This is a genomic window from Azospirillum doebereinerae, from assembly GCF_003989665.1.
Lineage (GTDB): Bacteria > Pseudomonadota > Alphaproteobacteria > Azospirillales > Azospirillaceae > Azospirillum > Azospirillum doebereinerae.
Genome location: NZ_RZIJ01000031.1, coordinates 1 through 56036 on the forward strand (window position 1 = coordinate 1; position 56036 = coordinate 56036).

Sequence of the window (56036 nt, forward strand, 5' to 3'; positions counted from 1 at the left end):
CGACGCTCTTCCGATCTGTCGTCGTCGCGCCCCAAACGGTCGAGCAGGCTCTCCAGCGCGTCGCGGCTGAGGCCGGACGCCGAGGGCCGGGCGCCCCCCGCCCCGCCGCCGCTCCGCGCGCCCGCCGGGCTGGCGGCGTTGGAGGCCGGGCGCGCCGCGCGCTCGATGGCGGCGGCGGCGATGGCCTTCAGGAAGGGCTGGGCGATGCCGCGCAGCAGGTCGGGATCCTCGGCGGCCCAGGCCATCAGAAGCTTCTGCGCGTTGGCGCGGCTGCCCTTGGCCGCCAGGATCGCTTCCCGCACCTTGCCGTCGACATAGGAATTGCTCATCGCCCGCACGCCCCCGTCCTGGCCGCGACCCCAAGTTCGCCACGGTCTGGCGACTCTCGGTCCACAGCGGTTAACAAAGAGTTGCCCGAAAAAGATCCCTCGCCGATAGTAAGGCCATGCTGATCGAAACCTTCGCCGATCTGACCTGCCCCTGGTGCTACATCGGCAAGCGCCGGCTGGACCGCGCGCTGGAGCAGCGGCCGGGGATCCGCGCCGACCTCCGCTGGCAGCCCTTCCAGCTGAACCCCGAGATGCCGCCGGGCGGCATGGCGCGGGCCGACTACCTCGTCGCGAAGTTCGGCGGCGCCGAGCGCGCCCGGCAGATCCACCGCGTCGTCGAGGAAACCGCCGAACGCGACGGCTTGGCCCTGGCGCTCGACCGCATCCAGCGCACGCCCAGCAGCTTCGACGCGCACCGGCTGATCCGCATCGCCGGCCGGCGGGGCCTGGGCAACGCCATGGCCGACGCGCTGTTCACCGCCTATTTCGCCGAGGGCGTGGACATCGGCGACCGCGACGCCCTGGCCGCCACGGCGGCGCTGGTCGGGCTGGACTTCGCCGAGGCGCGGCGCCTGCTCGACACCGACGCGGAGGCCGCGTCGGTCCACGCCGCCGATTCGCTGGCGCGCCAGATGGGGTTGCAGGCGGTTCCCTGCTACATCTTCAACCGCCGCTACGCCCTGTCGGGCGCGCAGGAGCCGGCCAGCTTCCTGCCCCTGCTCGACCTCGGCGCCGAGGAACCGGAAAACCTGTCGGTCGTCACCGGCTGACCGGCGGGGACCGCCGGAAACGGCGGCCAGCTCGGAGAGGCCCTGTCAACCGAAACCTCCGATTGCATCAATTCAACCCAAGATGTTTCAATTCAACAGTTTCATTTGTTTGCAAACTGAATAATCCTTTGGCCGTATGTCCGTCGGCAGAGCCGATGGGCGGCGGGTTTCAGAGTTCGGCGGCCTTCGGAAGCCGTCTCTGAAAACAAACAAAAGGACGTTCAAGACCATGGCCCCCCTTCCCGATGCCACCTGCATCCTGCGTGGCGCCCTCATCCGCGCGATGTCCGGCGACGTTCCGGTCGAAACGCTGAAGATCGGCGACTTCGTCCAATCCGCCATCACCGGGGAATTCCGTCCCATCCGTTGGATCGGGCGCCGGACGCTGTCGGGGTCCGCGTTGGACACGGAGCGGCTGCGCAAGGTGCATCTGCCGGTGCGGATCGCCCGCGACGCCTTCGGTCCGGCCGTTCCCGAGCGCGACCTCCACATTTCCCCCGGTCACGCCATCATTCTGGGTGAGCATGGCGTTTCGGCCCGCCTCCTGATGAACGGGACCTCCATCGCCCAAGTCGAGGCGATGGCGAGCATCGCGTATTTCCACATCGAACTCGACACGCATGACAGCGTCTTCGCCAACGGCCTGCCCATCGAGACCTATCTGGAAAGCGACAACCGCCACGCCTACGACAACGCGGCGGAGTACGAGGCGCTGTACCCCGGCGACGACCCGCGCGTCCAGGTGCCGTGCGTGAAGATCGACATCCCGCTCGCCCTTCTGGAGTTGATCCGCTCGAAGCTGAACGAGCGCGCCGCGCTGTTGCGCGTGGCCGAAACGGCCTGATTTTTCAGCATTCCGTTCAGCCGAACGGGACGCCGCTTGCGCGAGACCTGGGGCCGCTCCATTGGAGCGGCCCTTGCTGTTTCCGCCCCCCGACGCCGTCGAAGCAACCGTTGGCCCGAACGGAAGAGCACCGATCGGCTTACCCTGCCCGGATCCCGAAGGAGTCCCTGTCGAAGTTCGTATCAACGAAACAGACAAGGCCGATGAAAGCGCGGTCTTTCAAAATCGACAAGGAACGCTCCCATGCCTTTCCACCAGGATCGGATCACCCGCACCCAAATCAGACACGACGCGAGAGAAGATTCCACTGCAAGACTGGAAGCCGCCGGCATCTTCCTGATCTTCGGTATCTTTTCGGCGGTGAAGCTCACCCTGGCTTATGTGAAGCGGTTTGCAAGGAAGGGTGCGCCATCGGAAACGGGGTGGTGACGCCGGGCGTTCGGAAGCTGCGGGCGACCGCACGCAACCAACGGAAAAGCCGGACCTTGTCCGTTGTCCGCTCCCCGGCGCCGCCCGTATCGGCGTGAACAAGGCCAATTCCTTCCCGCCGCCTTGCCGCGTGCACGAATTTTTAAAAACAACTCCACCGCAGAATGATCTTTGATTGCGTATGCATGAATTCATTTCCCTTGTAAATAGAAGATTTCATGTAGAATTATCTAAAAGTGGATAATTTGATCCATACATATATAAATACGGGAGCATGCGATGGCCGATTCTCTCCAATTCCATCTCTACATCAACAACCGCTCCGGCAAGACGCTGACGTTCAACAGGGTCAATCTGGATTGGGGCAACTTCAACAACCCGGAAAACGGGGCGAAGCCGCCCGTCGCCTCCATTCCGCCGCGCACCTCCCTGATCGCCATGATCGTCACCGGCGCCGAGAACAGTTCGTCCGGCACGGAAGGAAACGTCGTCTACAACGTCGAGGGAACGGGCCAGACCATTTCCATGTACTGGAACGTTCCGTGGGTTGCCGGCACGACGAATTACTGCACGGCCTCCAACAGCGACGAGGCCGACATCGTCTGGATCGCCGACCCGACGAGCGACACCGGGCGGGTGCTGTCCACGACCGCGACCTTCGTCTGGCTCGGCGCCTGATCCATGGCCGGGAAAGCTCGTCCGCATCGAGCGGATGAGCTTTCCCTCATCGCGTCGCATCCCGGCTGTTCTGCCGCCGTGCCGAGCCGCCGATCCCGCCGGTCTGGAGGAAACCCCATGGAACCGTCACAGGCGTTTCAAATCGACAATGTCCAAATCAGCATCTCGACCCACTGGTGGGGATTCGAACTGCATCTCAACGAGGACGCCGTTCAATTGCTGGAGACGATCCGGGACCTCGCGGAACGGCTGGCCAAACTGCTGGATCCGGAGCTTGCGCCGGTCATCAAGCTGGCCATCCTGATCGAGAAGGAATGGATCAAGCTGGTCGACCAGGGCAACGGGGTGAAGCTCGTCTCTCCCTGGGTGTCTCCGACGATGCTGATTCCGCTGCCCGATTCCCAGCCCACCCATGTCGACGACAACAGCCTTTACTGGACGGTCTACGACCCGGCGAAGGGCTGGAGCGAGGATGTGAGGTTTCCGGCCAACCACGCGGAGGTCGGCCCCGCCTTGGCCAGCTTCGGCGGGCGCCTGATGTGCGTGCATCGCGGCGCGGCGGACGACAGCTTCCTCTTGCGGACCACGCACGATCCGGATCAGGGCTGGTCCAGGGACCAGCGTTTTCCAGCCCATGTCACGTCCTCCGAACCGGCGATGGCGGTGTTCCGGGATCGTCTCTACTGCGTCCACAAGGGCGACGGCGGGGATTCAAGCCTGTGGTGGACGACCTTCGACGGCACCGCCTGGAGCCAGGACCAATGCTTTCCCGCCCATCTGAGCGCGACGGGGCCGGCCGTCACCGTGTTCGGCGATCGGCTGGTCTGCCTCCACCGCGGCGCCCAATCCGACGACAGCGTGTTCTCGACGGCGTTCGACGGGACCAGCTGGAGCCCCGACCGCCGCCTGCCCCTTCACACCACGTCGAAAGTGGCGGTGGCCGCGTTCCAGGGCCGGCTGCATTGCGTCCACAGGAACAGCGACGGCGACCTGTGGTGGGCGACGACCGCCGACGGCACCAACTGGGAGACCGCCGGGCGTCTCTACACCTACACCTCGAGCGGCCCCGCCCTGGCCGTCTACAACGACCGGCTCCACTGTGTGTATGTGGGGGGCGGCAGCGACGGAGCCTTGTATTGGAGCGTCCTCGACGGTGACCAATGGACGCCTCCGACCCGCATGTCCGCGCGCGGCAACGACGTGCCCGCGCTGATTTTCTACCGCGGCAAATACGGAACCCAGGACCATCTGCTGTGCGTCCATCGCGGCTACCGGAGCTAGGCAACCCCGTGGAAGCCATCGCGTGACGGCGTGCGCGGACGCTGGTCGCGCCGCGCGCTCGACCATCCATCCGGTCATCCGCCGGGCAAGCCGGCCGGCACCGTTCGAAACGATCCGCAAAAACGACTAAGCCCCGCACGAGGCGGGGCTTAAGTCATTGAACCGGTTGGCGTCCCCAACGGGATTCGAACCCGTGTCGCCGCCGTGAAAGGGCGGTGTCCTAGGCCTCTAGACGATGGGGACGTCGTTCGCGGTGACGCGCTTTCTAAAGATCACGACGCCTCGGCGCAAGCGCTTTTTTGCACGATCATCATCTTTTCAGGCGCCATCCTTTCACGCGGACCGCGCCGGGGCCGCGTCGTCGATCAGAAGCTGCACGCCCTCGGCGCCGTTCCAGCGGTCGATCCGCAGGATTCCGGCGAGGTGGAACGGCGTGCCGCGCCCCGTCAGCAGCGCCTGCCCCATGTCGCTGTCCAGGGCGCGGAAGGCGATGGCCTTGAGACGGCCGCCGTCGTTGCCTTGCAGGATGCAGCGCACGTGGTTGGCGCCCACCACGTCGGCCCGCACGACGCGGGCGTCGGCGATGGCGAAGCGCGGCTCGGCGTTGCCGGTGCCGTAGGGGCCGAGCGTGTTGAGCTTTTCCACCAGCGCCGTGGTCGCGGCCCCGACCGACAGCGCGCCGTCCAGCTCCAGCGTCGGCACCAGCGGCGCCGCCGCGACCTCCTCGGCCACGCGCGCGCCCAGGAAGTCGCGCAGGGCCTCCAGCTTGTCGCCCGCCACGGTGAAGCCCGCCGCCATGCGGTGGCCGCCGCCGCCGATCAGCAGGCCCTCCTGCCGGGCGGCGATCACCGCGGCGCCAAGGTCGACGCCGCGCACCGAACGGCCCGACGCCTTGCCGATCACCGTGCCGTCCGCCGCCGTCTCCAGCGCCACCACGCAGGCCGGGCGGCTGTAGCGCTCCTTCAGGCGGGCCGCGACGATGCCGATCACGCCCGGATGCCAGCCTTCCCCCGCGACGAAGACCAGATCCGCCATGCGGCCGGATTGCGCCGCCACGCGCTCCAGCGCGTCGTCCAGCACGACCTGCTCGACCGCGCGGCGTTCGGCGTTGTGGACCTCCAGCTTCTGGGCCAGCTCCATCGCCTCGATGGGGTCGTCGGTCGACAGCAGGCGGGCGCCGAGGTCCGACGCGCCGACGCGCCCGCCCGCGTTGACGCGCGGCCCCAGCACGTAGCCGGCGTGGTAGGCGTCGGGCTTCTCCTTCACCCCCGCCACGTCGGACAGCGCCGACAGGCCGGGGTTGCCGCGCCGGGCCATCACCTTCAGGCCCTGCGCCACCAGCGCGCGGTTCAGCCCGGTCAGCGGCACCACGTCGCACACCGTGCCCAGCGCCACGAGGTCGAGCCAGTCCATCAGCTTCGGCTCCTCGCGGTCGCGGTAGAAGCCGGACTGGCGCAGCGCGCGGTTGACCGCCACGATGGTGATGAAGGTGACCCCCGCCGCGCACAGCGTCCGGTAGGCGCCGTCCTCGTCCAGCCGGTTCGGGTTGACCAGGGCGACCGCCGGGGGCAGGCGCGGCTCGGCCGCGTGGTGGTCGAGCACCACCACGTCCAGCCCGGCCCCGGCCGCCGCCTCCAGCGCCGCGAAGGCCGACACGCCGCAATCGACCGTCACCACCAGCGACGCGCCCTCGGCCTTCAACCGCAGCAGCGCCGGGGCGTTGGGGCCGTAGCCCTCCTTCACGCGGTCGGGGACGTAAACGCGCAGATCCGCGCCGACCGAGCGGAAGAAACGGCGCAGCAGGGCGGCGGAGGTCGCCCCGTCCACGTCGTAGTCGCCGAAGACCGCCACCGTCTCGCCGTCGCGGATGGCCTGGGCGATGCGCGCGGCCGCCGGGTCCATGTCGCGGAAGCGCGAGGGGTCCGGCAGCAGCGCCTTGAGCGTCGGGTTCAGGAAACCGTCGCAGGTCTCCTCCGTCACCCCGCGCGCGGCCAGCACGCGGCCGACGATCTCCGGCAGCCCGCGCGACTGCGCCAGGAACATGGCCTGCCGTTCGTCGCAGGCCCGCGCCTGCCAGCGCTTGCCGGACAGGGACTGCGCGACGTTCAGGAAGGCGGCGGCGGTGTCGGTCATGATCGAGGGGGACCCGGACTTGCAAGGATGGACGCAAGCCATAGCAGAGAAGCGCCCGCCCCGCCCAGCGTCGGGCGCCCCCCAGGGCGACACGGTCAGGTCGACAGGGGATCGGTCGCGCGGGAAAGGCGCCCTGAGACACGGATGAACACGGATATCCACGGGCGAACACGGATCGGGGATTTTCCTTTCCTCCCCGTCCATCCGTGGGCCGGCACCGCCGGCATCCGTGTTCATCCGTGTCAAAAGCCCTCGTCGCAGGGGGACTCCGGTCCTCGGACTCCCTGGCCCCGCGCGCGTCGGCCCCTCCCCTGGTGACGCCTACCGCTTGATGGTGTCGGTCCCTTGGCGGTCCGTCATCGTGATCCGTCTCCCCCCCGACCGCCCGGACCGCCGCGTCCGCCGCCGGGGGGACCGCCTCCCGGCGGCCCTCGGCCGGGTCCGCCGCCCGGAGGACCGCCCATGCCGGCGCGACCGCCCCCGCCGCCAGACGGGCCGCCCATGCCGTTCCGGCCGGAGTCCGGGCCGTCGCCGCCGCGCCCCATCCCGTCCAGGGAGCGCCCGGCGCCGGGCGGCCCCTCGCCCCGGACGCCATCGCTTCTTTGGCCATCGCCTCTTTGCCCCTCGCCTCTCGGGCCTTCGCCCCGCGCGGCGTCCGCCGGTCCCGAGGCGTCGGGCGCACCGAAGCCCTGGGCGCCGTCGCGGCGCGATCCCTCGCGCGCCAGCCCGGCGGCGCGGTCGGCCTCGGCGCCGGGGGCGGCGGTGCGGCCGATGGACGGCGCCCCGAAGGCGCGGGAACCGCCGATCCCGCCGCCCGATCCGACCACGCTGTCGATCACCACCCGCCGGCCGGGGGTGGCGCCCGGCACCGCCGCGTCCAGCCCGGCCGGACGACCGGCGGCGTCGACGAAGGTCTCGACCGACAGGGCGCCGACGGCGGCGCCGAAGGGGTTGAAGGGATCCGGCGCCACGGACAGCGCCAGCGACCCGGCCGCGACCCGGCCGCTCGCCCGCACCGCGCTGCCGACCGGCGGCACCGCCGCGTCCAGGCCGCCGCGCGACAGGGGCAGCCCGGCGATCGTCAGGGTGGATGGCCCGACGGCGTCGAGACGCCCGCGCAGCAGCCAACCCTTCGTCTCGTCCCAGCCGTCGACGCGGCCGGCGGCGATGACCCCGTCGGGACGGCGCAGGCCCGACACGGCGACCCAGCTCCCCGGCCGCAGCAACGTCCGCCCCACGCCGGGGGCCGTCTCCACCCGCTGCCCCAGCACGACGGCGGTCGCGCCGTCGAGCCGTTCCACCGGCCCGGCGACGGCGTAGCGCACCTCCAGCGTCCGCGCCTCCAGCCCGGTCGGGCCGCCCGACGCCGCCGTCATCGCCACCAGATGGCCGATCCGGATGGCCGAGGGTTCGGCCGGGATGCCTTCGACCCGCACGGCGGCCGTCGCCGGCAGATCGACCCGCAGCCCGTTGACCCACACGCTGCCGAAGGCGGTGACGGTGCCGACGATGCCGGTGCCGCCGATGCCGCGGTCGCCCACCGAGATGCCGGTGCCGCCGATTCCACGGTCGGCGAAACCCGGCGCGAGACCGGCGCAGGCGCCGATCAGCAGGACCAAGGAAAGGATCAGGGACCGGCGGCCGACCGTCACGGCGCCGTCTCCCCGTTTCCGGAAGGGGGCGGCGCGGAAGCGGGCGGGTCGTTGGGTTTCCCATCGGGTTTCCCGTCCGGGGCGCTGTAGGCGTAGAGGCCGGCGGTGAAGCGGTGATGCGCCTCGTCCTTGCCCTCGTCGCGGTCGGCCAGTTCCATGGCGATGCGGTTCAGGTGGACCAGCATGTCCATACCCGCCCGTTCCGCCTCGATCCGCAGGGTCGCCACCGATTCGGCGGTCAGCCCGTCATGAAACATGGCCCGCTCCAGGAAGGGCGGCGCGCCGCCCGCCAGATTGTGCCCGGCCGCGGCGATGTGGTCGGCCAGATTCCTGCCGAAATAGTAAGCCAATTTGTCGATATCGCCACGCGGCAAATGGGCCGAGACGACCAGATCCAGACGCCCGTCCGCCCGCTCCGTCACCAGCCCGGCGTGCAGCAGCTCGTCGAGCAGCGCGCGGGGCCGGATGTCCTTGCTGACGCCGGTCACCAGGGTCTCGAAGGCGGCCTCGCCCTCCGCCGAGGCGACGCGGGCGAGCGGCCGGGGCCGGCCGTCCGCCTCGCGGTAGTCGTCGTGGCCGAGCCAGCGGCCGAGCACCTGGGCGCCCAGCGACGGCGACGACGCGGCCACCGCGTCGGCCGAGGGAGCCTTGCCGCGCAGCTGGCTGACGTCCTTGCGGTGGACGCCGGTCAGCAGGGTGATCCGGCTGTCGCTCGTCGGCTTGCCGGGCAGGGCGAAGTCGCGCTCCGCCACCTCGACGTACACCGCCTTCACGAGGCCGGAGAACATCGGCCACGGGATGCCGAAGCCGATCAGGGCGCGCACCAGCGGCGTCAGCACCCGGCGCATCGCCGCCACCACCGCCGGGGGCGGGGCGGCGAGCGGAGCCGGGCCGTTTCCGGCCGGCTGTCGGGGATCGGGGCTGCGTGTCGGCACCAGGCATGCTCTCCGGGCAGGAGCCACGGCGGCGGATGGCCGTGGGAGATTTGCCCACAATAACCCGCCTACGCCGAAATGGAATGGCGATTCCGCTTGATGTGGGAATTTTTCCCACGCATCATGAGGCCAAGAGAGAGGGACACGGCTCCCGCACGCCGTTCGAAGCCGGGCGGAACGCCCGCGTCACAGGAGAGACTGGATGGACACGCCCCACCCCAACGGCCCGCTGGGCATGGTTCCGTCCACCGCCGAGACCGCCGGAATCGCTTGCGCCCCGAAGGCGGGCGCCGCCGCCGGCGTCCCGGTCGATCCGTCGCCCTACGACGCCGCCGCCCTGACGGCCATGGTCGAATCGCTGCGGCGCGACCTGGGCGAGCAGCTGGTGTCCCTGGCCGGCGGCGGGACCGGCTTCCTGCGGCTGCAGTCCTGACCATGACGACGCAGGGCCGCTCCGGCCCGGACGCCGGCCAGCCTCTCCGACCCTCCCCTCCTTTCCGACAGCGAGCCCTCGCCATGGTGCCGCCCTCCGCCCCCGACACCGCCGCCGCGCGGCGCGCCCTGGCCTCGGCCGGCGTCTTCGGGGCACTCGCCAACCTGCTGGTGCTGTGCGCGCCGCTGTACGTCGGCGTCCTGTACGACAGCCTGCTCCAGGACCGGGGGAACGGCGGGACCCTCCTGCTCGCCCTGGCCGCGCTCGGCCTGTTCGGGATCCACACCGCGCTGGACGCCGCGCGGTCGCAGGCCCTGGCGCGGAGCGGTTCCGCCCGGCGCGGCGCCGGGCCGGACAGGGCGTGGCTGCTCGACGCCGTCTGGATTCCCGTTCACCTGCTGGTGCTGGCCTGGGTGCATCCCTATCTGGGCGCGATGGCGCTGGCGGGAGTCGCGGCCCTGGCCGCGCTGGCGGCGGCGGGCGAATTGTCGGAGCAGCCGTTGCGTGGCGGGCACTCCACGGCGTTCCGGGCGGGCCTGCGCTTCTGCGGGGTGGTCTATCAGGCGCTGGCGCTCGGCGTCGGCGCGGCCCTGGTGCTGCACGACGCGCTGGCGCCGGGCCTGTTCCTCGGCGGCGTCGTGGTCGTCCTGACGGTCCTGCCGGCGGCGGCGCGCGCCGCCGGGGCGCGGCGCGAGGGACCGGCGGCCGTCCGGCCGGTGTGAGAGAGCGGATCGGGTCAGGCGGTTTCGGCGCGCAGCCAGTCCAGATAGGCCGGGTTGCCGCGCTCCAGCTTCAGTTCCACCACGCAGGGCGTGTCGTAGCTGTGCAGCGCGCGCACCCGTTCGGCAAGGCGGTCGAACAGCTCCGCGCGGGTCTTGGCGATCAGGACCGCCTCCGGCGCCTCCTCGACGGCGCCGTTCCAGCGGTAGACCGAGGTCATGCCGTCCAGCACGTTGGCGCAGGCGGCCAGACGCTCCTCGACCAGGGCGCGGCCGATGCGCAGCGCCTCCTCCTTCGAGCCGGCGGTGATGTAGGCGACGACGAGGTCCATGGTTCGGCGGAGCCTTCCTTATTCGGTGCGCGGGAAACGGGTTTCGCGTAGGATGCGCCCCGACTTTGCCACAGGCCGTCCGGTGGCACGAGACCCCTGCCCTTCCATTCTCTCAAGGTTCCAAGCGATCATGGCCGTGCCGCGCCGTTCGGGTTCCCGCCGCGTCCCAACCGATGTCCAGGCGGCGTGGCTGCGCCGTGGATCCGACCAGCCGGGCGGCAAGCTGCCGCTGTTCGACGAGCGCGGCCAGCGCGTGAAGAAGCCCACGGTGGACGCCTGCCTGAAGGCCGGCTGGGCGGAGCGCTGGTTCGACAACCCCCTGAAGCCCGACTGGCTGGTCTGCCGCCTGACCGACGCGGGGCGCACGGCGCTCGCCGGGGAAACCGCCACCGCCGACGCCGCCGCCGAGGGGGCGGCCGAAATGGCGGCCGAACTGGACGAGCGGCAGGGCGCGCTGATCTGACGGATCGGCGCGGGCCCGCGCCTCACCTCTTCCCGATCTTTATTGGCTTGGGTCTCCGCCCCTCGCGGCCTTCCGACGCTCCGAGCAGGCGTTCGACCTCGCTCCACAGCTGACGCGGGGTCACCGGCTTGTGGATCACCGGCACGCCGTGCGCGGCGGCGTCGCGCAGGCTGTCGGTCCCGGTCTCCCCCGTCAGGATCATCGCCGGCACGCCGGCGCCGTAGCGCTCGCGCACCCGGCGCACCACCTCGGTGCCGACGCGCCCCTCGCGCAGGCGGTAGTCGGCGATGAGGATGTCGGGAGACCGGTCCTGCGCCGCCAGCCGCTCCATCGCCTGATCGGCGCTGCCGGCGGCGAGCACGGTGTAGCCCCACTCCGTCAGCACCGTGCGCAAGCCCAGCAGCACCACCGCGTCGTCGTCCACCAGCACCGCGAAGCGCCCCCGTCCGTCCGGCGCCGTGGCCGGTGCCTCGGCGGCGGCCGGCTGCGCCTCGCCCAGCGGGACCAGCACGCGGAAGGCCGAGCCGCGCCCGTGGACCGAGCGCACCTCCACCGGGTGGTCGAGCAGCAGCGACAGCCGCCGCACGATGGCCAGCCCCAGCCCCAGCCCCAGCGCGCGGTCGCGCTCCGGGTTGCCGACCTGGTGGAACTCCTCGAAGATGCGTTCCAGATGATCGCCGGGAATGCCGATGCCGGTGTCCTGCACCTCGATGGCGAGCCGGCCGCCCTCCTCCTTGCAGCGCAGCCGGATCATGCCGGACTGGGTGTAGCGCAGGGCGTTGTCGACGAGGTTGCGCACCAGCCGGGCCAGCAGCGTGCGGTCGCTGCGCACCGTGGCGTCGCAGCTCTCCAGCCGCCACTCCAGCCCCTTGCCGGTGGCGAGCGGGGCGTAGGCGGCGTCGATGGCGTCGATCACCGCCGCCACCGGGAAGTCCTCCAGGGTCGGGGTGATCGCCCCGGAATCGAGCCGCGACACGTCCAGCAGGCTGTCGAGCAGCCCCTTCATCGAATCCAGCCCCTGGTCGAGCCGGCGCAGCAGGTCGCGCCCCTTGCCGTCCGGCACGAAATCGGCCAGCGCGGCGGAGAAGAAGAACAGCGATTGCAGCGGCTGGCGCAGGTCGTGGCTGGAGGCCGCGAGGAACTTCGACTTGGCGAGGTTGGCGCGCTCGGCCTCCTCCTTCGCCGCGGTCAACTCGCCCTCGATCACCTTGCGCTCGGAAATGTCCTCGACGATGGAGATTCGGTAGGCTTCCTCCAGGTCGGCGTCGGGCGACAGCGACGAGGTCACCCGCACCCACACCGGCTGACCGTCGCGCCGGATGCAGCGCTTCTCGATGGCGTAGCTGGGGATCACGCCGGCCATCAGATGGGTCAGCAGCACCTCCTCCATCGCCAGATCGGCCGGGTCGGTCAGGTCGGCGTAGGTCATCTCCAGCAGTTCCTCGCGCCGGTAGCCCAGGATGGCGCAGAGCGTCGCGTTGACGTCGAGGTAGCGGCCGTCGCGGTCCAGCCGCTCGATCCCCACGGCGGCCAGCTCGAACACCGCGCGGAAGCGGGCCTCGCTGTGGCGGCGGGCGGCCTCGGCCCGGCGCAGGTCGGTCACGTCCTGGAAGAAGACCGCCAGCCCGTCCTCCGACGGAAAGGCCCGCACCGCGTACCACGCCTGGCGGGGCGGGTAGAACGCCTCGAAGGCCACCGTCTCGGTCCCGGCGATGGCGCGCTGGAAATGCGTCGCGAAGACCGAGTTGGTGGAATCGGCGAAGGCGTCGCGCATGCGGCGCCCGGTCAGGTTCTCGCGGCCGCCGATCAGGGCGCGGGCGCGGTCGTTCATGAAGGTGATGCGCCAGGAGCGGTCGATCTCGAACACGCCGTCGGTCGTGCTCGACAGCACCGACGCCGCCTTGTGCGCCATCGCGTTCGCCGCCGCCTGGGCCTGGGCCTGGGCCTGCAGGGCCTCCGCCATCGAATCGAAGGCGCGGCCGAGCATCCCGATCTCCGAGCGCCCGTCGGCCAAGCCGGTACGGGCGCTGAGGTCGCCCTCGCTCCAGCGCCGCGCCGCCTCTATCAGGGCGTAGGCCGGGCGCCGCAGGAAACGGTCGGCCCCCCACCAGGAGGCCAGCAGCGTCAGCAGCATCACCACCCCGATCACCGACAGCGCCCGGACCATCGCCCGCTCGATCGGGACCAGCACCGCGCCGCGCTCCACCGAGACGGCGACCAGCATGCCGTCCATCCCCTCGCCCAGCGGCACCGCGCCGACGAGGCGCGGCTGGCGGTCGAGGCCGGGCAGCTCCATCACCGCCGGGGCGCGCAACCCCTCCAGCGGTTCGTAGCCGCTCGTCGGCAGCCGGTGCCCGACCGTGCCGGGACGGTCCGGCACGCGGGCGAGCACGACGCCGTTGCGGTCGAAGATCGTCAGCGCGTAACCCTCGGGCAGCGGGCGCGACGCCAGGGCGTGCGTCACCCAGCCGAAATCGATCAGGGCGCCGGCCGTGCCGACGATGCCGCCGCCCACCTCCTGGATCGGCAGCGCGACCGGCAGCGCGACCGCCTCCCGCGGGAGCGGTTCGGTCGAGGGGGCCGCGACCGAACCGATGGCGAAGCCGGCGCCGTCCAGGGCGCTCTCGACCTCGGGCTGCCCGTGGAGCGGCTGCCCGGCGCCCTCCGGGTCGGTCGTGCAGCGCGTGATGCGCTCCGGGCCGGCGATCCGGACGCGCAGATAGGGGGGGATGCCCGGCCGCAGCCGCTCCAGGAACTCCTGGCAATCGGCCGGGGATCCGTCGCGCACGACCGGCGTCTGGGCGATGGTGAACAGAAGCTGGCGCACCCCGAGCATCATGCGCTCCTGCTCCGCCGCGAAGAGCTGGGCGAAGCGCAGGATGGTCTGGCGGACCTCGTCCTCGCGGGCGGTGCGGAGTTGCACCTCGTTGTCGATCTCGATCACCGCCGCTGGGATGAGGGCGAGAAAGACGAGCAGCAGCAGGCGGTGAAGCAAGCTCATGCGGCGGAGACTTTCGCGGCGTCGGCAACACCCGGCCCGGCGGCGTCTTGCCAGCGGAACGGCGGGTTTCAGTCCTGGAATGGAACCGGCATCAATATTAACGGACTTTAACCATGATGCCGCACGCTGACGCAAGCCTCTGAACGGGACTGTGCCTCTTGGACAGACAAAAAACTTCGGCAGCGAAGGATTGTCCGGAAGAGAACACGACCGGGCACACGAAAGCCCCGGCGGGTGAGCGCCGGGGCTTTCGTGTGCCCGCTTGAGAGAAGTGGGCCGGACAGGTCGGAGGCTGTACCGGCGATCATCCGGTCCGGGCGCCGTTGCGCCCAGGCCGGATGTCGAGCCGGTCGCGAACCCGCATCAGAGGGTACGGCCGCTGCGGACGGCGTTGTGGATGTCGCCACGGTACAGGCCCATGTCGGACAGCTCGACGTCGGACATCAGGTTCAGTTCGGATTCCGCGCGATACAGTTCAGCGCGCTCCTTGACCCAATGAACAACGCGCTGAAAGAAGGACGAGCGGTTTGTTTCAACGCCGAACAGTTCGCCGGACGATGAAGGAATGGAAGAATAGCTCATGATGGTCTCCTAGGATCGGTGCCGTGTTGTTGATGAATACTTACATGTTGCATGTGCGAAATCAATGAGCGGGGCGATGCATACCCGATGCCTCAGCCCTGCGCGAATTCGATAGAACGTTCGTGGTCATATCAACGCGGCGGAAACCCGGGAGGGAGGGGGTGTCGAGGTTCGGGCAAGGTTCCGGGCTTGGCGGGCCGCGCCCGGCCTCTGCGGCCCTCGGCCCCCTGGCGCTCCGGCACATTCAAGAAAGTGAAAGGCAGGCTGTCGAGTTCGGCGAGGACGATGCCGACGCGCGACGTGCCCGCCCACCTCCTCAGGTTGACATCCGTCCGCTCAATTAGCACTGTGTTCCTTGGTTGCTGGGGGAAACAGGGCGATGGAGATCGCGACGGTCCGGAAGATCGCGCCAAGGGCGATCCGCAACCCTTCGACAAACGCGCGGAGCGCTTGCCGATCACACTGCGTATCCGATTTTTGAAGAGATGAACGTTTGCCCCGAATCGGCGGCGACGTGTCCGGCAAGGCCGATGTCAGATTTTCCGCGCGCCAAATAATAGCCGACTGAACAATTCAACGTCCTGACATTGAAGCGGCCGGTCAATTGCGTTGGTGAGAAGCATGCACATCAAGCTATCCCTCCCTTCCGACGGTGCGGAACCAGAGCGGAATCGGCGCAAGCTCGAAAAGATCGCGTCGCTGCTCCGGTCCGGGCTCCCAGGGATCGAGGTCGAGCTTGTGGCCGACAACGTCCCCTCCGTGTCCCCTTGGTCTCTGTTGCCCAAGAGCGACGCGATGGAAAGCTCCCGGCCGGCCAATGACGTTCAAGAGGCTTTGGATCCTTCGTCTCTCGCCCCTGTGTCCAGGATGTTTTATTGGGTTGGCTCTGAAATCGCCAAGGAATTTGGCAACCCTGACCGAGTCTATTCAATCGCTCTAAAGATTTTCTTGCTTATAAGCTTTCTCGGTTGGATTCATTTTTTCTATAAAATTCTGAAGAATCATTAGGTAGCATTAAAAAATGCTTAGAACATTTGCCGTCATCATTGCCGGTTACCTTGTATTTCTTTTGGTAAGCTCCATCGTAAAATACAGCGGCTTCATCATACTGCTTTTTTGCATCATTGGCATCGTGAGTTCCGCCCTTGTCGTTCGAACTCATGGAGTCTCGAAGATCCAGGACGGCGAACCGGGCGACCTTGGAAAGCTCACGGTTTTCGGAGCGAAGCTCGTCCTTCTGCTCAGCCTTGGGCTGATGCTCCCGGCGGCGCATCTCATCGTGTGGCGCGTGGGGGAACTGCGGATCGAGCGGCAGAAAAAAGCCGAAGATGACCGGAAGGCGGAAGAGCGCAGGCAGGTGGACGCGGAGAAGGCCCGTCAGAATGAGGAGCAGGAACGCCAAGAGATGCAGCGCCTTGCCACCTCCTGGGGCCTCCCCCTGGACGCGGTGCTGCGGGGCAAGAAGGCGGCGGACATCGCTGCCGTCCATTGCAAGAGCGAAGCGAAGAAGCTCGCGCGTTTCGAAGCGGATTCGAGTTTCTGGGCGTCCGATCTGTCCTCGTGGCGCATGGACAGCGCCAATCTGGTGATTGTCACCGGGAACAATCTGAAGATGAAGAATGGATTCGGTGTGTCCAGATCCGTGGAGTATCGGTGTGGCTACGACTTGAACACCAGGGACACCGTTGTGCTGTCCGTCCAGTGACTGTGGACATGTGGGAATTCGCATCCCCCCTCCCCCACGCCGGCGCACCGGGAAGGCATGAGAAAAGGGCGCGCGGCCTTCGCCGCGCGCCCTTCCTTCGACGGTTCCCTTTGCCCCGGCGGGAACCCGCCGGGCCGGCCTTACTTGACGGCCGACTTGCGGTTCAGGTTGTGGTGTGCCTCGATGTAGCGGACGGTGCCCGACTTGGAGCGCATGATCACCGAGTGGGTGTAGGCGCCGCCGGGGAAGCGGCGGACGCCCTTCAGCATGGCGCCGTCGGTCACGCCGGTGGCGGCGAACATCACGTTGCCGCGCGCCAGCTCGTGCAGGCTGTACTTCTTGTTGAGGTCGGTCACGCCCCACTTGGCGGCGCGGGCCTTCTCGTCGTCGTTGCGGAACAGCAGACGGCCCTGGAACTGGCCGCCGATGCAGCGCAGCGCGGCGGCCGCCAGCACGCCTTCCGGCGCGCCGCCCGAGCCGACATACATGTCGACGCCGGTGCCGGCCTGGCTGGTGGCGATCACGCCCGACACGTCGCCGTCGTTGATCAGCATGATGCGGGCGCCGGCCTCGCGGACCCGCGCGATCAGCTCGGCGTGGCGCGGACGGTTGAGGATGCAGACCAGCAGCTCCTCGACCTCGGTGCCCTTGGCCTTGGCCAGGGCCTTGAGGTTGTTGGCGGGCGTCTCGTCGAGGTCGACGAGGTTGTCCGGCAGGCCGGCGCCGACGGCGATCTTGTCCATGTAGACGTCGGGGGCGTTCAGGAAGCCGCCCTCCTCGGCCATGGCGATGACGGCCAGCGAGTTCGGGCCGCCGGTGGCGCAGATGGTGGTGCCTTCCAGCGGATCGAGCGCGATGTCGACCTTGGGGCCGCTGCCGATGCCGGCGCCGACCTTCTCGCCGATGTAGAGCATCGGCGCCTCGTCGCGCTCGCCCTCGCCGATCACCACGGTGCCGTCGATGTAGAGCGTGTTCAGCGCCTGACGCATCGCGTCGACGGCGGCCTGGTCGGCGAGCTTCTCGTCGCCGCGGCCCATCAGCAGCGAGGCCGACAGGGCCGCCGCCTCGGTGACGCGGACGGCTTCCAGCGCCAGGTTCCGGTCCATGTTGGACAGATCGACATGCGTGGACGTAGACATTCTGTGCTCCCCCCGACTCTGCGGTCGTATTAGGCGGTCGTGTTCAGTGAAGGACGTGCGAGTGTCCGGGCGTGCAAGTGTTCAGAACTGTTCGATGCGGATCATGCGCGGCGGCTCGACCACGGTGTCCTGCGCGGCGATGGTCGCGAGCGCCTTCTGCATGGCCGCCTCGTCGGTGTCGTGGGTGGTGAGGACCACCGGGACGGCTTCGCCCGGGGAACGGCCGCGCTGCAGGAACTGCTCCATGGAGACGTTCTGGTCGCGCATGGCCGCCGCGATATCCGCTATCACACCGGGACGGTCCACGACCATCAGGCGGACGTAGTACGACCCCCGGCGGGATTCCATAGGCGAGGGCGTGGCGGCCCCCAGCGCCCCGGCCGGAACGCCGAAGGTGGGGGTGGAGCGGCCGCGCGCGACGTCGATCAGGTCGGCGACCACGGCGGACGCGGTCGGGCCGGCGCCGGCGCCACGGCCGACGAACAGCACCCGGTCGGCGAAATCGGCCTGCGCCACCACGGCGTTGAACACCCCGTCCACCGAGGCGATCGGCGCCGATTTCGGCACCATGCAGGGATGGACGCGCTGCTCGATCCCGGCGTCGGTGCGCCGCGCGATGCCCAGCAGCTTGATGCGGAAACCGAGCTGGTCGGCGTAGTCGAAATCGACCGCCGACACGTGGCGGATGCCCTCGATGTGGACCGAGCCGAAATCGACCGGCGTGCCGAAGGCGACCGAGGCCAGCACCGCCAGCTTGTGCGCCGCGTCGACCCCGTCGATGTCGAAGCTGGGGTCGGCCTCGGCGTAGCCCAGCGCCTGCGCGTCGGCCAGCACGTCCGCGAAGTCGCGGCCGGTGGTGCGCATCTCGGTCAGGATGTAGTTGCAGGTGCCGTTGAGGATGCCGTGGATCTCGGTGACCCGGTTGCCGGCCAGCCCCTCGCGCAGCCCCTTGATGATCGGGATGCCGCCGGCCACCGCCGCCTCGAAGGCGACGGTCAGGCCCTTGCCCTCGGCCTTCAGCGCGATCTCGGTGCCGTGGACGGCCAGCAGCGCCTTGTTGGCGGTGACGACGTGCTTGCCGGTCTCCAGCGCGGTGGCGACGGTGTCGCGCGCCGGGCCTTCCGACCCGCCGATCAGCTCGACCACCAGATCGGCGTCGGGATCGGCGGCCAGCGCCACCGGATCGTCGTACCAGCGGACCGCCGACAGGTCGACGCCACGGTCCTTGCCCCTGGAACGGGCGCTGACCGCGACCACCTCGATGCGGCGGCCGCAGCGCTGCTCGATCAGCGCGCCTTGCGCCGCCAGCAGCTTCAGGACGCCGGCGCCGACGGTGCCGAGGCCTGCGACCGCGATCTTCAGGGGGGCGGCTTTGGGGGCTTGCGGCATCAGGCTTTCGCTTTCTCGGAGTCCAGGAGTTCGGCGCGGGCGGCGGGATCCTTGCTGGCGGCGGCGCCGCCGGCGTTGGACCGGAAGAAGTCCTTGATGTTGCGGGTCGCCTGGCGGATGCGGTGGACGTTCTCCACCATCGCCAGACGGACGTGGCCGTCGCCGTATTCGCCGAAGCCGATGCCGGGCGCGACCGCGACCTCGGCCTCCTGCAGCAGCAGCTTGGAGAACTCCAGCGAGCCCAGATGGGCGAATTGCGGCGGGATCGGCGCCCAGGCGAACATCGAGGCCGACGGGCTCGGCACCTCCCAGCCGGCGGCGGCCAGCCCCTCGATCATCACGTCGCGGCGCTGCCGGTACATGTCGCGGACCTGCTGCACGCAGTCCTGCGGGCCGTTCAGCGCGGCGGTCGCGGCGACCTGGATCGGCGTGAAGGCGCCGTAGTCGAGGTAGGACTTGATGCGGGCCAGCGCGGTGATCAGCGTCTTGTTGCCCGACGCGAAGCCGATGCGCCAGCCGGCCATCGAATAGGTCTTCGACATCGAGGTGAACTCGACCGCGATCTCGCGCGCCTCGGGGATCTCCAGGATCGAGGGCGGCGGCTCGCCGTCGAAGAAGATCTCGGCGTAGGCCAGATCGGACAGGATGTAGATGCCGTGCTTGCGGCAGAACTCGACGATCGGGCGGTAGAAGTCCAGCCCGACCACCTCGGCGGTCGGGTTCGACGGGTAGTTCAGCACCAGCGCCAGCGGCTTGGGCACGCTGTGGCGCACGGCGCGCTCCAGCATGATCATGAAGCTGTCGATGTCGGTCGAGGCGCCGTTCTCCATGCCCACCGGCAGGTGGCGCACCGAGGCGCCGGCCAGGATGAAGCCGAAGGGGTGGATCGGGTAGCTGGGATTCGGCACCAGGATGATGTCGCCCGGGCTGGTGATCGCCTGGGCGAGGTTGGCCAGCCCCTCCTTCGACCCGATGGTGACGATGGTCTCCGTCTCGGGGTCGATGTCGACGTTGAAGCGGCGCTTGTAATAGGCGGCGTGCGCCTTGCGCAGGCCGGGGATGCCGCGCGAGTTCGAGTAGCGGTGCGTCTTGGGATCGCGCACGGCCTCGACCAGCTTGTCGACGATGTGCTGCGGGGTCGCCTGGTCGGGATTGCCCATGCCGAGGTCGATGATGTCCGCGCCGTTAGCTCGGGCTCGTGCCTTCATCGCGTTCACCTCGGCGAACACGTAGGGGGGAAGGCGCTTGATGCGATGGAATTCGGTGTTGGACATGGCGACGCTCCGGAAGACCACTCCGGTCACGCCACGAACCCAATTACCCTGCGGACCGGGACCCACCTTCTACCGCCGGGACGCGGCGGAAGCGAGGCAAATCTCGCGGGAAAAGCGGTCACGGCGCCGCGTCGCCCCCGCCCGGCTTGCGCCAGAGGCGTTCCTGGTCGAAATCGAAGGGGATGTCGGTCAGGGTCTCCCGGGCGAAGGCCATCACCCGCCGCAGATCCGATTCGGTGAAGGGCTTGCGCAGGATGTGCAGGGGGCCGGTGCGGATGGCCTGGGCCAGATCCTCGCCCTGGAGGTTCGCGGACACGAAGATCGACAGGATGTTCCAGCGTTCCCGCAGGGTGCAGGACAACGAAATGCCGTCCGGTCCCGGACCGAGCCGGATGTCGAGCAGCGCGAAATCCGGCCGCGCGCCGGATTCGATCCCGGCTTCGATCAGGGCGAACGCCTCCGCCGCGTCCCCGGCGGCGATCACCGCGTGGCCCCAGGATTCCAGCAGTTCGGCGGTCGTCAGCCGGAGGAGGGCGTCGTTCTCCACGATCAGGACGGTGGATGTTTCGCTGTTGGTCGGCACCCTGGACCTCGCGCTGGAACAAAGGGGCAAAGCCGCCGCCCCGTTTTTCCCGTATTGGCCCCACGGGTGCCCGCGATGGCAAGCGACAATCGCCGCCATTTCCACAAAAAATTTATTGGAATTGTTCGAAACCCGGCCATCTGACAGGGACCCGAACGGTCGTCGCGCATTCCAGGGTTTCGGACGTGAGCAAATTCCGCGCGTGCCGCTCAGGCCCTGGGCCGCTTCGGGGGGGGGGGCGCCTCGGCGTTGGGAGCGTCCTTTCAAACATGTGCGCCGCAGAAGCGTGGACGGCCAGCGGCCCGAGGCCGGGGTTCCGAAAACAGGCATTCTCGGACACTCTCGGGAAGGCTCAGGACGTGCATGAGTCATGGATGGCTCGGTTGCGGGCAATGGCTTGAACAATCGCCGCGTGAAGAGCGTCCGGAGAGCAGGGCATTTCCAGGACCGTCCCGTCGCCTTGGCGCTGACGGAGCAAGCCGGGATCCTCGGTGATGCTGAGCGCCGGGATTGGGTGGCCGACTTCCGCTTCAACCCGGCTCGCGACCTGGGCGCCGGTGTTCCGATCGGTCTGCGGGGAGATCAGCATCACATCGGGATGCACCCCCTCCTCTTGGATCGCCTGGAGGATGTCGTCGGGCCGGTCGCCCGAGACGACGTGGCATCCCCAACTTTCCAACAAGGCTTCAACGCTCAGCCGCAGGATCGCGTTGCCTTCGAACACCACGACGACAGCGCCCTCGATCGTATCCACGGCGGATCCTTCCGTTGATGAACAGCGCGTTTGAGGGATTTGCCTTGCCCATTCCATGGCAAGGGCTTTTCCATGCGCCCAACGGCGGAGCCCGTCATTAACCTGTGACAGACCATGACCTTCGTCCGATGGCGGGACCATCCATCCTTGCCGAACCAAGACGTTGCCCTGCCCTTGGCTCTTTATCGGCTGGAAACGCCCGGGAAACTCTCCGTTTTTGAACGACGAAACCTACATCCCTTGCCCAAGAGGAATCCTGTCGGAGGCGGTGATGCTGTTGACTTTATCGTACGTAAGCGTTGCACGCAGACCGGTGCATTCAAAGGAACTGGCTGAGCTTGCTGAAAAATATCGAAGGAACAATGCACGAAACGATATAACCGGAATGCTTCTTTATCACGACCTAAGGTTTATGCAGGTCATCGAAGGACCAATGTCCAACATAAGAACTCTTTTCGAGAATATCAAAAGCGACCCGCTGCACGATCAGATCCTCAAAATTTTCGAGGACCCCATTCAGAACCGGGAATTCTTGAACTGGAGCCTTGGGGTGGTGAACGGCTCCAGCCTCGGGCTGGAGGATCAGACCCTTCTGAACCGCTTCCTGGAGGACGCGGGCGCCCAACCGACCACGCCTGGGTTGGCCGGACAAGGCAGCCGGATGCTGAGGCATTTCCGGAACGCCATGCTGTAACGGGGGTTGGCGGCCCCGCTCGAGTCGGCGGCGTGCGCGGGCCGGCCTCGACATCCGCGCAAGACCTCGACACGGAGGCTGGAAGCGGTCGCATGGACACCGGCGGGGGGCCAAAAGAAAAAGCCTTGGAACCGTTGGGTTCCAAGGCTTTTCCGATCCATCCGGAACTGGTCGGAGCGACAGGATTTGAACCTGCGACCCCCAGACCCCCAGGCTTGCGTGTGACTGCTAAGGTATTGAAATTGAAAAAGAGTACAGCCTAAAAAATCTGCCGATTGGGAGCGAGTTCTGCCCAATTCCCCAAACGAACTCCCAAACCGATTCATGCCTTCCCCGTCCCTATGTTCAAAGGGACGGGTACTCGGATAATATCATCGCATAGTAGCGAGACGAGGGCTTAATGCGCGCGCAGCTTGCCAGCATTTTCGGCATGATCGGAGCGATGAGCATGACGGCTCAGGCTGTCGCCTGGGCGCTCGCCTCCAGCATCACGTTTCAGGCGCTAAGCACCCTTATGAAGATGCTGGGCGCCTCCCTGCCTCCTCTGGAAATCGCCTTTGTCCGGGGCGCCGCCGCCCTGGTGCTGGTCGCGGTGACGTGGCAGGCCTTGCGCGACCTCCGATCCCTGCCGGATCCGAATATCCACCTTCTGCGTGCCGGCCTGGGCACGGTCGCGTTGCTGTGCAGCGTCTATGCCCTCTCCACCAAGCTGCCGTTGGCGCTGGTCTCGATCATCCTCTACAGTCGCATCCTGATGATGATCCCGCTCGCGCGTGTCACGCTGGGCGAGCGGGCTGGACCAGCACTGTGGGCCGCGACGCTGATCGGATTCGGTGGAGTCGTGCTGGCGGTGTCTCCAAGCCTTACCCTGCCCGACCAACTCCTCGGCGTGGCGGCGATGATCGCGGCGGCGGTGACCTCGGCCGGCTCTCAGCTCGCGGTCCGCCGCCTGACCCTGACCACGCCCAGCTCCGTGATCGTCGCCGCGTATGCCGCTCTCAGCACCCTGCTGCTGGTGGTGCCGGCCGCATGGGTGTGGGTGACCCCGACGCTGGCCGAGGCGGGTGGCCTGCTGGGGATCGGGCTGTTCGGCATGGCCGCGCTGTACTGCACCGCCCAGGCCTATCGATTCGCCCCGGCCACCATCGTGGCGCCACTCAGCTTTATCGAGATCCCGCTGGCCGCTGCCTTGGACTACAGCCTATGGGGCAGCCGCCGACATGGCAGACGGTGGTTGGCGCCGCTGTGATCGTTGCCGCCACCTATGGCGTGACCACGATCAACCGTCGGCGCTGATGGCCGAGACAGCGGCTTTGTGCCAAAACCAGACATGGCTGCGAATCTGAAGGCCAAGTGATTTCCCGAAAACCTGGCCGATAAGCACGCCTCTGGAAAATCGTTAATCTGGGGTTTGCGAAAATTCTAATTTATTTAAGAAACAGTCACGTCGATAGTTTAACATATATACTAACCCTGCAAAAATTTGACGGGAAATGAATTTAATCGTGTTTTCTGTTGAGTTATTTATTTTAAAAGAATTAGTATAAAATTCTGTAATTTCGCTTCAGAATTCAATTATAGGATATAGCAATGCCTCTCAAGTCTCTTCTTGTTTCAAATGAAGCGCGCGTCAATACGTACACAACGGATGTTCAAGCAAACGCGGCGGTGACCGTACTGGCGAGCGGCCAGTCGGTGGTGACCTGGACCTCGATCGGCCAGGACGGTAGCCTGCACGGCGTTTACGCCCAGCAATACGACGCGGGCGGCAACGCGGTCGGCGGGGAGTTCCGGGTCAACACCTACACCAACAATGCCCAGACGACCTCGCGCATCGCCGCCCTGAACGATGGCGGCTATGTGATCGTCTGGCATTCCATCGGCCAGGACGGCAGCGGCTACGGCGTTTACGGCCAGCGCTTCGACGCCGGCGGGCTTCGGGTCGGCGGCGAGTTCCACATCAGCACCGGTATGCTCACCTACGATCAGGGCGCTCCCAAGGTGGCGGCGCTGGCGGATGGCGGCTTCATCGTCGCCTGGGAGCAGAGCGAGCCCGACAACGTCGGCAGCGACATCTACGCGCAGCGCTTCAACGCCAGCGGCGCGGCGGTCGGCGGCAACGTGATGATCGACGGCGGCGACGCCAACGGGCTCCAGACGGTTCCTGCGGTCGCCGGGTTGCCGAATGGCGGCTACGTCGTGGTGTGGGGCACGAACGTCGCGCCCGGAACCGAAGGCACCGACATCGCCGGCCGCGTGTACGATGCCTCGGGCACGCCGGTCGGGCCGGCGTTCCAGGTGAACAGCTTCCTGGCTCCAGGAAGCGCGGTGGCGAACGACAGCGACCCCAACGTGGCCGCGCTGGAGGGCGGCGGCTTTGTGGTGACGTGGAATTCGACCAACCACGACGGCAGCGGCAGCGGTGTGTACGGGCAGCGTTTCGACGCTGCGGGCACGCCCATCGGGAGCGAGTTCCAGTTGTCGACCTACACCACGGGCGACCAGACCGACGCCTGGGTTTCCGCGCTGGCCGGGGGCGGCTTCGTGGCGGCCTGGACTTCGTCGGGACAGGACGGCAGCGGCAAGGGTGTTTACGCGCAGCGTTTCAGCCAGGACGGCGTCAAGGTGGGCGGTGAGTTCCGGTTGTCCGACGTCACCGCCGGGGATCAGGTGCGGCCTCGGGTCGCGGCGCGGCCGGACGGAGGCTTCGTCGTTGCTTACGAGAGCCCCGATGCCAACTCCTCCGGCGTCTACTATAGGACTTTCTCTGCCAGCACCTTGGCGCCAATCGTGTCTGCCAACGAGGTGGAGACGTCGGTGAACACCACGCTCAACGCGAGCGTCTTAGTCTCGCAAGGCCACGCTCAAGGCCCGCAGTATGCCCAGGGAGGGCTTCAGCAAGTATCCTATTATGAGTTTGTCGATCTCGACGACCGCACCGACAGTGGATACTTCACCATCAACGGCGTCGGGCAGCAAGCAGGGAAGGTCATCCATGTTTCTGCCGAGCAGATCGGAAGCCTACGCTATATCAGTGGCGCCACGCCAAACCAGAATGATTTTCTGGTTCGAGTGTTTGATGGGATCCATCTCAGTAATTGGTCCGAAGGAACAGTGGTTGGTTACGCTCCGTCTGAGACGCTCACCGCGACGGCCCAGTCGCGCGTCAATACGTACACAACGGATGTTCAGGCAAACGCGGCGGTGACCGTACTGGCGAGCGGCCAGTCGGTGGTGACCTGGACCTCGATCGGCCAGGACGGTAGCCTGCACGGCGTTTACGCCCAGCAATACGACGCGGGCGGCAACGCGGTCGGCGGGGAGTTCCGGGTCAACACCTACACCAACAATGCCCAGACGACCTCGCGCATCGCCGCCCTGAACGATGGCGGCTATGTGATCGTCTGGCATTCCATCGGCCAGGACGGCAGCGGCTACGGCGTTTACGGCCAGCGCTTCGACGCCGGCGGGCTTCGGGTCGGCGGCGAGTTCCACATCAGCACCGGTATGCTCACCTACGATCAGGGCGCTCCCAAGGTGGCGGCGCTGGCGGATGGCGGCTTCATCGTCGCCTGGGAGCAGAGCGAGCCCGACAACGTCGGCAGCGACATCTACGCGCAGCGCTTCAACGCCAGCGGCGCGGCGGTCGGCGGCAACGTGATGATCGACGGCGGCGACGCCAACGGGCTCCAGACGGTTCCTGCGGTCGCCGGGTTGCCGAATGGCGGCTACGTCGTGGTGTGGGGCACGAACGTCGCGCCCGGAACCGAAGGCACCGACATCGCCGGCCGCGTGTACGATGCCTCGGGCACGCCGGTCGGGCCGGCGTTCCAGGTGAACAGCTTCCTGGCTCCAGGAAGCGCGGTGGCGAACGACAGCGACCCCAACGTGGCCGCGCTGGAGGGCGGCGGCTTTGTGGTGACGTGGAATTCGACCAACCACGACGGCAGCGGCAGCGGTGTGTACGGGCAGCGTTTCGACGCTGCGGGCACGCCCATCGGGAGCGAGTTCCAGTTGTCGACCTACACCACGGGCGACCAGACCGACGCCTGGGTTTCCGCGCTGGCCGGGGGCGGCTTCGTGGCGGCCTGGACTTCGTCGGGACAGGACGGCAGCGGCAAGGGTGTTTACGCGCAGCGTTTCAGCCAGGACGGCGTCAAGGTGGGCGGTGAGTTCCGGTTGTCCGACGTCACCGCCGGGGATCAGGTGCGGCCTCGGGTCGCGGCGCGGCCGGACGGAGGCTTCGTCGTTGCTTACGAGAGCCCCGATGCCAGCTCCTCCGGCGTCTACCGCCGAGTCTTTTCGGCAACCACGCCCGATCCCGTTCCCTACGCGGTGGTGCATGCCCCTGCCGGAGGGGGAACGGCTTCAGGCTCTGCCATGAGTGATCGGATAATCGGCGGTCCAGGAGCCGACACACTTTTGGGCGGTGCCAGCCGGGATGTGCTTTACGGCGCGGACGGCGCGGACGTGCTGGATGGACAAGGTGGAGACGATCTCCTCGTGGGTGGAGCGGGAAACGATATTTACATCGTTTCGGACACCGGCGACGTGGTTTTAGAGCTGCCAAACGAAGGGCACGATGAGGTTAGGACATCGCTTGCCATCTATGGGCTGGGGAACGACATCGAGGATCTGAGATACAGCGGAAGCGGGCACTTCACCGGTGTCGGCAACACTTTGAACAACCTCATCGTCGGCGGTAGCGGGAACGACACGCTTGATGGAGGTTTTGGCAGCGATACTTTGGTCGGCGGGAGCGGCAATGACATCTATGTCGTGGACAACGTCGGTGATGTCGTAACCGAACTGGCCGGCGAAGGCGTCGACGAAATCCGCGTTACGCTGGCGGCCTACACACTGGGCACCAATCTGGAGAATCTTTCCTACATCGGCGGCGGCAATTTCGCCGGGACCGGCAACGGCCTGGATAACATGATTGTCGGCGGTGGCGGGAACGATACGCTTTTCGGACTGGAGGGGGCCGACACCCTGTTCGGAAATGCCGGCCAGGATTGGCTGGATGGAGGAATGGGTGCCGACAGCTTGCTCGGAGGGCTCGGTAACGACACTTACATCATCGACGACATCGGCGATGTGGTGGTGGAACTGGCTGGCCAAGGCAGCGACACAGTGCGTAGCGCCATTGACTATACGCTGGGCACCAACGTCGAGGCACTGGTGTTGACCGGGGGAGCCCTGACGGGCACTGGTAACGCGCTCAACAACAACCTGATCGGCACTGCCGCTGCCAACACGCTGATTGGCTTGGACGGCAATGACACGCTCAACGGCGGGGCCGGAGCCGACACGCTGATTGGCGGAACCGGCAACGACACCTACGTGATAGACAATGTTGGCGATGTGCTGATCGAATTGCCGGGTGAGGGCACCGACACGGTGCAGAGTTCAATCAGTTACACCCTACTGGCCGATTTTGAGAATCTTACCCTGACTGGTTCGGCTGCCATTGCCGGAACCGGCAACGCGGCCAACAACCTGCTAACCGGCAATGGTGCCGCCAATCTGCTGACCGGGCTGGAGGGCGATGACACGCTGAATGGTGGCGGTGGTGCCGACACGCTGATCGGGGGCACCGGCAACGACACCTACGTTGTCGACAATGTCGGCGACATGGTGACGGAGTTGGCCGGCGAAGGGATCGATACGGTAAACGCCTCGATCGGCTGGACGCTGGGCGCCAACATCGACAACCTGACACTGACCGGCTCGGTGGCGATCAGCGCCACCGGCAACGAACTGAACAACGTGCTGACCGGTAACGGCGGTGCCAACCTCCTCGACGGCGGGCTGGGGGCGGACAGCATGGCCGGCGGGGCTGGCAACGACGTCTACATCGTCGACGATGCCGGCGACGTGGTGACGGAACTGGCCGGCCAGGGCAGCGACGAGGTCCGCACCAGCCTGTCGAGCTACCTGCTGGGCGCCAATGTCGAGGCCCTGACCTCCACCGGCACGGGCGACTTTACCGGCACCGGCAACGCGCTCGACAACCGGCTGACCGGAGGGCTCGGCAACGACACGCTCAGCGGCGGCGATGGGGCCGACACCCTGGATGGCGGGGCGGGGAGCAACCTGCTGATCGGCGGGGCTGGCAACGACGTCTATCTCGTCGGCAACCTCGGCGATCAGGTGGTCGAACTGGCTGGCGAGGGCATCGACGAGGTGCGAACCGCCCTGACCGGCTACACCCTGACCGAGGGGGTGGAAACCCTGACCTACACTGGCACGGCGGCATTTGCCGGAACCGGCAATGCGCTGGACAACCTGATCGCGGGCGGCACGGGCACCGACACGCTGGATGGTGGACTCGGTGCAGATACCCTGATCGGCGGGCTCGGCGACGATGTCTATGTGGTGGACAGCGTCGGCGACACGGTGATCGAAGGTGTCGACGCCGGCATCGACGAGGTGCGGACCACCCTGTCGGCCTTTACGCTGGGCGACAACATGGAGCGGCTGGTGTTCCAGGGCGGCGATGCCAGCGGCATCGGCAACGGTCTGGACAACTGGCTGGCGGGGAACGTCGGGAACGACACGCTCGATGGCGGTGCCGGCAATGACACGCTGCTGGGCGGCCTGGGCAACGACGTACTGACCGGCGGCAGCGGTGCCGATCTGTTCGCGTTCGCCTCGGGGGACGGCTTGGACACCATCACCGACTTCGACGCGGCCCAGGGCGACCGGATCGGTCTGGCGGCTGGTCAGGCCTACAGCGTGGACATCAACGCGAGTGGCGACGCGGTGATCGTCTACGGCACCAGCGACATCGTCACCCTGGTCGGCATCCAACCTGCCGCGGTGTCGAGCGCTTGGTTCGTGACGCTCTGAACCGGCAAGGGGGGGGAGGCTCCGGCCCGCCTCCCCTTGCTCCGGCACCGTGTCCGTCAAAGGGTGGCAAAGCGGACGCCTTGGGTATGGCATCCAAAGTCCGCTTTGGGTCAGAAACTGCCATCAACCGGCAACCCTGATAGCCAAACCGTTCCCCAGGGAACGGTTTGGCCCCGCCTTCAGCGCGCGGGTTTCCACCCGCACAGCCGCGCCCCGGTACGGTTGTGCGCGAGGAGTTGCTCCGCCGTGCCCTCGGTCAGCGTGTCGGCCCGGCTGACGTAGACCGGGCGGAACGCCGCGCAACTCCCCTCAGTCGCGGGACCATTGGTCGCGCAGCCGGTCAGCAGCGCCAGGGCCAGCCCGGCGCAGATCGTCCTCGATGTCATGGCGCACCTGTGCGTTCTGGAGTGTCTGGGTGGTCGCCTCGGCGGCGGCGTCCTGCCGCCCGGCCCGGCGCTGGGCGGCGCCGAAGGTGACGATCGCCAGCAGCACGGCGCCGATGGCGATCAGGATGGGACCGACCCGGCCCCACAGCGCGGCAAGGATGGCCATCACGCCGCCTTGCGCTGGTCGTCCCAGCGCCGGACCAGCATCACCACCACCGCCACGCCCAGCAGCGCGGCGACGCCCCAGCCCAAGGCGCCGGAGGGCAGCGCCTCCAGCAGGCCGCGCACCGACTCCGACACGTCGCGGGCTTGGTCGATCACCACCGCGACGGTGGCCAGCCCCAGCGCGCCACCACCGGACTGCACCGCCACCGACTGCGTCATCGGCTTCATGGCCGGCGCCGGCTCGGGCGAGCGCGTGACCGGGGTGTCGGTGTCGGACAGGAACAGCGCCACCTCGGCCGCGCGCCGCTTGACCAAGCCGGCCATCACCTTCCCATCCCCGCGCGTCCACTTGCTGAACTCGGCCGACGCACCGGCGTGGTCCCCGGCGTTGAGCTTGACCAACAGCGTCGAGGGCTTGCCGGTCTTCAGGGTGACGAACCCGTCCTTGCCGGTGTCCTTGCCCTTGGCTTTCCGGCCGGCACCGACGTTGAAGACGAAGGAGACCAGCGCACCGAACTGGGCGTCGGTCAGCGGCGCGGTGACGACGCGGTCGACCAACTCCGCCGCCTCGGCCAGATCGGCGGCCAGCAGTTCCTCGGCGCGCGCCTGGGTGATGGTCAGGCCGGGGTGAACGTCCGCCCCGGTGTGACCGAAGCCGATCGTCCACGGAGCGCCGCCGCTGGCGGGATCCGGGTAGGCGGTGAGGCGCAGGCCCTCGGCGGCCTTCACCAGCTCGATGCAGGATTGCGGAACGGCGCGCATGGATGTCTCCTTCAGCACGAAAAAGCCGCCGGGCGCGGGCCGGGCGGCGTGGTTGACGAATCGGAGGGGGGCGGGTTCGGTTGTGGGCGGCGGGTTGCGCTGTCCGACCTCCGAAGCGGTCGGAAAAATCGACATGCCACCGTCAGACAGTCAGCGCGACCGCGAGAGCGGCGTCGATGCCCAGGCTGCCGGTCGGTCGATCGGGGTTGGAATGTTGTCGCGGTGGTCAGTCGGGCCAGCCGGCCAGCTCTTCCACTACAGCCGGATCGCCGGCCAGGGCGGCATCCTTCAAATCGCGGGCATGCTGCATGGTGAGGCCGTACCAGTTGCCCACCGACGCGGCGAGGGCGATGCCGTCCATCGGCGTGGACAGCGGTACCCGCTCGTTGTCCATGGCGATCCAGCCCCGCGCGTAGCCCTCGCCCCACGGCGCCGCGCCACTGGTTGCCAGGATCGCCGCCGACACCATGCCGCCCAGGTCGGCCCGCCCCTTGTCGGACACCTCGATCCGCTTCTCGGCGTAGGGCGCACCGATGGAGAGCCGGCGGTCACGTTCACCATTGATGGCGGCCACCTTGGCAACGCGGGCCGCAGAAAGCCGCGCAGCCTCGCGCGCCTCGATCTCGGCCGGCGTCAGGTTGACCACCAGCGGCCGGACGATGACGACGTGGGCCTCGCCGTCGGGCACCTCCTCCGCTTGATCCGATACGCGCTGCGTCTCCGGATCGTGGTCGGTCGTGCCCCTCACCTGCGGCCAGTAGCCGAGACCTTGGTACGCCTGCGGGCAGGGATCGAGCGCGACCGGCAGATCCGCCAAGCTCTCGGGAGCAAGCCCGACCAGCTCGGTCGGCAGCGGAGCGGCGGGACCGAGGAGTGCCCGGTCTGCGGTGCGGATTGGGTAATGCATGGTCGGTCAACCCCGGTCAGATTTGGAAGATGCGCCCTTGCCGGACGAGCAGGCCCACCCGCGCGCCCGTGTAGAGAAACGTTGCGGTCTCACCGCTGGGCGAAATGAAGAACGCTTCGCCCGAGCCGCCCCGGACGCTGGAACTGGCGGCGACACCCAGCGCCACACCTGCGACGTAGCCGTATTCACTGCTCGCCGCTGCCGCGCTGCCCACGAGCGTGCAGAGAGGCGAAACGAAGCTGGACCCGTACCCGCCCGCTTGGCTGGGAGCCGAATTGGTGCTGCTCCCGCAGCCGCCGCCGCCGCCGCCCCACCGCCCTCCCGAGCCGCCGCCGCCGGGGTTGTCGGTGTTGTTGGCGGCGGGTCCGCCGGCACCGCCGTTGGGACCGCTGCCCGCCGACCCGTTGCCGCCCGCCGCACCAGCCGCCGTGTCGGTGGCGTGCCCCCCACTGCCGTTGTAGGCGATGCCCCCACCTGGGGAGCCGGCTGAAACGAGCAAGAGGCTGCCGCGCAGGTAGAGCGAGCTGCGGGCACCGCCGCCGCCAGCGGTGTTGGGCGATCCGTTGGAGGCGCCGGGGGGACCGCCGTTGCCGCCGGCCGGGTCCGGCGTGGTCCCCTGTCCGCCCATGATGCCACCCTGCCCGATGTAGAGGTCGAGTGTGTCACCATCGGCCAGCGGCACATCCACGACATATCCAGCTATAGTGTCGCTCGGCCGAGACGAGCCGGCACCACCCGCCCCGCCCCACAGCTTGATGCGCCACACTCCAGAGGCAGCCGTGCGGGTCGCCACCGACGGCGCCCGGCCCAGCGCCCGGCCCATTCGCCCGAAAGGTCGGAAACCCGGCATGGTCAGACACTCCCCGTGTAGCCGCGCCCCTGGGCGTGCCAGCTGAAGCCGGCGGCCAGAGCCACGCTGGTGCCGACGAAAAGCTGCTCGTTGCCGGCCAGCAGCAACAGGTTGCTGTCCGAAAAGCCGAAATCGACCGCCGTCGCTGCGGCGGTTGTCGAAACCGTGGTGGCGGCGACCAGCTTAGCGGCGATCAGCCTCTTGGTGGTGCCGGTGTCCTTGCTGGCGTAGAGGTAGGCCACGGTCGCCGCACAGGTGGCGCATGGCAGCACGGTGAGGCCGTTGATCTCGGCGCCGTCGCTCGGCGCCGTCAGCAGCGGGACTGTGTTGTCGGGAGTGCCGGTCAGTGTGACGTTGGCCGCCGTGGTCACGGCGTTGCCCGACACCAAGGTCTGCGGGAAAACGGCGGTGGACTTGGTCGCCATGCTGGGAAACTCCGGTTGTCAGAGGAAGGACGCCGCGAGGGCGTGCTGTTGAGCGAGAGACAGGCCGACGTCGCCCGTCAGGAAGCCGGTACCGCTGGGGTTGACGATCAGGCTCTTGCCCGCATCGGCGGCCGAGACGATGGGCAGGTTCACCCCGGCGGCGGCGGCTTGCGCCTGCGCCGCCGCCGCGTCGGCCGCCAGCCGGTCGGTGTGCGTCGCGCTTTTGTCGGCGGCGACCGTGGCCTTGTCCGCCGCCACCGCCAGCCGGTCGGCCGCCGTGGCGGCTGCGTCGGCGTCGGCCGCCACGCGATCGGCGTGCGTCGCCGTCTTGTCCGTGGCGACGGCCAGCCGGTCGGCGGCGGTCGCCTGGGCGTCAGCGTCGGCCGCGACCCGGTCGGCATGGACCGCCGTCTTGTCGGCCGCCACCGCCAGCCGGTCGGCCGCCGTCGCCTGGGCGTCGGCATCGGCCACCACGCGATCGGTGTGCGCCGCCGCCGCGCTGCCCGCCGCCCCGGCGGCGCTGCCGGCGGCGGCGGTGGCCGACCCGGTGGCGGCGGTCTCGCTCGCCGCCATGCTGGTCAGCGCCTCGCCCACGCCCTTGAGGCCGGTGCCGAGGTCGCGGATGCAGGGATCCCAGTTCTGCGCCATGCCGTCCGGCCCGGTCATGCCGCCAGGGTTCAGCGCCGTCTTCTCATCGCCGTTGTAGTAGGTCAGCAGCCGGTTGGCCGCTCCCAGCATGTCCGTGAGCCAACTCATGTCGTGACCTCGCCGAGGGAAAGGGTGGAGGCGGTGTGCCGGTCGTTGAGGTACTTGTGGGCATAGTCCTCAAGGACTTGGTAGAGCCCGCCGTAGCGGAAGCAATCGAAGGGGCTGTCGGTGTCGGGCAGCCACACCGCCGGGCGGTCGGCGTCCAGGAAGGTGACGAGGTCGTAGAGACGGTCGCGGTCGCCGGCCTCGTTGACCTGCCGGTCCAGCGTGGCCAGCCGCCGGCCGCGCCCCGGCTCCACCGAGACGCCGCCGCCGGCCAGCTCGGTGACCTTGCCGCCGCGCTTGTAGCCCTCGCCCGAACCGCCGACGTGCCGCTCGAACTGGAGGCTGTCGCCCGCCCAAGCGTGGCCGATGCGATAGGCGGTCTCGCTGGTGCTGTAACCCGAGCCGAGGACGCGGTAGGCCGGACCGTAGACGGTCCAGCGCAGCACCTGGGCCGAGACCAGCGGCAGGACGACGTGGATGTTCGTCGGGTAGCGCAGGTATTCCCGCGCGCCCAGCTGGCCGAACAGGGTGTTTTCCGCGCCGAAGCGCAGGGTCTTGGGATCGTACAGCCCCGGCAGCACCAGCCGGTCGATGCCGACCACGCCCTGGGTGCTGAAGGCGAGCGCATCGCGTGCCGTCGTCTTGAACGCCTCGAAGCGCACCCGGCCGGTCTTCCAGAAATTCGTCCGGAAGAGGCCGGCGTAGGTCAAGAAGGTCGGCCGCTCGAACTCGATCTCGAAGACCACCGGGGCGTCCACGGTGCCGATCCGGGTGGAGACGGCGGCGTCGACCAGCGGCAGGCCCTTCATGGCGTCGAGCGGCGCCGTCAGGCTCCAGTCGCCGGCCGCGCCGGTGACCGCGCAGGGTTGTTCGGCAACCTCGTTGATGTGGGCCAGGAGTCCCGCCATGTCAGCGCGCCACGTAGAGGGTGGCGCCGCCGGTGCGGTCGGCGATGGTCCGGCCGTAGATCACCACCGGGGCGCCGTCCTCCTCGAAACCGGCGATGTCGTCCTCCACCGTGACGGTGTCGCCGATCCACAGGCCGGGGGCGCCGTCCAGCGCCGGCAGCTCGTAGAGCGACGGCGGGCTGGCCAGCTCCGCCACCCAGCCGGGCAGCTCGGCCTGGGCGTCGGCCTCCAGCGTCAGCGCCGTCTCGACGGTGGCCACCTTGGCGGCGTTGCCGTAGGCGGCGACGATGCCGGCGTCGGTCGCCGAGGCCGCCTCGCGCCATTCCTGTTTCCAGCGAGTCACGTCCGCGAGGTTGGGCAGGGCGTCGTCGGCCACCGTGTTGCCGGGGCTGGGGTTGTGGGCGTAGCGCAGCACCACCTGTTTGGCCGGCGGGCTGTGCTGGCCCTCGATGTGAACCAGCCCGGTGGTGGTGCCGGCGGCGGTGCTGTAGCGGCGCAGCGGGGTGGCCGCGTCGGGATGTGGCACCCGCGTCACCACCAGCTGCCCGGCGGTGCCAAGATACCAACCGCCGCGCGGCACCGAGCCCACCAGCTTGGCGTAGACGCTGGCGTGGCTGGCGCCGTCGCCGGCCGCCAGGAACATCCCTACGGTGCGCGGCGCCTCGTCCATGCCGGCGCTGTCCACCGCCGTCACCAGCCCGGCCGAGGTGGCGAGCGCGCCGATCAGCGCGCCGATGCGGTGCTGGTAGACTCCCGCGAACCGGCGGCCCAGCACCTCGACCCGGAAGTCGGCGTATTTGACGGTGGTGGTGAGGATCCCGGTGGCGAGGTCCACGGTGTAGTAGGCGTTGGTGCTGGGGGTGGCGCCGGCCTGCTTGAGGACGGCGACGCCCGAGGACCAGCCGCGCGGCACGTCCTGCACCGGTTGGCCGCCGCCCACCGACCAGCGGTGATAGCCGCCGACGATGCCCAGGTAGGTCGGCCGCGCCATCGGGCAGTGCCCGAGCGGCACCTCCTTCAGCACGTCCTTCAGCTCCTCCGGCCCCTCCAAGCCGCCGGTGCCGGCGTAACGCGCGACCTGGACCGGCGTGTCGAAATCCAACCGGAAATCGTGGATCGGCACGGCGATCTCGGTGCGCTTGGGCTTGGGCAGCCCGGCGCGCGCGCTCCAGATCGTCACCGCCGTGGCCAGCGGGGCGTCCGCCTCGATCTCCCGCTCGGTGATCGACTGGAGGACGTAATCGGTCAGCAGGATGTTGAGCGGCCGCTCGTCCAGCTCCACCCGCAGCCACGTCCCGGTGGTGACATCGAGGACGTTGGCCCAGCGCGCCGCCGGAAGGCGGGTCCGCTCGTTGCGCAGGACGAGGTCGCCGATGCGCAGCTCGGCCTGCCCGTCGGCGGCGCCCAGGCTGCCGATCAGCACCGAGGCGTCGGCGCCGGCCGTCACCAGCGGCAACCACGTCACCGAGGCCGGGGTGTCGGCCGGGCCGGACTGGTAGCCGGGAAAGGTGGCGAGGTGCCAGCGGTGAACGTGGCCGCTGGGCTTGTGGTAACAAAGCAGGTCGATCAGACGCACCTTCATCAGGCGGCCCTCCGGGTGTTGGCGAGTTTCTTGGACAGGTCGGCGGTGGTCGACTCGATGCGCTCCAGCAGGGCGGCGGCGTCGCCGCCGATGCGGGCGCGCTGGGTGCGGTCGGCGTCGCCGATGGCGCGGACCTCGGCGCGCAGGCCCTCGACGGCGGCCACCAACTCCGCCACCCCGGCCCCGCCGCCGGTGCTCAGGTCGGGGCGGCGGAAGGCGATGGTCGGCGACGGCGGGGCGACATCGAGCGCCGGCAGCGCGTGGTGGCGGTTGATGTAGGCGACGGCGTCCGATCCAATGGCCGAGGTGGCGCCAGCCGTCAGCACCCCTTCACCGCCGGCCAGCATCACCGTGCCGCCGCCGGCAAAGCGGGCCAGCACCGAGTCCCGGCCAAAAGCGCCGTTGCCGATGACTCCGCCGGTCTCGAAGCCGGGCACGCCATGGTCGTGCGCCCAGGCCCGCACCGCCGCCTCGTACACGCCCGCCTTGCCGTAGGCGGCGATCCAGCTGTTCGCCGCCCCCACGTCGCCGGTAAAGCCGATCGAACGCATCACGCCGAGGAAATCGTCCCCCGACATGTACTGACCAACCGGCTGAAGCTCGGCCGGCGAGGTGTAGCGGTAGGGGTTGTTGGCCCAACCGAGTTGGGCGTCGGCCGCCTGGAGAACCTGCTGCACCGTGCCGGCACCCTGCGCCCGCGCCCAGGTCATCACGGCGGGCAGCGACCCGGCGGTCAGGCCGGTGGTCATCTGCGCCAGCGTGGCGCCCGAGGTCGTGCCGGTGAGGCCCTGCAACGGCACCAGCGCCGCCTGCCACACCGCGTAGCTCTGGTTCATCACGCTGGTGAGGTCGGTCAGGCTGCCGAGCTGGCGCTGCCCCAGGTTGGCCGCGTCGGTGCGGGCCTTTTGCAGCTCCTTCAGGGTGTTCTGGGCGGTCTCCAGCTGGCGGTCGGCGGTGTCCACCCCCAGCGCCGTGGCGTCGCCCAGCTCGCGGAAGACACTGTCGACCAAGTTGAACAGGGCCGAGGCGGTTTGACCGCTGGCCGCCTTCTCCATCGCCACCAGCTGCGGACCGAGTTGGAGGAGGAGCTGACGAGCGGCCTCCGTCTCGGTCTCGGTCGCGGTGGTCGACGTCGCCGTGGCGTAGGCGGTGCGGAAGCGCGCCTCCGCCTCGGCCATCTTCACGCCCGGCGCCAGCGGCGAATCCTCGCCCTCGCGCAAGGCGCCGCGCGCGTCGGCGAACTGGCGGGCGAACTGCGCCACCTTCACCGCGCCGTCCTGAAGCGCGGTCACGATGTCCTGCTGGGCGGTGATCTGGCGGTCGTACCACTCCGTCACGTCCTGCTGCGCCAGCGTGAAGGCCTGGGCCGCGCGCTCGGCCGCCTGGATCATCAGCAGCCCGGCGGTGTCGCGCCCGTTGTCCTGGGCGTCGGCCAGCTCCTTGGCCTGCTGCTGGTCCAGCGTCAGCAGCCCGGCGGTGCGCAGGCGGCCCACGGCGGTGTGCATCCGCGCGTTGAGGTCGGACTGATACGCCGCCGTGGCGGCGGCGGTCGTCTTGGCCGTCTTCCAGGTCTCCGCCATCGCGCCGATGACGGTGTTGAACTGGTCGCCGGTGAGGACGCCAGACTGGAACAGCGGCACCAACTGGCGGTAGGTGGCGCCCAGCTCCTCGAACGAGGCGGTGCCGGCGTGGATCGCCGTGAACAGCCCCTGGAGCCGTTCGGAGAAAGCCGCCACGCCCTCGGCGCCGCCGTTGACCATGGCGCCGTTCAGCACGTCGGCGGCGGTCTGCTTACGGTTCGGCTCGGTGATCGCCTGGATGCTCGCCCAGCCCTGCCGCAGCGTGCTGAGAACCTGCTGGCTGGCCTGGAAGGCTCCCGTCACCAAGCTGACGGCGCTGCCGTACTGCTCCACCGTCAGCACGCCGTCGTACAGCGTCTTGTTGAGGGCGCCCATCTGCCAATTCACGTCCGCGACCGTCAGGGCGCCGCGCTGGGCGGTCGCCGCCATCGAGTCGAGGGTGCCGGCGAGCGCCGCGAAGGCGGGCGCCGTCACCGTGTCCTTGCTGGCGCCGGCCGCGCGGAACTGGTCGGCGGTGGAGAGACGGGCAAAGCTGTTGGTCAGCGCCGCGACGGACACCGCGCCCTGCCGCTGAAGCAAGGCCGCACTGTCGTTGTAGGCGTCCTTCGCCTTGGCGGTGTAGCGGACGGCGAGGTCCGCCACCTCGGTCGCCGAGTAGCCCAGCCCGACCAGCGCCGGGCGGAACGCCTCGAATTCGATGCGGGCCTGCTCGGTGACGGCGGGCATCCCGACCAGCGGGGCGATCGCCGGCCCCAGCCCCATCATGGCGGTGATGCCGCGCCGGGCCGCCTCGGTCAGCTCGGTCTCGGTCGCCAGCCCCAACTCGGAGGCCTTGCTCCGCCAATCGGTGATGTTGGTCTTGATCTGCTCGCCCAGCGCCTTGGCGTTGTCCGTGAACACCTTCAGTTGGTTGTTGGTCGGGTTGAGCGACGCGTTCATCGCGTCGAACTGCGACCGGAAGCCGTCGGCGAAGGCCAAGTCGGTGGCGAGGTCTTCCGAGTTCTTCGCGGTGCTGGTGGACAGCGCCTTTTTCACGTCGGCGTTGACCCCGGCCAGCTCGCCGGTGCCGGCGTAGAGCTGGAGCGTGCGGCGCAGGAAATCCTGCATCGCTTGGTCCGCGTCATCGAAGGATTGGTCGATGCCGCCGACGCGCGACGTGTATTTGTCGGTGTTGGCCGCCCAGCGGACCGAGCCGAACTCGCCGCCCTTGTTCGGGGTGAACTTATCGCCCACCACCCCGATCAGCGCGTTGAGCGCGGTGGAGGCGGTGTCGCCCAGCTGCTTGGTGTAGCTGTCGTCCCCGTCGTTGTCCGTCATGTTGCGGGAGACGGTGATGCCCTTGTCGCTGGCGGCGAGGACCGACTCGCCGTTGGGACCGGAGGACTTCTTCTGGGTGCCGACCATGCCGGCGATGGCGCCGACGATGGCGCCGATCGCCGTGCCCCAGCCGGGCAGGATCATCGTACCGTACATGGCGCCGGCCGCCGCGCCGCCGGCCGCGCCGACCGCCTTGCTGTTGGTCTTGGTGCCGAGATAGCCGCCGACCATGTAGCCGGCGCCGGCCGCGCCGACCACGCCCATGGCGGCGGTGCCCAGCCCGACTCCGCTGCCGGCGATGCCGCCGGCACCCCCGCCGGCCGAGCCGGCGAAGGCCGAGGAGGTCTCCGCGAGGTTGGCGAGCTGGGAGGCCTGCACGGCGGAGCTGGCCTGCACCACCGAACCGTTGGCCAGCGTCACCGTGGGCGCGACGTAGCCGGAGGAGGCCAGCGTCGGGGCGATCCCCAGGTAGTTGGTGCCGAAGCTGTCCAGCATGCTGGTCGGGCTGACGCCGAGCTTGGACATGCCCCAGGACAAGCCCTGATTTTGCAGCATGCTGGAGCCGTTGCTCAGCAGCGTGCCCTCGGCCGAGATCCCACCGCCCCCGCCCGAGGCCCCGCCGATCGACCCGAAGTCGAACAGGGTCGGCAGGTTGGTTCCGAGCACCGCGTTCTTGATCGGGTTGATGAGCGCCATCTTCATGGCGAGCTGCTGAAACTCGACCCCGACCGCGCTGACCGCGTCGGCCCAGGACATGGTCGATTTGCCCGCCGCCACCAGCTTGTCCAGCACGGCGTCCATGCCGCGCTCGCCAAACTTGGCCAGCTCGTCATAGGCCGCGTTGGTGCGCTCCAGCTCCAGGCCTTGCTTGGCCAGGGCCTCGGCGTTGGCGAGGTAGGTCTGCCCCTCCTTGCTCGCCGAATCGATGTTCTTGGCCCGCAGATCGATCAGCGCCTGGGTGCGCGCCAGCTCCACCGCGCGCTGCTCGGCCGAGGCGCCGATCAGAAGGATCTGCTTTTGGCCCAGCGCCAGCTGGTCGCGCTGCTGTTGCAACAGCGGCCCGGCCGCCACCGCCGCCGCCCCGCGCGCCTCCTCTTCCAGGAGGGCGATGTAGTGCGCCTTGGCCTCGGCGTATTTGGCCGTGCCCTCCTCGCCCTCCTTCAGCGCCAGCGTGTGCGCCTTCTCGGCGACCTCCGCCGCCTGCACCGCCGCCGGCCCCTTGGCGTAGGCCGCCACCAGCGCCTTCTGGTTCTCGATGTGAGCCAGGATCGGCTGGCTGGACTCGGAGCGGAGCTGCTGCTGGGTGGATTTTTCCTGCGCCTCCAGGTTGGTGCGCGTCGCCGCCGCCAGCCCATGGACCGCCGCCGCCGCGACCTGGTTCTCGATCGTCGCCCGCCGGGTCGCCGCCTCGCCCTTGCCGGCGGCGGCGGCCAGACGCGCCTGCGCCTCGGTCTGCAACGTCAGCTGCACCGTGCCCTGCGCCGCCGCCCCGGCCAGCTGCGCCTGCGACGACGATTGCAGCACCGCCCAGCGCTGTTGCAGATCGAGCGGCAGCGTCTTCAGCACCGCGCCGAAGTCCTTGGTGGTCAGCAGCGTCTTGGCCGTCTCGGCGCCGAGGCCGGGATACTCCAGCGCCACCTTGGCCAACTCGACGCGGTTCTGCGCCTGGGCCTTGGCCGCGTCGCTGACGGCGCCGGCCAGCAGGCGCTGCCCGTTGGCCTGCCGCTCCAGCTCGGCCGTCTGGTCGCGGGTCTCCAGCCCGACGATCGGGCGCAGCGTGGCGTCGGCCGCGTCGCGCTTCTTGCGCCAGAGGGCGAGATCCTTGGCGTCGCCGTTGGCCGGCTCCGGCCCGACCAACTCGGCCAGCCGGCGCTGGTAGCCGGCCGGCACCTCCAGCAGCTTCGCCTTGGCGGCCAGATCGGCGAGCTTGGCCGTCAGCCCGGCCACCTCCCCGCCCATGGTCTGGAACCCGGTCGCCGCCGTCGCCGCGTTGCTGCCGATGCCCAGCACCGCCTTGGCCGCGTCGTCGGCGGTGCCGTTCAGCAGCGCCAGCCCCGCCTCGCTCTCCTTGACCTCCTGCTTGGCCTTGGCCAGCGGCGCGGCCCACTCGGAAAACGCCTTGGCCAGCGGCTTCAGCCGCTCGTCCTGCCGGGCCAGCTTGTCGATGGCGGCGAACAGCTCCTCGGCGCCGATCGTGCCGGCGAGAAACTGCTGTTGCAGGTCGCGCGCCGGGGCGAAGACCTTGGCCGCGTCGGCCTTGGACAGGCCGGACTCGTAGGCGGCGCGGTCGATCTTGAAGGAGCCGGCGCGGGCGTAGGTCTCTTCCTGCTTGACCGCCGCCAGGGCGGCGTCGCGGGCGGCCTCCAGGTTCTGACGGCGCAGGGCGGCGACCGCCTCCGTCATCGTCTTGACCTTGCCGGTGCTGCGGTCGAAGGCGGCGTCGAAATCGCGCATGGCCTCGCCGTGCAGGCGGGTCGCCTTCTCCGACGCGGTCATGCCGCTGGAGAACACCGCGACGGCGGCGGCGCCGGCCAGCAGCGCCGCGCCCACCGGACCGCCGACCAGCGCCATGGCTCCGGACAGCACCGCCATGCCGCGCGAGGCCACGGTGGCGGCCAGCCCGGTGCGGGCGATGGCCGAGGCCTGGGCGTCCTGCGCCATGGTCAGCGCGACCGTGGTCTCGGCGACCCGCGCGTCGGCGGCGGCGCGGGTGGCGCGGGTGGCGCGGGCGGCGGTCAGCGCCTCCTCGGCCTGGATCAGCCGGGCGGTCTTGCCGATGGCGCCGTCCACCGCCACGGCGTTTTCCATCTGGGCGGCGCGGGCGGCGAGGTCGGAGCGCGCCTTGGTCTGGGCGGCCTTGGCGGCGGCGAGGTCGGCGGTGGCCGCCTCCACCGTGGCGGCAGCCCCGGCGCGCAGCGCCGCCTCCTTGGCCAGCAGATGCCCGGTGTTGGCCACCAGCTCGCCGCGCATGGCGGCCTGTGCCGTAGCGAACTGCCCGGCGGCCTGGACCGCCGGCCCGACCCCGCGTGCCACGAAGACCGCGCCCAGCGCCAAGGCGGCGGTCTCGGCCGCCCCGGTCACCGCGTCGAAGTTGTTGGCCAGCCCGGACATGGCCGGCTGAACCGCCGACAGCAACCGGTCGCCCAACTCCACGCGGTAGATCGCGGCCGCCGCCTTGACCCGGTCGGCGGTCTGCTGGGTGGTCTCGGCGATCCGGCGATAGGCGGCCTCGGTGGCGCCGGCCTTGTCGTGCAGCTCCTTCTGGGCGTCGGCGAAGGCGGTGCTTTCCCGGCTGGCCAGGGCCATGACGGGCAGCAGGGCCTCGACGCCGCCGAACAGCAGGGCCAGCGAGTCGGAGCTGCCGCCGGTCTTGTCGGCCACGTCCTGGAGGAAGCCGGCGAAGCCCTTGGCCTTCAGCGCCCCGGCGTTGAACTCCAGCCCGAGCGCGCGGGCGGCGCTGGTGGCCTCCTGCGACGGCTTCAGCACGGCGGCGATCACCGACCGCATGCCGTCCATGGCGGTGGAGGTCTTGATGCCGTTGGCGGTCAGCGCCGCCGCCGAGGCCATCAGCTCATCGAACGACACCCCGGTCTGCGCCGCGATCGGCGCCACCTGCCCGACGTAGGTGGCCAGCTCCTTGATGTTGGTCTTGCCGGCGGCGGCGCTCGCGAAGAAGGCGTCGGAGATATCGGTGACGCTGCCGACGGCGGCGCCGTAGGAATTGAGGACGGAGGTCAGGCCATCGGCGGCGGTCTGCACGTCGGTGACGCCGCCGATCGCCAGCTTGTTGGCCTCGGTCAGCACCCCGATGGCGTTGGCCGCGCTGTTGGCGCCGGCCGAGATGATCTCGTAGAGGGCCTTGGCTTGGTCGGTCGGCAGCTGGCCGAACTGGCGGGACAGGTCCTTGACCTGGGCGGCGTAACGGCTGGTGTCGGCGCCCTTCAGCAGGGTGCCGACCTGGGCCATGGCGGTCTGGAACGCCATCGCCGACTTGGCGGCGTCGGACAGGGAGTCGGCGAGGCCGGAGCCGATCCGCACCCCGGCGAGGGCGACCACGGCGGTGGCGGCGCCCGAGGCGGAACGGCCCAGGCGATCGAAGGCGCCGTCGACCCGGCGCAGGGAGCCGTCGAGCTTGCCGGCGAACTGGTCGACCCGGTTCTCGGCCTGGGCCAGCACGCGCCGCATCGCGGCGTCGTCGGCGGTGACCGGAACCATCATGCCGGGAAGCTCAACAGCCATGCCCGCACCCCCAAAAGAAAAGGGCGCCGGTCACCCGGCGCCCTTTGGCTTGCCCAGGCCGAGCATGGCCTTGAGCTTCGTGTTCAGCGCCGCCTTGCCGGGCTTGCGCTCCTTACGCTTGCCCCCCGGCGTGGTCGCGGCGAGGAAATCGACCTTCCCGTCCAGGGCCATCTTGATGTCCGGAAAGGGCGCATCGAGCGCCACGTCCCGCGTCCATCCCAGCCAGCCCGTGGCGTAGCGGAACATCTCGTCCGCGTACTCCGCGAAGGTCAGATGGCTTCCCCCGGCGCCTCCTCCTCCGTCTTGCCGTCTTCGGTCGTGGCTGTGTCGGACTTGGCCACCTTGCCGCCGGCCGCCAGGAAGTTGATGAAGGTGACGATCCAGGGCGCCACGGTGACGATGCCCTCGTTGAAGACGGCGTCGGCGGTGGCCTCGGCCGCCTTGCCGACGCGGCCGGAACCGGCGTTGATGACGGTCACCAGCGTGTCGAAATCGTAGACGTTGGCCTTGGTCATCACCTCGCTCAGGCCGCCGTAGAGACGGCAGATGGTGCGCGAGGCGCGCACGTTGGCCAGCAGGTCGATGTCCTCGCCGTCGAGGGTGACGGTCATAACGCCGTGGGAAAAGCGCGGGGGGGTGGGCATGGGGCGGACCTCGGGGGAAAACGCAGCGGGAAGGGAACCGGTGGCCGCTCAGGGCCACCGGCCTGGGGGCGGACGGTCAGTCTTCGGCCGCCGCGACCTCGATCGGCTCGGCGTCGATCTCGATGTTGACGGTCGCCTCGACGATCTTGTCGTTGGAGCCGATTTCGAAGGTGTAGGAGAGGACGTAGGCGAAGGCGTAGACCGTGGTCGGGGTGCCATCCTCGGGCGCGTCGTCCAGCGTGATCTTGACGCAGTAGCCGTTCTTGCGGTCCTTGCGGGCCGCCTTGACCGCCGCCTGACCGACCGCCGTGGGGATGCGGGCGAGCTTGATGGTCAGCGAGCCGTGGTCGACCGTGCCCTTGCGCTTGTGGACGGCGCCGTCGCTCAGGGTCTTGTAGGTCACCTTTTCGTGGGTGGAGCCGAAGGCGCCGATGTCCTCGATTTCCTCGACCTCGACATAGGTCAGCGCCTCGTAGGCCGCCTGCGTCGTGCAGAGGGTGGTGGCGGAGGCGCCGGTGGCGATGAAGAAGCGCGCTCCGGCGCTCTGAACCGCTTTGCCGCTCATGATGATGCCTTTCCTTGGGCGTGAAAAAGGCCGCGCGCGGCGGCCGGGGGAACGCTCCGGACGGGGTGTCGGAGGGTCAGGCGTCGGGCTGGCCGAACGCGGTCTGGTAGGTCAGCGCGAAGGTGAGGCGGACCACCCCGGCCCGCAGCTCGCCGCCGGTCACCCGGTCGGTGACGGTGCGGACCAGCACCGCCTTGTCGGCGAGGCCGCCCAGCTTCTGGCCGGCGGCGATTCGCGCCTCGATGTCCAGCGCCAGGGCGTCCAGCCGGTCGTCCAGCTCGGCCCCGGCGCGGGCGTAACCGTCCACCACCAGCTCCATGGTGCGGAGCTGGCGGCGACCGTTGGTGATTTCCTGGACACCCTCGCCGGGGGTGAAGACGGCCAGACAGGGCAGCAGCTCTCCGGCCTGCAACGGATCGTCGCGGTTGACGGAGACGGGGGCGATCGGCGCCAGCAGGGCGGCGACGGCGTGGCGGATGCGGGTGCGCTGGTGGGTCATGCGTCCCTCAGCACCAGCGCCGCCATGCCCTGCCCGTCGGGGCGGAGGTCGGCGACGCTGTAGGCCTTGCCCCGCACCGTGACGGTGGAGCCCGGTGGCACCGGACCGCCGATGTCGGCGTCCATCACCGTCAGCGTGGTGTGCAGGGTCGAGACGGCGCTGTCCCCGACGTCGGCCTGATAGTGCCGGCGGTCGAAGATGCCGGACACCGTCGCGTCCGGCTGGCCGGGGCGGCGGAGGGTTGCGGGCTCGCCGAAGGTGGCGGCGCAGGCGAGGTTGAGGTCATCGAAGAACATGGCGCTTCCCCAAACGCTACGGGCGGCCCGAAGGCCGCCCGTGGTCGCGTCGCACGGATTGGAAGAGGGTTAGCCCTGGACCGCCGCCCAGGCGTCATCGCGCTGCTTGGCGGTGATCTCCACCCCCAGCAGGTCGGACAGGGCCTTCACCTCCGGCTTGCCGGCTTTGGTGAAGTGGGCGGGGTTCTCCGGATCGAGCTTGCCGATCGCCGCGAGGATGCGGTCCACCGGCACCTCGGGCGCGGTGTCCGCCTCGCCCTCGCCAACCCAGGAGGCGAAACCGCGCGCCACCAGCGCCACCGCGTTCTCGTCCTCCCGACTCTCGACCTCGACAATGGCGCCCGGCCTCAAGGTCACCGTCTTGCTGACCTTCACCGTCACGTTCATGCGCAGCTTGTTGGCCATGGGATCACCGTACCGTCACGCACATGGCGGCGTTGGGGCGCCGGGGATAGATCAGCGGCGCCGACTGGCTCAGCAGCACGCGCCGGCCGGGGTTCTCCTCGATCCAGCTCTTGGGGAAGATCTCCAGGGCCTGATAGCCGGCGCGCGGGTCGAGGATGGCGCCGTGGGCCTGGGTGCCCTCCATGGCGCCGGTGGCGCCGAGGATCACCGTGTGATCGGGCAGCAGGGCCTTGGTGGTGCCGGCCTCGGTGTAGGTGTCGTTGTAGGTGTAGAACTCCACCATGCCGATGCGGCCCTGGAACACCGGGGTGCCAGGCAGCCCGGCCTTGAAGCCCAGCTCGAGGATGGCGGTCTGGCCCAGCGTCCGGTCCATGCGCTTTTCGAGCTTGGGATCCGCTTCGAACAGAGCCCACGCCTTGGCGTCCATCACCACGACGTTGACGGCGGCGCCCGACTTGGCACCCACGAGGTTGATCCACTCGGACACGTCGTCGTACGGCGACACCCCGGCCTCGCCCCAACGGGCGCCGCCGGTCAGGGCGAGGGTCAGGTCGGAATGGCGCTGAAAATCGACCTGGACCTTGGGATACTCCGGCCCTTCCACCACGCACTTGCCGGTGCGCAGGACCTCGGCCGCCATCACCTCCTTGCGGCGCAGGATCATGGTCTGCTGACGCTGGAGCTTCTGCCCCAGGATCGCCTGTTCGCGGGCGCCGGCCGACAGGGAGCCGGTGATCGGTTCGCCGGCCAGACGGCGTAGCGTCTCGCCCGGCTTGATGTCGTGCAGCGGCTTGATGTAGGCCGGCGCGAACATGCGTGTCTCGTAGCCGGTGTCGGTGCCGATCCGGCCGGCGGACAGCGGCGACACGAAGGGCGCCACCTCGATGTCGTCGATCTCGACGTCGAACAGGATCTTTTCGTCGTCGGAGAAGCTGGCCAGCGGGAAGAACATGCTGAGGAGGAAGCGCGGGGCGCCGGCACGCAGCGACCGCAGCACCGTCAGCATGGCGGTGGTGGTGTAGATGTCCATGGGAATCCCTCAGAGGAAGATCGACAGGTCGCGCAGCCCGTCGCGCACCGAATCAGCGGTGTGCCCGGTGCCCAGCGTGAGCTGGTCGGCGTTGAACTCGCCGGTGAAGTAGACGATCGCCTCGGCGTCGGCCGCCGTAGCGTCCACCGTCTCGGCCAGCACGGCGTTCGGGGTCTGCGACCCGTCCGACGACGCCGAGGCCGACTTCACCATTTTCTTGCTGGCGGTGATGCGGCCCAACAGCGTGCCGGCGATCAGCAGGCCGGCGCCGCTGGCGATCGTCACCTTGCGGGTCACGCGGGGAAAGTCGCCCGCGATCAGCGAGGGCAGCGGGGTGTTGGTCTGGGAGGTGGCGCTGGGGGTGAACATCACTTGCCGTCCTTCTTCGGAATGAGGCCGCAGGCGGCCATGCTCGCCAGCACGGCGGCGGCGGCCTTGTCGTCGCCGCTCTGGCCGCTGGTGTCGGCCGCACCGCCGACGGCCGGGTTGGGATGGGCGTCCATGGCGGCGAGCGCGTTCGGGTTGCCGGGCGCCTCCGGAGCGGCGGCGGTGCTGGGCGCAGCCTCCAGCGCGGTGACGGCGTCCGCGACCGACAGGCCGGTGTTGAAGGCCAGATGACAGGCGAGCTGCACGCGGCCGGCGGCGGCGGGGGCGGCGAGGATCGCGGCGCAGCGCTCGCGCTCGGCGACGGCCGAGGCCTGCGCGTCGGCACCGGCGGCGGGCTTCTCCTTGCCGTTGCCCTCCTTGTCCGTCTCCTTGCCGTCGCCGGTGCCCTGGTCGGTATCGCCGGCCTGGGCCTGCGGCGTCTCCGCCTGGGACGCGCCCGGCGGCGTGGTCCCCTCGGCCTTGGGGCGGCCAAAGGGGTTGAGGTGGGCAAAATTGAAGGCCATTACGGGGTGTTCCTCACATGGTCCAGCAAGGCCGAAAAGGCCTCGGCGGGGGGCAGGACCGCGTCGGCCAGACCGAGGCGCACGGCCTCGGCGGTGCCGGCCGGTCCCTCAAAGCAGCGGCCCTCGGTGGCGAGGACCGCCGCGACATCGAGGCCGCGCAGCCGCGCAACGGTTGCGGCGAAGAGCTGGCGCAGCCCGTCGACCTGGGCCTGCCAGTCGGCGCGCACCGCCTCGGGCAAGGCGGCGTAGGGATGGCCATCGGTTTTGTGGGCGCCGGACTGGACGATGCTCGGCTTCAGCCCGGCCTCGTCCAGCATGCGGGAATAGTCCCAATGCATTTGCCAGACGCCGATCGACCCCACCCCGCCGGTGCGCGGCACGCTGATGGTGTCGGCCGCGCAGCCGATTGCGTAGGCGGCGGAGTAGGCTTCTTCCGAACAGATGGCCGCCACCGTCTTGCTGGCGCGGACCTTCTCGGCGGCGATCCAATCGACTAAGTCGAAACAGCCGTTGACGATGCCGCCGCCGGAATCGATGTCCAGGCAGATGGCGCGCACGTCGGGATCGCCGAAGGCGTGGGCGAGCTGGTAGCGCAGCCCATCGTAGCCGGTCGCCCAACTGCCGCCCCAGTAGCCCAGCTTGGGCACCAGCAGCCCGGCCACCGACACGACGGCGACGCCCTGGTCGACCTCGTAGGGGCGGCGGTTGCCGCCGACATCGCCGACGCGGTAACAGCCCACCGGCATGTCGACCGAGGCCTGCTGCAACAGGGCCATCCGCGCCGCCGCCGTCCCGGCCCAGGCCGGCGCCACCAGCACGGGCTGCATCGTCTTGGTCATGGGAGACTCCGTCACGCGCCGGGCGCCGGTTCGGGTTGGTCCGGCTGGGCCATGAAATTGACCTCGGGCAGGGTCAGGCCGCGCGCCTTCAGCGCTTCCTGTTCCAGCGCGATCTGGTCCAGCAGGTCGTCGAGGTCGCGGCCCTGGTCGAGGGCCTCGTCCCGCAGGGTGGAGATGCCCAGGCGCACGCGCATGGCGGCGGCGGTGATCTCCTTCACCGGGTCCACCCACCCGCGCGCCGGCCCACGCCAAACGCCCCGCAGCCACGCCTGCCGGCGGGCACGGTTCTCGGCGAACCCCGGCAGGTCGAGGTAGCCGCGCCAGACCGCCTCCTCGATCACCAGATCCAGGGTGGGCCGGCACCACGTCAGCGTCTTCAGCAGGCGCAGGAACAGCACGAAGCGCCAGCCCTCCAGCAGCGACGCGCGGGCGCTGGAATAGTTGGTCTTCGAGAAGTCCCGCATGAACGTCTCGTAGGTCATGCCGATGCCGGCGGCGATCAGCCGGGAGACGCTGGTCACGAACCCGTCGGTGCCGGCGCTGGGCCGGTTGGAGCTGTAGCCGGTCAGCCGCTCGCCGGGCAGCAGGCGGGGAATGGCGCCGCCCGGCCCGATGCCGAGGTGGACGGTGGGCTGGGCGCCGCGCGCCTCCATGTAGGCCTGACCGTCGCCGAACAGGTCGAGGAGGGTCTGCCCATCGGCCGGGCTTTCCAGCACGGCGGCGATCACCGCGTTGACGACGGCGGCTTGCAGCTCGGCGCGCTGGAACCGCGCCCGCTGCTTCAGCTCGGTCATCACGGGGGCGAACACGGACACGCCCCGGTGCTGGCCGGGGCGTTTCTGGTCGAAGGAGTGGATGACGGTCCGCCGTCCGCCCGGCCCGCGCAGGGGCACGCGCTGCCACGCCGCCGCCGCCATGCCCCAGGGCATGAAGGTGTCGCCGGGATGGGCGGACTGGATGTGGTAGGCGATGGGCGCCCCGTAGCTGTCCACCTCGACGCCATCGCGCAGGGCGGGATCGCCGGCGCGGTCCTGCGGGTTGGACAGCCGGTCCGCCTCGACCACCTGCAACACGGTGGCGAAGCGGCTGCCCAGGCGCCGCTGGCGCTCCGGCAGCCACAGGGCGAGGGCCAAGCTCTCGCCGTTGACCAGATCGGACTGCACCGACTGCCGGGTCAGCGCGCCAAAGGGCAGCTGGCCCGTCACGTCGCAGGAGTCGCGGTCGTCGCTCCATTCCTGCCAGATCGCCTCGATGCGCGTGGCGGCGTCCTGCGCCTGCTCCCGGCTGATGCCCAGCGCCCGGTAGTTCGGCATGCTCTGGAAATCCAGGCCGAAGCCCAACGCGCTGTCCTTGAGCGACTGGACGGCTCCGGAGACCAGCGCGTCGTTGCGCTCCAGGTCGCGGGCGCGGGCGACGATGGCGCGGCGGTCGCCGTCGAGGTCCGCGTCGGCCGAGCCGGCGCCGGGCGTCCAGTCGCGCAGCTCGGGCGCCGAGCCGGTTCCCGCCAGATAGGACCCCATGGCCGCCTGCGCCCGCGCCCGCCGGATCTCGGCCTGGGTGATGGGCCGACCGTGGGCGTCCAGAATGACGGGAGCGCCGGCCATCAGCCGAGGACCCGGACGAAGGGCGACACCTGCGGGCCGCGCAGGCCCTTGGCGGCGGCGATCTGGCGCTCCAGCGAGCCGATGTAGCTGGTCAGCTGGGCGAGGTTGGCCGGGGCGTATTCGACGGCGCGGTCGCCGAAGCGCACCGTCACCGTTTGCCGGCCCAGGCGCAGCGCGTGCTGCGCGGTGCGCGCCTCGGTGAGCCAGGACTCCAGGGTGGCGAGGTCCGTCATAGGTAGAGTTCTCCCTTGTCGAAAGCGGTCGGGGCCGCCGCCGGCTGGGCCGGAGCCGCCGGCTGGGTCATCCGCTTGGCGCGGGCGATGGCGGCGGCGATGGCGTTGGTCTCCGGTGCCGGCGCCGGCAACGCCGCGGCGGTTTCGGCCGCCGCCGCCGCCTCCGCGTCCGGCTCCTCCGCCTCGGCCTCGCCCAGGCGCACGTAGGTGCCGGACAGGGCTTGCAGACCGCAGACGGCGGCGTAGGCGTAGACGAAGCAGACGCCCGCCTCGTGCGGCGCCTTGGGCTTCTCCCACACGGTGTGCTGCCGGCCCTTCGGCACGATCAGCCGCTCGCGGGTCAGCTGGGCGAAGAACTCCTCGTCCAGCTCCCGCGCGTCGGGGGGAACCGCCATCGGGAAATGGACCCGGCGAGGGCCGGGCTTTTCCACGGCGAGGCTGGTGTAGGCCCAATCGCGGGCGGCGTTGCCGCCGATCATGTACCAGACCGAGCCGAGCTTGCTGGACGGCTTGCGCGGCCAGACCTTGCCCCGCTGGCCGTTGGTTTCCGACCGGCCCTTGATCGCCCAGACCCGGCGCGTCCGGCGGCGGTTGCAGAAAGCGTAGACTTCCTGCGTGTGGTGGCCGCCGGAATCGATGCAGGCCGCCCGCGCGTCCAGCGTGGTGCCGTCCGGCTTGCGGAAAGGCCGCTTCAGCAGGGCGTCCAGCCGGTTCCACACCTCCGGCTTGGCCGGGTCGCCGGGCAGGACGAAGTGACCGATGAGCCATCCTTCCAGCCCACGCCCCCAGCCGTAGACCGAGGCCTCCAGGCGCGGGTTGACGGTGCCGGACTGGACGTCCACCCCGACGGTCAGGAACAGCACACCGGGCGGCACCTCGGCCGGGTACGGTTCGGCGCGGTCGGCGATCGCCTGGACCTTCAGCTCCTGCCCGTAGGTCGCCTTGTAGGGTCGGCCCAGGCGCAGATTGACGAAGGGCTGCACCAGCGTCGCCGGGTCGGCCTGGGCCTCGAGCCATTCCTGGACGATCACCGGCCAGGCCGCGTTGGGGTTGAGCGACATGCCCGTCCACAGGTGCATGCCGACATGGCCGGGCGTCCTGGCCTTGGCGGTCGGCCGCCATTCGCCGTTGGCGTCCATCCACGCCTTGTGCCGCTCCTCGATGACGCAGCCGCAGGTCCCGACGTACCAGACCTTGCCGAGGTTGCCCTCGGCGTCGGTGGACCATTTCAGCCCGTGCGGCAGGTCCGGCCCGCCCCAGTCGAGATACTGCCAGCCGTCGAGGTGGCCGGCGGCGTCCGAGCATTGCGGGCACGGCACGAAATAGCGGCGCTGGTCGGAACTCAGCCAGAGTTTCCAGACCCGGCTCGTCTCCATCATCAGCGGTGTGGAGCCGCGCACCTGTTTGCGGTTCCAGAAGGTTTCGCCGCGCGTCCAGAACAGCTTGAGCTTGTCGCCCTGCGTCTTGGCCCCCGGCGTCCACCCCTCGCCGTCGATCTCGTCGCCGAACAGGAAGCGGGCCGAGTAGCGGCGGAAGGCGTCGTCCGACGCGGCGCCGACCACACGGACCGAGGCGCCGTTGCTCAGCTGGTAATAGGTCGCGTTGTCCTGCTTCTCGCCCTTGCGCGCCGGCCGCAGCAGCGGCGCCAGCACCGGCGTGTCGCGGAGCATGGGGGCGATTTCGCCGCTGCCGAAATCCTCGGCGTCGGGGATCGTCGGCTGGGCGATGGCGCACAGCGTCGGGTCCTGGTGGAGGTGGTAGCCCACCGCCAACGTGGCGCAGCGGGTGTAGCCGACGCGGGCTGCCTTCAGCACGGTCAGCAACGGGATGTTCGGGTCGCACATCACGTCCACCAGCCCGCGCTGGTAGCCGTAGAGCGTGACCTTGCCGTGTTCGGCGCCGGTGCCCTTCGGGATCCAGCCGTAGCGCTCGGCCCAGACGGAACCGATCATGCGGTCCTGGAACTTCAGCGTGCCCTCGAACAGGGCCAGCAGCGACGCCCGCAGTCCGGCGCGACCGACGCGGTAATCGCCGTGGCGGTGGGCGCTGACCCGCGCCGCCGCCTCAAGCCCCTTGTGCATCGCCCCACCGCTTCGCCAGATCGTCACGGGCGGAGTCGAAGGCTTGGTTGATCTCCTTCTCGGCAAGCGCCTGGATTTCCGGCGCCCCGGTCATCGCGGCGGCGCGGCCGGCGAACTTGGCGCAGGCGTTGGACAGGCCGGTCCGCAGGCTGATGCAGAACGAGGCGACATCGGCCGCCGCCTCATGCCGGTTCACAACCTGGTCCAGAGCCTCGTCCGCGCCGATCTCGGCCACCACCGCGTCGGCCACCGCCTTGCGGCGCTTGGCCTCCTCGGCGGTGATGCCGCCGATTTCGCCCTCGTAGCCGGCGGCCACGTCGGCGACGGCGCGGTCGACCAGCCAGCGGTGGACGTTGGCGGTTTCGAACGCCCATTCCCGGCCCTTGGCGCCCTTCTCGGCGAAGGGGCAGCCGTCGCGTACCCAGCTGTCGATCGTCGGCAGGCTGACGCCAAACACGTCGGCCAGCTCGGCGCGGTTCACCCGCGAGCCCGGCTTGGACATAAACAAAAACTCCGTTTTGAAAATTTCTCAGCCGGTGGACCGGTGCGGCCCGAATTACCCTCGTGGGGATCCCCCCTGGGAAGGACCCGTCGACCTTGCCGCCTCGGGCGGTCGCCCCGTCACCGCCCCCGCGCGGCGAAGCGGGCGTCGACCTGGGCCAGGGCCTCCTTGAAGCGCCGGCCGATGTTGGCGCGCACCGCCCGCTCAATGATGGCACCGAACGGGAAGCGTGGGCGGTAGGTGGGTCGCTTGACGAACAGGATCACCGGCCGGGCGTCTGCCCCGTCGCGGCGGTAGATGCCCGGCGGCAGCCCACTGGCGTTGCCGCGTAGCGCGACAAAGTGACCATTCTTGCGCCGCTTCGCCCGGCTGCGGGCCGAATTGGTCCGGTTGGCGTCATACCCCTGCTCGCCAAAAGCCCGAACCTGCGACAGGATGCGGACGATCTGCGATCGCGGCATGTTGCCGTAGGCATCCAGTTGTGCCTCTTCGCCCGGCACCGCGAACATGCCCGGAGCCAGCAGGCCCGAACCGCGCAACTGGCGCTCCATGCTCTTCTCGCGGCGCGGCCCGCCCTCGACGTTGGGCAAGAGGTAGCGCGTCGCTGGCACGCCTTTGTCCCAGCCGTCCTTGAAGCCCACCCAGGCCGTCGGGCTGGCCTTGCTGGCGGGCTGGACATAGGTGCTGTTGACCGTGTAAGGCGTCGGCCGATCGAACGTCGCCGGCAGCGTCCGGCGCAGCTCCTCCCGAGCGTCATGGGCGGTGCGGGTCAGCGCCACCGGCACGGCGTAGCTGGTGACCTGGGCGCCGTACTGGCGGATGGCCGCCTTGACCCGCTGGGCGCTCGCCTGGATGCGGGAATCGGCCACGGCATGTCTCCCCGCTGGTGAAGCTCAAACCGTTCCCTGGGGAACGCTTTGAAGGGCTGTGCGAGGCCTTACGGCCTGGTGCTGCGGTCCCCGTCAAACCGTTCCCCAGGGAACGGTTTGGACCTTCCCCGCGACCGGGCGCGGACATCGCGGAGGAACAGGACGGCGCGGCCCAGGACGATGGCCAGCGACAGGTAGACCGTCACCCGCTGGGCCTCGCCCTGCACCTCTCCCATCCACACCCACACGCTCAGCAGGAGCGCCCCGAAGGCGCCATCCACGGCAATGCGCTGAGTATTGAGGCTGGCCAGCAGCCCCTCCAGGTCGATCGTCATGCGGCGCGCTCCTCGATCAAGTCGGCCAACCGCTTCCATCCCACTTCGTGGAAGCGCCGGTCACGCTCCACGCCGATGAAGCGTCGGCCGGTGGACACGGCGGCATGGCCGGTGGAACAGCTGCCGAAGAACGGGTCCAGCACCGTGCCGCCGGGCGGACAATGCAGCTCGATCAGCTCGACCAGCAGCCCGACCGGCTTCTCGGTCGGATGCAGGCCGAGGCGCACCGGCTTGTGCGACAGGACGGAGCCGGTGCGGTGATTGAAGCCGTCGCGTCCGGTGCCCTTGCTGAACACCATGATGTTCTCGTGCTGGCGCCGGGCCTGCCGGCCCATGCCCATCACCATCTTGTTCCAAACGATCTCGGTGGAACGCTTCAGGTCGGCGCTCTCCACCGCATCATAGGCGGGACCTTCCAGTTCCATCCACCGATGCTCCGCCGCCGCTTCCTCGACCGCGTCCATCAGGTCATGCTTCATGCGCCAGTCGATGAAGCTCAGGACGAAGCCGCCCGATACCAGCACGCGCTGCCACTCCAAGGCACAGGTGCGCAGCAGTTCCTTGAAACCGCGCGTGCCCAGGCAATCGGAGCCGAACCAGCGCTCCCGTCCCCCGGCCTTGGTCGACCGCGTCATCGTCTTGTTGAAGGCGGTCTTGCCGGCTTCCCGCGTGGCGCCGCTGGAATAGGGCACATCGGTCAACACGAGGTCGACCGAGGCGTCGGGAAGCTCCCGCATCCGCTCGATGCAGTCGCCCAGCATCAGCGTCGCGGCGCCGATCGTCACGGTGTAGGACATGCTCGTTTTCCTGTTGTGTCGCGACGGCGGGCCACACGCTGCCCACCCCGGCTTGCATCGGGAGCCGTGGTGGGGTGCCGATCGGCTCCCACAGCTTCCCGACGCTCACGGGCCATAGCCTTGTCCGCCCGCCGTCGCGATCTCGCTATGTTGTTGGGTCTCAACGCCTTCCGGCGGTCAGCTTGCGATAATGGATGTTTTCGCAAGCTCGGTTTCAGACCGCCGGCAGCACCAGCGGCTTGACGAAGAAGGCGTCGTCCCCGCCGCCGATCGACACGCCGGGGATGGTGATGGCCACCGCCGACTCCTTCAGCAGCCCCTGGAGGTCCGGCTCGCGCTTGATCCGGACGAAGCGCTTCAGCTTGCGGTCGGCCTCCAGGGCTTCCAGCAGGTTGACGCCCTCGGCCACCACCACCCGCTCCGCCGTCTTGCGGAACCCGGCGGTGCCGGTGGCGAGGTCCAGCGACTTCTTCTTGCCGGGCAGCAGCTCGGCGCGGTTCACCTCGATCCAGCCGCGCAGGCGCGCGGTGTCGGTCTCGATCGCCAAGCGCAGGGGTGCCGCCGCCGTCTCGCAATCCAGCTTCAGCGACGCGATCCCAACGTCCCGCGCCGTCTCCAGCCGAATGAGCTGCGCCTGGGCGGCGCCGATCCGGCCCAAGGCGGCGGTGGCTTCCTCACGGTTGCGCACCTTGAACATCGCCTGTCTGCGAACCCAGGCGGTGGCGGTTTCCGGCATGGTCAATCCTCCGCGATCTGCGCCGCCATCTGGCCGCCCAGGTCGCTCCGGTTATCGTCGTACAGCTGCAAGGTCTCCAGCCGGCGGTGCCGGCTGAAGCGCTGCGCGGCGCGCACGTTGCCGCCGTTGGCGTCCAGCACCGAGGTGATGGCGGTGTGCCGCAGGCCGTGCGGCCGGGTAGCGATCCCCACCTCGGCCCCCAGCCCGCGCACCAGCTGGCGCACCGCCTCGCCGGTCAGCCGCCCCTCCCCGGCGCCGGCTTGGTCGAGCCGGTGGAACAGCGGACCGGCACGGCTGCCCCGCGCCGCGACCCAGGCATCGAGCGCCGTCCTGGTCGGCGCCGGCAAGGTGACCCGCTCGCGCTGGGTCCGGCCCTTGCCGAGGATCGACAGGGCGCCCCGGCGGGCGTCGTAATGCTCCAGGTCCAGCGAGACCACCTCGCCCCGCCGCAGCGCGACGTCGTGCAGCAGCCGCACGATCGCGGTGTCGCGCAGGCCCTTGGCGTCGCTCCGCCCCTTGGCCTGGGCGATCATCGCCTTGACGCCGTCCCGCCCCGGCCCCCGCGTGTCGCGGTAGGCGGCGGCCTCGACGTTCCCGACATCGAGCGACCACGCGACCAAGCCCAGCGTGTTGCCGAGCTTCACCACGGACCGCAGGGCGGCCAGTCGGCGGTTGACCGTCGCCGGCTGAAGCCGTCGGGCGGTCAGGTCGTTGCGGTAGCCCAGCGCCAGGGCGTTGGCCGGACCGTGGTCGATCGCCAGCAGCAGGCGGACCGCCCGCTCGGCACTGTCGCCGAAGCTCTCGAATCCTGTCTGCCGGGCGACGAAGGCCCGGAAATCCTCATGATCCCGCCGGTAGGCCCGGAC

At 69.3% G+C, this 56036-nt stretch carries 53 protein-coding genes and 1 tRNA gene (1 of these 54 running past the window's edge); 12 read left to right on the top strand and 42 right to left on the bottom strand.

Annotated elements, in window-relative coordinates:
• Positions 1 to 329, bottom strand: a 329-nt coding sequence (locus EJ913_RS26870; RefSeq protein ID WP_127003747.1) for a hypothetical protein, incomplete at its 3' end; no start/stop codon positions are given.
• Between the two features lie 116 nt (positions 330 to 445).
• On the opposite strand from EJ913_RS26870, the gene EJ913_RS26875 reads away from it, so the two are divergent.
• The 5 genes from EJ913_RS26875 (at position 446) to EJ913_RS26895 (ending at position 4331) form a co-directional block, all read left to right on the top strand.
• Positions 446 to 1099, top strand: coding sequence for a DsbA family oxidoreductase (locus tag EJ913_RS26875; protein ID WP_127003749.1), 654 nt, complete (start codon positions 446 to 448; stop codon positions 1097 to 1099).
• A gap of 229 nt (positions 1100 to 1328) precedes the next feature.
• Entirely contained in the window at positions 1329 to 1943 is a 615-nt protein-coding gene (locus EJ913_RS26880) for a Hint domain-containing protein (RefSeq protein WP_185909959.1), read from the top strand.
• Between the two features lie 243 nt (positions 1944 to 2186).
• Entirely contained in the window at positions 2187 to 2372 is a 186-nt protein-coding gene (locus EJ913_RS26885; RefSeq protein ID WP_127003753.1) for a hypothetical protein, read from the top strand.
• A 279-nt stretch (positions 2373 to 2651) separates the two neighbouring features.
• Entirely contained in the window at positions 2652 to 3050 is a 399-nt protein-coding gene (locus EJ913_RS26890) for an aegerolysin family protein (protein ID WP_127003755.1), read from the top strand.
• Between the two features lie 117 nt (positions 3051 to 3167).
• Positions 3168 to 4331 carry a DUF8189 domain-containing protein gene (locus tag EJ913_RS26895; protein ID WP_127003757.1) on the top strand — a complete coding sequence of 388 codons (1164 nt, stop codon included), beginning with the start codon at positions 3168 to 3170 and terminating at the stop codon, positions 4329 to 4331.
• A gap of 167 nt (positions 4332 to 4498) precedes the next feature.
• On the opposite strand, the gene EJ913_RS26900 is transcribed toward EJ913_RS26895, so the two are convergent.
• From EJ913_RS26900 to EJ913_RS26915, 4 genes are all read right to left on the bottom strand, one after another.
• Positions 4499 to 4574, bottom strand: a tRNA-Glu gene (locus EJ913_RS26900).
• A gap of 90 nt (positions 4575 to 4664) precedes the next feature.
• Positions 4665 to 6464, bottom strand: a complete 1800-nt coding sequence (recJ, locus tag EJ913_RS26905) for a single-stranded-DNA-specific exonuclease RecJ (RefSeq protein ID WP_127003759.1) — start codon at positions 6462 to 6464, stop codon at positions 4665 to 4667.
• Between the two features lie 356 nt (positions 6465 to 6820).
• Positions 6821 to 8116: a DUF5666 domain-containing protein gene (locus tag EJ913_RS26910; protein WP_127003761.1), complete on the bottom strand. Its 1296-nt coding sequence runs from the start codon at positions 8114 to 8116 to the stop codon at positions 6821 to 6823.
• Entirely contained in the window at positions 8113 to 9051 is a 939-nt protein-coding gene (locus tag EJ913_RS26915; protein ID WP_185909960.1) for a DUF6502 family protein, read from the bottom strand. Before EJ913_RS26915 ends, EJ913_RS26910 begins: the two co-directional genes overlap by 4 nt.
• Positions 9052 to 9253: 202 nt before the next feature.
• On the opposite strand from EJ913_RS26915, the gene EJ913_RS26920 reads away from it, so the two are divergent.
• Complete coding sequence (locus EJ913_RS26920; RefSeq protein WP_127003763.1) at positions 9254 to 9484, top strand: hypothetical protein; 231 nt, start codon at positions 9254 to 9256, stop codon at positions 9482 to 9484.
• 83 nt (positions 9485 to 9567) lie between these two features.
• Complete coding sequence (locus EJ913_RS26925) at positions 9568 to 10206, top strand: hypothetical protein (protein ID WP_127003765.1); 639 nt, start codon at positions 9568 to 9570, stop codon at positions 10204 to 10206.
• A 14-nt stretch (positions 10207 to 10220) separates the two neighbouring features.
• Here EJ913_RS26925 and cutA read toward each other — a convergent pair whose 3' ends face one another.
• Positions 10221 to 10535 carry a divalent-cation tolerance protein CutA gene (gene cutA / locus EJ913_RS26930; RefSeq protein ID WP_127003767.1) on the bottom strand — a complete coding sequence of 105 codons (315 nt, stop codon included), beginning with the start codon at positions 10533 to 10535 and terminating at the stop codon, positions 10221 to 10223.
• A gap of 130 nt (positions 10536 to 10665) precedes the next feature.
• Here cutA and EJ913_RS26935 point away from each other — a divergent pair, with 130 nt between their 5' ends.
• Positions 10666 to 10998 (top strand): hypothetical protein, encoded by a 333-nt coding sequence (locus EJ913_RS26935; protein WP_238522339.1) that lies wholly within the window; start codon positions 10666 to 10668, stop codon positions 10996 to 10998.
• A gap of 22 nt (positions 10999 to 11020) precedes the next feature.
• Here EJ913_RS26935 and EJ913_RS26940 read toward each other — a convergent pair whose 3' ends face one another.
• Positions 11021 to 13999, bottom strand: a complete 2979-nt coding sequence (locus EJ913_RS26940) for a PAS domain S-box protein (protein WP_127003769.1) — start codon at positions 13997 to 13999, stop codon at positions 11021 to 11023.
• Between the two features lie 363 nt (positions 14000 to 14362).
• A complete protein-coding gene (locus EJ913_RS26945) occupies positions 14363 to 14581 on the bottom strand; it encodes a DUF1127 domain-containing protein (RefSeq protein WP_127003771.1) in 219 nt (72 codons plus the stop codon).
• Between the two features lie 1021 nt (positions 14582 to 15602).
• On the opposite strand from EJ913_RS26945, the gene EJ913_RS26950 reads away from it, so the two are divergent.
• Positions 15603 to 16286 carry a hypothetical protein gene (locus EJ913_RS26950; RefSeq protein ID WP_127003773.1) on the top strand — a complete coding sequence of 228 codons (684 nt, stop codon included), beginning with the start codon at positions 15603 to 15605 and terminating at the stop codon, positions 16284 to 16286.
• 140 nt (positions 16287 to 16426) lie between these two features.
• Here EJ913_RS26950 and glpX read toward each other — a convergent pair whose 3' ends face one another.
• The 5 genes from glpX to EJ913_RS26975 all read right to left on the bottom strand — a co-directional run bounded on the left by glpX (position 16427) and on the right by EJ913_RS26975 (position 21425).
• A complete protein-coding gene (glpX, locus tag EJ913_RS26955; RefSeq protein ID WP_185909961.1) occupies positions 16427 to 17425 on the bottom strand; it encodes a class II fructose-bisphosphatase in 999 nt (332 codons plus the stop codon).
• Positions 17426 to 17506: 81 nt separating this feature from the next.
• Positions 17507 to 18814, bottom strand: coding sequence for a homoserine dehydrogenase (locus EJ913_RS26960; RefSeq protein WP_127003775.1), 1308 nt, complete (start codon positions 18812 to 18814; stop codon positions 17507 to 17509).
• On the bottom strand, positions 18814 to 20088 hold the full coding sequence (locus EJ913_RS26965) for an LL-diaminopimelate aminotransferase (RefSeq protein ID WP_127003777.1): 1275 nt from the start codon (positions 20086 to 20088) through the stop codon (positions 18814 to 18816). The genes EJ913_RS26960 and EJ913_RS26965 overlap by 1 nt, the downstream gene beginning before the upstream one ends.
• Positions 20089 to 20206: 118 nt before the next feature.
• Positions 20207 to 20671, bottom strand: coding sequence for a response regulator (locus EJ913_RS26970; protein ID WP_211099047.1), 465 nt, complete (start codon positions 20669 to 20671; stop codon positions 20207 to 20209).
• A gap of 352 nt (positions 20672 to 21023) precedes the next feature.
• Entirely contained in the window at positions 21024 to 21425 is a 402-nt protein-coding gene (locus tag EJ913_RS26975) for an ANTAR domain-containing protein (protein WP_127003779.1), read from the bottom strand.
• Between the two features lie 217 nt (positions 21426 to 21642).
• On the opposite strand from EJ913_RS26975, the gene EJ913_RS26980 reads away from it, so the two are divergent.
• The 3 genes from EJ913_RS26980 (at position 21643) to EJ913_RS26990 (ending at position 28971) form a co-directional block, all read left to right on the top strand.
• Positions 21643 to 22119: a BLUF domain-containing protein gene (locus tag EJ913_RS26980; RefSeq protein WP_127003780.1), complete on the top strand. Its 477-nt coding sequence runs from the start codon at positions 21643 to 21645 to the stop codon at positions 22117 to 22119.
• A gap of 400 nt (positions 22120 to 22519) precedes the next feature.
• Complete coding sequence (locus EJ913_RS26985) at positions 22520 to 23368, top strand: DMT family transporter (RefSeq protein WP_127003782.1); 849 nt, start codon at positions 22520 to 22522, stop codon at positions 23366 to 23368.
• A 341-nt stretch (positions 23369 to 23709) separates the two neighbouring features.
• Positions 23710 to 28971, top strand: a complete 5262-nt coding sequence (locus tag EJ913_RS26990; RefSeq protein ID WP_127003784.1) for a beta strand repeat-containing protein — start codon at positions 23710 to 23712, stop codon at positions 28969 to 28971.
• Positions 28972 to 29150: 179 nt separating this feature from the next.
• Here EJ913_RS26990 and EJ913_RS26995 read toward each other — a convergent pair whose 3' ends face one another.
• From EJ913_RS26995 to EJ913_RS27135, 29 genes are all read right to left on the bottom strand, one after another.
• Positions 29151 to 29357 (bottom strand): hypothetical protein, encoded by a 207-nt coding sequence (locus EJ913_RS26995; RefSeq protein ID WP_127003786.1) that lies wholly within the window; start codon positions 29355 to 29357, stop codon positions 29151 to 29153.
• The gene (locus tag EJ913_RS27000) at positions 29281 to 29523 is read right to left on the bottom strand and encodes a hypothetical protein (protein ID WP_127003788.1); all 243 of its coding nucleotides are present in this window, start codon (positions 29521 to 29523) and stop codon (positions 29281 to 29283) included. The genes EJ913_RS26995 and EJ913_RS27000 overlap by 77 nt, the downstream gene beginning before the upstream one ends.
• Positions 29523 to 30284 carry a lysozyme gene (locus EJ913_RS27005; RefSeq protein WP_127003790.1) on the bottom strand — a complete coding sequence of 254 codons (762 nt, stop codon included), beginning with the start codon at positions 30282 to 30284 and terminating at the stop codon, positions 29523 to 29525. Before EJ913_RS27005 ends, EJ913_RS27000 begins: the two co-directional genes overlap by 1 nt.
• Before the next feature lie 226 nt (positions 30285 to 30510).
• Positions 30511 to 31191: a DUF4376 domain-containing protein gene (locus EJ913_RS27010; protein WP_127003792.1), complete on the bottom strand. Its 681-nt coding sequence runs from the start codon at positions 31189 to 31191 to the stop codon at positions 30511 to 30513.
• A 16-nt stretch (positions 31192 to 31207) separates the two neighbouring features.
• Complete coding sequence (locus EJ913_RS31930) at positions 31208 to 31879, bottom strand: hypothetical protein (protein WP_185909962.1); 672 nt, start codon at positions 31877 to 31879, stop codon at positions 31208 to 31210.
• Between the two features lie 164 nt (positions 31880 to 32043).
• Entirely contained in the window at positions 32044 to 32466 is a 423-nt protein-coding gene (locus tag EJ913_RS27020; protein WP_127003794.1) for a hypothetical protein, read from the bottom strand.
• 18 nt (positions 32467 to 32484) lie between these two features.
• Complete coding sequence (locus tag EJ913_RS27025) at positions 32485 to 33222, bottom strand: hypothetical protein (protein WP_127003796.1); 738 nt, start codon at positions 33220 to 33222, stop codon at positions 32485 to 32487.
• On the bottom strand, positions 33219 to 34127 hold the full coding sequence (locus tag EJ913_RS27030; protein ID WP_127003798.1) for a hypothetical protein: 909 nt from the start codon (positions 34125 to 34127) through the stop codon (positions 33219 to 33221). Before EJ913_RS27030 ends, EJ913_RS27025 begins: the two co-directional genes overlap by 4 nt.
• A 1-nt stretch (position 34128) precedes the next feature.
• Positions 34129 to 35709: a hypothetical protein gene (locus EJ913_RS27035; protein ID WP_127003800.1), complete on the bottom strand. Its 1581-nt coding sequence runs from the start codon at positions 35707 to 35709 to the stop codon at positions 34129 to 34131.
• On the bottom strand, positions 35709 to 42845 hold the full coding sequence (locus EJ913_RS27040) for a phage tail tape measure protein (RefSeq protein WP_211099048.1): 7137 nt from the start codon (positions 42843 to 42845) through the stop codon (positions 35709 to 35711). The genes EJ913_RS27035 and EJ913_RS27040 overlap by 1 nt, the downstream gene beginning before the upstream one ends.
• Before the next feature lie 30 nt (positions 42846 to 42875).
• A complete protein-coding gene (locus EJ913_RS27045; RefSeq protein ID WP_127003802.1) occupies positions 42876 to 43091 on the bottom strand; it encodes a hypothetical protein in 216 nt (71 codons plus the stop codon).
• A gap of 23 nt (positions 43092 to 43114) precedes the next feature.
• Positions 43115 to 43489, bottom strand: coding sequence for a hypothetical protein (locus tag EJ913_RS27050; protein WP_127003803.1), 375 nt, complete (start codon positions 43487 to 43489; stop codon positions 43115 to 43117).
• Positions 43490 to 43565: 76 nt separating this feature from the next.
• Positions 43566 to 44054, bottom strand: coding sequence for a hypothetical protein (locus tag EJ913_RS27055; RefSeq protein ID WP_127003805.1), 489 nt, complete (start codon positions 44052 to 44054; stop codon positions 43566 to 43568).
• Between the two features lie 76 nt (positions 44055 to 44130).
• Positions 44131 to 44553, bottom strand: coding sequence for a hypothetical protein (locus EJ913_RS27060; RefSeq protein WP_127003807.1), 423 nt, complete (start codon positions 44551 to 44553; stop codon positions 44131 to 44133).
• Positions 44550 to 44849 (bottom strand): head-tail joining protein, encoded by a 300-nt coding sequence (locus tag EJ913_RS27065; RefSeq protein WP_127003809.1) that lies wholly within the window; start codon positions 44847 to 44849, stop codon positions 44550 to 44552. The genes EJ913_RS27060 and EJ913_RS27065 overlap by 4 nt, the downstream gene beginning before the upstream one ends.
• A gap of 69 nt (positions 44850 to 44918) precedes the next feature.
• On the bottom strand, positions 44919 to 45254 hold the full coding sequence (locus tag EJ913_RS27070) for a hypothetical protein (RefSeq protein ID WP_127003811.1): 336 nt from the start codon (positions 45252 to 45254) through the stop codon (positions 44919 to 44921).
• Between the two features lie 4 nt (positions 45255 to 45258).
• Complete coding sequence (locus EJ913_RS27075) at positions 45259 to 46284, bottom strand: major capsid protein (protein WP_127003813.1); 1026 nt, start codon at positions 46282 to 46284, stop codon at positions 45259 to 45261.
• A 9-nt stretch (positions 46285 to 46293) separates the two neighbouring features.
• Positions 46294 to 46653 carry a head decoration protein gene (locus tag EJ913_RS27080; RefSeq protein WP_127003815.1) on the bottom strand — a complete coding sequence of 120 codons (360 nt, stop codon included), beginning with the start codon at positions 46651 to 46653 and terminating at the stop codon, positions 46294 to 46296.
• The gene (locus EJ913_RS27085) at positions 46653 to 47174 is read right to left on the bottom strand and encodes a hypothetical protein (RefSeq protein ID WP_127003817.1); all 522 of its coding nucleotides are present in this window, start codon (positions 47172 to 47174) and stop codon (positions 46653 to 46655) included. Before EJ913_RS27085 ends, EJ913_RS27080 begins: the two co-directional genes overlap by 1 nt.
• Positions 47174 to 48013, bottom strand: coding sequence for a S49 family peptidase (locus tag EJ913_RS27090; protein ID WP_127003819.1), 840 nt, complete (start codon positions 48011 to 48013; stop codon positions 47174 to 47176). Before EJ913_RS27090 ends, EJ913_RS27085 begins: the two co-directional genes overlap by 1 nt.
• An 11-nt stretch (positions 48014 to 48024) precedes the next feature.
• A complete protein-coding gene (locus EJ913_RS27095; protein ID WP_244939506.1) occupies positions 48025 to 49617 on the bottom strand; it encodes a phage portal protein in 1593 nt (530 codons plus the stop codon).
• Complete coding sequence (locus EJ913_RS27100) at positions 49617 to 49850, bottom strand: phage head-tail joining protein (RefSeq protein WP_127003823.1); 234 nt, start codon at positions 49848 to 49850, stop codon at positions 49617 to 49619. The genes EJ913_RS27095 and EJ913_RS27100 overlap by 1 nt, the downstream gene beginning before the upstream one ends.
• On the bottom strand, positions 49847 to 51931 hold the full coding sequence (locus tag EJ913_RS27105) for a phage terminase large subunit family protein (RefSeq protein WP_127003825.1): 2085 nt from the start codon (positions 51929 to 51931) through the stop codon (positions 49847 to 49849). The genes EJ913_RS27100 and EJ913_RS27105 overlap by 4 nt, the downstream gene beginning before the upstream one ends.
• Positions 51915 to 52433 (bottom strand): terminase small subunit, encoded by a 519-nt coding sequence (locus EJ913_RS27110; protein WP_127003827.1) that lies wholly within the window; start codon positions 52431 to 52433, stop codon positions 51915 to 51917. Before EJ913_RS27110 ends, EJ913_RS27105 begins: the two co-directional genes overlap by 17 nt.
• 119 nt (positions 52434 to 52552) lie before the next feature.
• Complete coding sequence (locus EJ913_RS27115; protein ID WP_127003829.1) at positions 52553 to 53302, bottom strand: hypothetical protein; 750 nt, start codon at positions 53300 to 53302, stop codon at positions 52553 to 52555.
• Positions 53303 to 53370: 68 nt separating this feature from the next.
• A complete protein-coding gene (locus tag EJ913_RS27120) occupies positions 53371 to 53637 on the bottom strand; it encodes a hypothetical protein (RefSeq protein WP_127003831.1) in 267 nt (88 codons plus the stop codon).
• Positions 53634 to 54434 (bottom strand): DNA-methyltransferase, encoded by an 801-nt coding sequence (locus EJ913_RS27125; protein WP_127003833.1) that lies wholly within the window; start codon positions 54432 to 54434, stop codon positions 53634 to 53636. The genes EJ913_RS27120 and EJ913_RS27125 overlap by 4 nt, the downstream gene beginning before the upstream one ends.
• A 214-nt stretch (positions 54435 to 54648) precedes the next feature.
• The gene (locus EJ913_RS27130) at positions 54649 to 55170 is read right to left on the bottom strand and encodes a host-nuclease inhibitor Gam family protein (RefSeq protein ID WP_127003835.1); all 522 of its coding nucleotides are present in this window, start codon (positions 55168 to 55170) and stop codon (positions 54649 to 54651) included.
• Between the two features lie 2 nt (positions 55171 to 55172).
• On the bottom strand, positions 55173 to 56036 hold the 3' portion of the coding sequence (locus EJ913_RS27135) for a tyrosine-type recombinase/integrase (protein ID WP_244939507.1). Its footprint extends 141 nt past the window's final position; the window shows 864 of its 1005 coding nt (coding positions 142-1005); its start codon lies off the right edge, out of view; its stop codon occupies positions 55173 to 55175.

Bases quoted from the DNA above. Each gene is read 5' to 3' on its own strand.
- EJ913_RS26875 (WP_127003749.1), top strand. From the start codon at position 446: ATGCTGATCGAAACCTTCGCCGATCTGACCTGCCCCTGGTGCTACATC.
- EJ913_RS26880 (WP_185909959.1), top strand. From the start codon at position 1,329: ATGGCCCCCCTTCCCGATGCCACCTGCATCCTGCGTGGCGCCCTCATC.
- EJ913_RS26885 (WP_127003753.1), top strand. From the start codon at position 2,187: ATGCCTTTCCACCAGGATCGGATCACCCGCACCCAAATCAGACACGAC.
- EJ913_RS26890 (WP_127003755.1), top strand. From the start codon at position 2,652: ATGGCCGATTCTCTCCAATTCCATCTCTACATCAACAACCGCTCCGGC.
- EJ913_RS26895 (WP_127003757.1), top strand. From the start codon at position 3,168: ATGGAACCGTCACAGGCGTTTCAAATCGACAATGTCCAAATCAGCATC.
- recJ (WP_127003759.1), bottom strand. From the start codon at position 6,464: ATGACCGACACCGCCGCCGCCTTCCTGAACGTCGCGCAGTCCCTGTCC.
- EJ913_RS26920 (WP_127003763.1), top strand. From the start codon at position 9,254: ATGGACACGCCCCACCCCAACGGCCCGCTGGGCATGGTTCCGTCCACC.
- EJ913_RS26925 (WP_127003765.1), top strand. From the start codon at position 9,568: ATGGTGCCGCCCTCCGCCCCCGACACCGCCGCCGCGCGGCGCGCCCTG.
- cutA (WP_127003767.1), bottom strand. From the start codon at position 10,535: ATGGACCTCGTCGTCGCCTACATCACCGCCGGCTCGAAGGAGGAGGCG.
- EJ913_RS26935 (WP_238522339.1), top strand. From the start codon at position 10,666: ATGGCCGTGCCGCGCCGTTCGGGTTCCCGCCGCGTCCCAACCGATGTC.
- EJ913_RS26940 (WP_127003769.1), bottom strand. From the start codon at position 13,999: ATGAGCTTGCTTCACCGCCTGCTGCTGCTCGTCTTTCTCGCCCTCATC.
- EJ913_RS26945 (WP_127003771.1), bottom strand. From the start codon at position 14,581: ATGAGCTATTCTTCCATTCCTTCATCGTCCGGCGAACTGTTCGGCGTT.
- EJ913_RS26950 (WP_127003773.1), top strand. From the start codon at position 15,603: ATGCTTAGAACATTTGCCGTCATCATTGCCGGTTACCTTGTATTTCTT.
- glpX (WP_185909961.1), bottom strand. From the start codon at position 17,425: ATGTCTACGTCCACGCATGTCGATCTGTCCAACATGGACCGGAACCTG.
- EJ913_RS26960 (WP_127003775.1), bottom strand. From the start codon at position 18,814: ATGCCGCAAGCCCCCAAAGCCGCCCCCCTGAAGATCGCGGTCGCAGGC.
- EJ913_RS26965 (WP_127003777.1), bottom strand. From the start codon at position 20,088: ATGTCCAACACCGAATTCCATCGCATCAAGCGCCTTCCCCCCTACGTG.
- EJ913_RS26985 (WP_127003782.1), top strand. From the start codon at position 22,520: ATGCGCGCGCAGCTTGCCAGCATTTTCGGCATGATCGGAGCGATGAGC.
- EJ913_RS26990 (WP_127003784.1), top strand. From the start codon at position 23,710: ATGCCTCTCAAGTCTCTTCTTGTTTCAAATGAAGCGCGCGTCAATACG.
- EJ913_RS26995 (WP_127003786.1), bottom strand. From the start codon at position 29,357: ATGACATCGAGGACGATCTGCGCCGGGCTGGCCCTGGCGCTGCTGACC.
- EJ913_RS27000 (WP_127003788.1), bottom strand. From the start codon at position 29,523: ATGGCCATCCTTGCCGCGCTGTGGGGCCGGGTCGGTCCCATCCTGATC.
- EJ913_RS27005 (WP_127003790.1), bottom strand. From the start codon at position 30,284: ATGCGCGCCGTTCCGCAATCCTGCATCGAGCTGGTGAAGGCCGCCGAG.
- EJ913_RS27010 (WP_127003792.1), bottom strand. From the start codon at position 31,191: ATGCATTACCCAATCCGCACCGCAGACCGGGCACTCCTCGGTCCCGCC.
- EJ913_RS27020 (WP_127003794.1), bottom strand. From the start codon at position 32,466: ATGGCGACCAAGTCCACCGCCGTTTTCCCGCAGACCTTGGTGTCGGGC.
- EJ913_RS27025 (WP_127003796.1), bottom strand. From the start codon at position 33,222: ATGAGTTGGCTCACGGACATGCTGGGAGCGGCCAACCGGCTGCTGACC.
- EJ913_RS27030 (WP_127003798.1), bottom strand. From the start codon at position 34,127: ATGGCGGGACTCCTGGCCCACATCAACGAGGTTGCCGAACAACCCTGC.
- EJ913_RS27035 (WP_127003800.1), bottom strand. From the start codon at position 35,709: ATGAAGGTGCGTCTGATCGACCTGCTTTGTTACCACAAGCCCAGCGGC.
- EJ913_RS27040 (WP_211099048.1), bottom strand. From the start codon at position 42,845: ATGGCTGTTGAGCTTCCCGGCATGATGGTTCCGGTCACCGCCGACGAC.
- EJ913_RS27045 (WP_127003802.1), bottom strand. From the start codon at position 43,091: ATGTTCCGCTACGCCACGGGCTGGCTGGGATGGACGCGGGACGTGGCG.
- EJ913_RS27050 (WP_127003803.1), bottom strand. From the start codon at position 43,489: ATGCCCACCCCCCCGCGCTTTTCCCACGGCGTTATGACCGTCACCCTC.
- EJ913_RS27055 (WP_127003805.1), bottom strand. From the start codon at position 44,054: ATGAGCGGCAAAGCGGTTCAGAGCGCCGGAGCGCGCTTCTTCATCGCC.
- EJ913_RS27060 (WP_127003807.1), bottom strand. From the start codon at position 44,553: ATGACCCACCAGCGCACCCGCATCCGCCACGCCGTCGCCGCCCTGCTG.
- EJ913_RS27065 (WP_127003809.1), bottom strand. From the start codon at position 44,849: ATGTTCTTCGATGACCTCAACCTCGCCTGCGCCGCCACCTTCGGCGAG.
- EJ913_RS27070 (WP_127003811.1), bottom strand. From the start codon at position 45,254: ATGGCCAACAAGCTGCGCATGAACGTGACGGTGAAGGTCAGCAAGACG.
- EJ913_RS27075 (WP_127003813.1), bottom strand. From the start codon at position 46,284: ATGGACATCTACACCACCACCGCCATGCTGACGGTGCTGCGGTCGCTG.
- EJ913_RS27080 (WP_127003815.1), bottom strand. From the start codon at position 46,653: ATGTTCACCCCCAGCGCCACCTCCCAGACCAACACCCCGCTGCCCTCG.
- EJ913_RS27085 (WP_127003817.1), bottom strand. From the start codon at position 47,174: ATGGCCTTCAATTTTGCCCACCTCAACCCCTTTGGCCGCCCCAAGGCC.
- EJ913_RS27090 (WP_127003819.1), bottom strand. From the start codon at position 48,013: ATGACCAAGACGATGCAGCCCGTGCTGGTGGCGCCGGCCTGGGCCGGG.
- EJ913_RS27095 (WP_244939506.1), bottom strand. From the start codon at position 49,617: ATGGCCGGCGCTCCCGTCATTCTGGACGCCCACGGTCGGCCCATCACC.
- EJ913_RS27100 (WP_127003823.1), bottom strand. From the start codon at position 49,850: ATGACGGACCTCGCCACCCTGGAGTCCTGGCTCACCGAGGCGCGCACC.
- EJ913_RS27105 (WP_127003825.1), bottom strand. From the start codon at position 51,931: ATGCACAAGGGGCTTGAGGCGGCGGCGCGGGTCAGCGCCCACCGCCAC.
- EJ913_RS27110 (WP_127003827.1), bottom strand. From the start codon at position 52,433: ATGTCCAAGCCGGGCTCGCGGGTGAACCGCGCCGAGCTGGCCGACGTG.
- EJ913_RS27120 (WP_127003831.1), bottom strand. From the start codon at position 53,637: ATGACGATCGACCTGGAGGGGCTGCTGGCCAGCCTCAATACTCAGCGC.
- EJ913_RS27125 (WP_127003833.1), bottom strand. From the start codon at position 54,434: ATGTCCTACACCGTGACGATCGGCGCCGCGACGCTGATGCTGGGCGAC.
- EJ913_RS27130 (WP_127003835.1), bottom strand. From the start codon at position 55,170: ATGCCGGAAACCGCCACCGCCTGGGTTCGCAGACAGGCGATGTTCAAG.